Source organism: Scytonema sp. UIC 10036, assembly GCF_009725235.1.
This window is the reverse complement of the sequence record NZ_WJFC01000094.1, coordinates 1-47,217: the sequence shown is the minus strand read 5'-3', so window position 1 is coordinate 47,217 and position 47,217 is coordinate 1. Positions and strand designations below refer to the sequence as shown.

Here is a 47,217-nt window from a genome sequence, read left to right as displayed (position 1 = left end):
TAGGTTGGGTTGAGCGAAGCGCGAAACCCAACAAATGCTGATAAATGTTGGGTTTCGTTCCTCAACCCAACCTACGTCGAATTTGAGTTTTTAGCATGCGTCTCGGCGGTTAAATAAATGACTTTTGAACCGCAGAGGCACAGAGAGCGCAGAGGAAAAATTAAAATTTTATGAGTCACTTTGGCAAAGTTGGTACATATATACTATAAATTAACGTTTACCACATAAAGCTTTTGGTGGGCTTTAGCCGTACCTATGTATAGTAGAAAAATCAAATAGGAGTTCTATATGCAAACGGAATTCAATTTTTATCAACACTGGTATCCCGTATCACCTATAGAAGACCTTGACTCAACGCGACCAACACCAGTCACGCTTTTAGGACTCCGTTTGGTCATTTGGAAACCAAAGTCATCGGAAAATTTCCAAGTCTTTTTAGATCGATGTCCCCACCGTCTTGCACCCTTAAGTGAAGGACGAATTGACGATAAAACTGGCAATTTAATGTGCAGCTATCACGGTTGGCAATTTGATTCTCAAGGGATTTGCACTCACGTTCCCCAAGCAGAAAAGCCGGAACTCGTGACTGAGAACAAACAACTGTGTGCGATCGCATTTCCTTGCCGTCAGGAAAATGATTTACTCTGGGTTTGGCCGGATGTGAATTCTGCGGAGCAAGCAGCCAATACACCGTTACCTCTATCGCCACAGGTGGATGCAAGCAAAGGTTTTGTGTGGTCTTCTTTTGTAAGGGATTTGGATTATGACTGGCAAACCCTTGTAGAAAATGTAGCAGACCCCAGTCATGTTCCTTTTGCCCATCATGGAGTGCAGGGCGATCGCTCAAAAGCAGCTCCCATGGACATGAAAGTTGTAGAATCAACACCGAACCTAATTCAAGTCACCAATCAAAGAGCACTTAACACAACAATTACTTTTGAGCCACCTTGTCACTTAGAATACGCCATCAGTTTTGGTAACCAAGGAAAACAGGTAGGGCTTGTGACTTATTGCATACCAGTCGCTCCAGGTAAATCAAGGATTGTCGCTCAGTTTCCCCGTAACTTTGCCAAAACCCTTCATCGTCTCATACCTCGTTGGTGGGATCACGTTCACAACCGGAATTTGGTACTTGATGGAGATATGGTTTTTTTACACCAGCAAGAGTATTTTCTCCAACAGCAAAAAGGTAACTGGAAAACTGCTTACAAACTACCCACAAGTGCAGACCGCTTGGTTATTGAGTTTCGGAAATGGTTTGATAGATATTGTCAAGGACAGTTACCTTGGAGCGAAGTTGGAATCACTGTTCCAGAAAATTTGACGCTAGACGAGAATCGTCAAGAATTACTCAATCGCTACAGGCAACACACTCAACATTGTAGTAGCTGTCGAGGTGCGCTGAAAAACATACAGCGCCTGCAATGGATATTTTTGGGATGCTTTGTCATAATTGTTTCAGCAGTTGCTACCTTTCCCGATGCACTGCGAGTGAGACTCGGTGTACCCCTGATTGTTTTGGCACTTTTGAGCCTATCAGTTTACGCTTGGCTCAAATTCTTCTTAAGCCCTAAATTTTACTTTGTAGACTATGTGCATGCTGAGAAATAAATAATGCAAACACTCTCAATTAATAATAACCAAAAACTGCAACTGGCACCTCTTGCAGTTCCATCTCGTCTTCTGTTGGGACCGGGACCATCTAATGCCCATCCTGCGGTTCTTGAGGCGATGAACACTTCCCCATTGGGACACCTCGATCCTGCTTTTTTGGGGCTAATGGATGAAATTCAGTCACTTTTGCGCTACGTATGGCAAACGGAAAACCCTTTGACGATTGCGGTTTCAGGTACGGGAACTGCTGCAATGGAAGCAACAATCGCTAACACTGTAGAACCCGGTGATGTTGTCTTAGTTGGTGTGATGGGTTACTTTGGCAATCGTCTTGTGGATATGGCGGGGCGATATGGTGCAGATGTGAGAACGATCGCAAAATCTTGGGGACAAGTGTTTACTCTGGATGAATTGCGGAGTGCTTTAGAAACTCATCGTCCGAGTTTGTTGGCTTTAGTTCATGCTGAAACTTCTACAGGCGCACGCCAACCTTTGGAGGGAGTTGGCGATCTGTGTCGCGAATTTGGCTGTCTGCTACTGGTCGATACTGTGACCAGTTTGGGAGGCGTTCCCATATTTTTAGATGAGTGGGGAGTAGACTTGGCTTACAGTTGCAGCCAGAAAGGTTTGGGCTGTCCGCCAGGAGCTTCACCATTTACAATGAGTCCCCGTGCAGTTGAGAAATTGCAAAAGCGTCCGAATAAAGTAGCTAACTGGTACTTGGATATGACGTTGCTGAACAAGTACTGGGGTCAAGAACGTGTTTATCACCATACTGCTCCCATTAATTTGTATTATGCTTTGCGAGAGGCATTGCGCCTGGTTGCAGAAGAGGGATTGGAAAACTGCTGGCAGCGCCATCAACAAAATGCAGAATATCTTTGGGAAAGGTTGGAGAATTTGGGGCTAAGTTTGCACGTTGAGCGAGAATTTCGCCTTCCTACGCTGACAACAGTTCGCATTCCACCCGGAGTCGATGGTAAAGCGATCGCACGACAGTTACTGAACGAGCATAATATTGAAATTGGGGGAGGATTGGGCGAACTAGCAGGTAAGGTTTGGCGCGTTGGGCTTATGGGTTTTAACAGCCGTCAAGAAAGTGTTGATAAATTTGTAGATGCATTGGAAAAAGTAGGAGTCAAGGGTTAGGGGGAATGGTACGCTTGTTAAGGTAAAACCCTTTGAAATCAAGCTTTTTTCTCGTTACAGGGCTACTGCCTTGTAACGCAATCTCAATAAAGATTTATTACCCCTCATTACCATTCATAAAGGCTCATGCAGCTAGCAGTTCATAGCGGATAGCTTCTTCAATCGCTAGTCGATTTACTTCGTAATCATAAGCAAGTTCATCAATTGAGTCGCCTGCTTCATAACGTTCTGTCAAGATATCAATCGGAATTCCCGTTCCAGCAATGACGAGGCGACCAAAAGCGATACGAGGGTTTGAATCAGCTAAACACAAATACCGAGAAAGCTGTATAATTCTATAGAAGCTACAACAAAATCTCTAGAAAATGAAAAAATATTTAGCGATAGGAGAAGTCGCAAAAATTAAGGGAGTAAGAGTAGAAACTGTTAGGGATTGGACGAATTCAGGAAAATTAGAGTTTGTGACGACAGAGGGAGGACATAACCGAATAATTCGTAATTCATAATTCGTAATTCGTAATTATGAATTTCCATTACGAATTAGGAATTACGAATTATTTTTATGGTTCCCTTCTTTAGAAAAAACCTTAAGTTAATGAGAGAACTGCACGAGATATCTTGACAAAATATTCAAGTTAATTCTGGTGAATTAGTCGTTGAATATAGCGATAACTCTGATACAATTTCAGGACGCATTTAGCAAAGTAAGGAGGTGATAAGCGTGGCAGAGTTAATTAAAACAGAGCAAACTAAAACCTATACAGACCAAATAGACTTTTGGCATTGGGGAGAGTTATTTGCTATCTCCAATCTAATTGACTCTGCCCGCCATCACTGCCTGGAAATGATTCTGGCTGAGAAAAGCCAGCTTGATTGCAACAAAGAATTACAACGCTTATTCAATATAAACAAGCGATACAGCAATTCCATCTATACTGAAGTACAAGGAATTGTTACTAATGCCAACAAAAACAGAGCCAACCATATCAAAATCCTAGAAGGTCAGATTAAGTCGATAAAATCTGACATCAAGAAACGCTCTAAGCAAATTAAAGATTTTGCCAAACAAGAACATATGCTAACAAGTAAGAGTAGGAGCGCGAAAAAGGGATTTAAAACCAGTAAAACTAAAATCAAAAAAGCGTGTAGCATTTACGCAAAGTCACGTCAAACAACACAACTTCAAGATGCAAAATTTGGTTGGCATCAAAAGAAACGGCGATTGCATCTACTTCAGTCACAGTTGGCGCATTTGAAGGCGACAAAACCAAAGTACGCGTTACCAGATATTGCCAACAGTTTTGTCTTGGTTGGCAGCAAGGACGAGTCATCAGGCAACCAACTAGCGCAATTCGATTACATTGAAAATCCGGATAGCTTTGTGCTCTCTATTCGCACTCCCTACGCGTTAGAGGAAAGATTGGGCGGTGATTACATCCGGATTGATGGATTGAATTTCAAGCATGGCTTCCACGAAATCGTTGAATCCATTTCAGAGCGATGTTATCAAGTAAAAACCAAAGATGGAACCGAAAAGTGGGCTATTGGTTACAACGCGGTCACGCTCCGATTCTACTGGCAAGATAATTGTTGGTACGTTGCTGCCACGACAGATATCAACCTACCAGAAATTACATCCGAATATCTATCTGGCTATGTTGGCATTGACTTAAATGCGGACTCCATTGGATGGGCTGTGTGTGACACCCAAGGTAACTTGCTTGAATATGGCGACTACAAGTTGGATTTACATTCTAAAACATCCAATCAAAGAGCAGCGATTTTTAGCGATGCAGCCACCTTTATCGCATTAAAAGCAAAACAATATAACTTTCCAGTTGCATCTGAGAAATTGGATTTTTCCGAAAAGAAGAAACAAATTAAAGAGAAAGGAAAAAAATCTGCCAGAATGCTTTCATCATTTGCTTATTCCCAATGGCACGAAGCTTTAGATAGTGCTTGCTCAAAATACGGGATTTATCATAAGAAAGTAAATCCTGCCTTTAGCAGTACGATCGCTATGCTCAAGTTCATGTCCATGTATGGCATGAATTCTGCTTCTGCTGCTGCCTTCGTTATTGCACGTCATGGCAGAAGATTTTCAGAAAGACTTCCAAAACTTCATCACTTACTTCATTCCAAGTCCGCCTATCCTATTGGAAAGCACGTTTGGTCGCAGTGGAGTAGGGTCTCTAGGAGCGTCAAAGGCACTCCTAGGCACAAATATTTTACATCCCGCTTTAACAGAGCACGAAAGGTTACGCCTTTTTGTCAACTGACTTGCTTTGTAGGTCAGCATGGACAATTGGTCAATCCAATACAGTTGGAGCTTTTCGAGGTTGGTGCAATCCCAACGGGGAATGATACAGTAACCGTTGCTGTATCTAGGTCTAGAAAACCTCGTAAACGTAGTCAATCTACGCATATGCAGATTTCTCTAGATTTTAATTAGCGGTCAATAACGACGATACGAGGGCTTTCTTCCTCGTGAGAGCGAGTAAAGGGGTAAAGTTTAATTGCAAGCCCCGTGTCATCGGGTTCAATTCGTTCAAGATGAGCATTAAAAGCATCTCTCAGTTCCTCCTGTCCGCTTTTTGAAGCATTAATCAGGGAACCATACCGCTCGATAAACAGGTCAACGCCATCAGTACGAAATATTTCATGGGCTAGAAGATGAGATACTTGAAATTGTTCCTCAATGAAATCAAGAGCAGATCGCACCTTATACAAATCAATTTTGTGTTGCTTGCGAATTGCTCGAAGAACGTGAACTTCAATGAGATTGGTAAATGAAAGCAGCCGTGGTCTGCGATTGCGAATTGGAATCAAGGGCTTGAAGAAATTAGATCCCGAAGTAATCCGGTAACGCCGCCCCACTGTCCACGCTCGAATTGTACCTCTTGGAATGCGTAGGTAGCGTGCAGCATCACTGATGGAATAACTTGGGATGTCTCTAGGATCTATTCCTCCATAAAGATCTGTCATAAGCACAACTCCAGAATGGGGTATTTTTATTATTAAACATATTTCCGCGATCGCTCTGTTCCATGAAATGCAACGCTCTCAACGTCAAGAAAATCCCAATAATTACGAAAAATATTTTCCAAACCACGGCTTAGGGTAGACTTTAACAACGATACCAAGTGAAAGCAATGGGGAGATCTGTTGACAAACTAGCTAAAATAATGTGTATTTGTACTACTTGTAAGGCATATGCAACAAAGAGTAGGAGTCGTTGGCTTCACAATCGACGGTGAAACTTCAAAGGACTTGGACGATGCAATATGGATCGAGCAACAAAACGAAGGGATACTGCTGTCTATCCATATTGCTGATGTCGCAGCCCATGTAAAGAAAGATAGCTACATCGATCGCACGGCTTATAACAGAATAGAAACGAGATATAGAGCCAGTAGCGTGAGTACCATGCTGCCCAGGCAGCTTGCAGAAAATGACCTGAGCTTGTTGGAAAAGCAAACACGAGATACCATAACAGTACAAGTTCGGCTGTCAGATAGCACGGAAATTTTAGCAACTAGAATTTTTGAATCGGAACTTTGTAGCCTGAGGAGATTTTCTTACGCTCAAGCAGATGCTACTTTGAAAGATCGGAATGACGAGTTCCATGAGGCTTTAAAACTTTGTCAAGTCGTAGCAAAAAAACTCAACATTAGACGGCAAGAACATGGTGCGATCGCTATCTCATTAAGCGATAATTTACTAGTTACTGAAGATGGGCGTTTGCTTGCGGTTGAGTATAAAAGCCAGCAAATTATCGCTGAATTTATGATTCTCTGTAACTATGTGGTAGCCAATACCATGGCGGAGGCGGGAATCAACATTGTGTATAGAAACCATTCAGCTAAGGAGATCGCTCCCGATCGCAAGCGCATCTTAGAATCAATATCCGTTGTAGCTTCTATGGGCTACATTCAGGCGTTACTAGTTAATTGGATGAACAAGGCAGAATATAGCCCTTCTTTAGCAGGACATTTTGCTTTGTCAATACCAGCTTATTGCCATTTCACATCTCCCATTAGGCGGTATGTGGATCTGGTCAACCACAGAATCATCAAGGCTTGGTTAAAGGGACAAAAACTGCCCTACACCAAAGCAGAGCTTCAAGAAATTGCAATTAAAGCAACTGAATATCGAAATAGTTTACAAGAAAATGCTGATGCTTATTTCTCAGGGCAAAAGAAAAAACAGTACGAGAAAATAATAGTATCTAACGAGTTTAAAGAACTTCCTCCAAGAGATTTTTCTCGCATAATTAAATATGCTGCCAAGCAGAACACTGTTGAAACTATAATTGATGAAATCAAGCGCAGGGCGCAAGAAAAAATACTCCTACCTCCAGATTTTACCTACCTTCTATTTTACGCACAAGATAATAATGTCCATGAGATAGCCTGTTCAGCTTTAAACGAAACTCCTAACCTAGCAGTTTCAGCACTGACCATACAGTGTCAAAAAGATGAAAACTGGAAGGTAGAAGATTCTATTGTTGATGAAGGTACGGAATTTTGTACTTGGTTTGTTGTCAGTCTTGATGGTGTGGCACTAACAACAAAAAAAGGTGTAACAGATCTATGGAAAGCAACTAGCCGCAATAGAGCAGCAGTTCTCTGGATTAAGGAGTATCTTCGAGGTACTTTGGTTCCTCCCGATGAACGAGAATTGCCCTCTAAGGTTGAAAGCGATCTGCAGCCATCAGCAGTGCTTTGCGATTCCGTAACCATGGAAGAACTGACCCCAAAAGAGTTTAGCCGCGAGGTTAAGCGTGCTATTGAACTGAATACGGTTGAAAGCATAATTGATGAAATTGAAAGACGGGGACAACAAGAACTTTTGCAAGCCTCAGACTTTACTTACCTTTTATTTCACAGTCGAGATGCTAGGGTACACGAGGTAATTTACTCGGCTTTAACCAAAGTTCCTTACATGGCAGTCTCGGCACTGATGATGCAAAGTCAACTTAATACGAGTTGGAAGATAGAAGACTCAATTCTTGATGAGAGCAAAGAATTCTGTACTTGGTTTGTCGTCAAGGTTGATGGTTCGATGCTGACAACAAGAGAGTGTGCGATCGCCCCAGGAAAAAACGCGAGTCGCAACCAAGCAGCTGTTCATTGGGTTCGGGACTATCTTGCTGGTCGCTTAGTGAATCCTAGTGAAAGAGAGTTATCCGTCAAGGGAAAAACTGAAGTTCAGAAACCCATTGTAATAGATACTGTTGACTTGAGTGTTCCCGATCTCAATTTCGTTGGACTCCTTCAAGAACTGGTTATAAAACTCAAGCAACAAGAACCAAAATATACCTTTACTCAGCTAGGAGGCGGAGGTTTTCGCTGTCGCTGTCGCATTGAATTGTTTGAGCAAGAAATCCTGACTTTAGCTGATTATCCTAACAAGAAAACAGCCAAACAACTTGCTGCTAAAGAGGCTTACACTCAAGCAATGGGAGTTTTGGAATCCATGCCGAATTTAGTTTTCAGCGAAACCAGTTGATTAAACGTTGCCGTTATATCATTTCCGGAAAAGACCGCTCGTTAAGGTAGATGGGGGCATAGGGGGATAGGGAGATGGGGAGCGGGTTTTCCAGTTTTTGCAGAGCTTGTTGAATAGTAACTCATTAACCGAACTGGATATTAAGCGTGTTAATATTACTAGAATAGCTCTGCCACAGTTACGTCCCCCGTGCTGCACAGTCGCAAATCAATCGAATTACTAGATAAACTGGATATTATTTAAAAATTATTTTCTATTGTAGCTATCTCCTTCTTGATTTTTTGCATCATATTTTTGATTTGATTAACTATCTCAATTGTTGAGCTTTCATTATTTCGCAGTTCATCTCTCTGACGTTCAATATCTTGAAATTCAGCTTCATAAAAGCCGATAATTATCTCAAGTTTAATATTCCTTTCATACTCACTTCTGATTTCTGAGGCAACTTGCCTAAAGCTCTGGCGTAAATCCGATCTTGCTTCACGAAGCTTTTGCTCATACTCTGCTTCATCCTTTTCTTGTTTAACCGCTATAAAAATTTCTAAAATTGCACCTACGCCTCCAATAATAGGTCCTAAACCTCTGATGAACTTAGCAGCGTTAACCGCTCCCCAAGGGCGAAACTTAACACCAAAAAATTTACCGATGTTATAAACTAGATCTCTAGAAACTGCTGAGGCAAAACTTCCTATAGCCCGCACAGCTTCAGTACTTTTTTTTAAGAAAGATGGCATTTCTTGAGTTTCTCCAAATTCTTCATAATCAACTTTTTGTCTACTTGTTGATGAAACTTGTACTTCTTCAGCTAAAGATCGCCCCAGCCTTGATTGCAATAATTTTTCGAGATGAATTTGGAGGTTACTTAATTCCTCCTCCAAGCCCAACTGTATTTTCTCCACTGTTTGCTTTGTAGCTAACTCTATTTCTTTCTCAGCTTTTTTAATTTCCCAGTTGATATCTTCTTCACTATGCCTTCCATCAACTTTACTAGCAACACCTTCGCCAATCATTAACACTTCATGCTCAAGATTGTTAAATTCAGCTATATAACAATTCCTAAATCTTGTTTGAGACGTTTTGAGAAGTAACATCTTACGATGAAGTATTTCTAAGAAATCTCTAGCAGATTTATCATCTGTCGTAACAATATTATATGACCGTTCTAATACATCCAAAGCATGGTTGAGAGGTGTTAGCATTCTTGCGTATAATTTATTTTTAGCAATTAATTGAAACAGTAATCGGTATGCCCGATGAGGATCAGGTAGGTTGAAAAACTTGCTCTGCTGTCAAATTTAATTCCGGGAATGTTGGTGAAGTGATGAGATCGCCGTTTCTAAACTGAGTAACTTGGTACTCGCCCTCGACCAGGGAATAAATGGAGATAGTTGGTTGCTTGGGGTTGCCAATAAACCGACGACCGCCAAGGGCGAGATAATCGACAATCCAATATTCGGGTATCCCAATCTCTTCGTATTTGCCAGCCTTTGTCAAATAATCATCCCGCCAGTTAGTGCTTACAACCTCAACGATTAAGGGAATTGACGCACCTTGAGTGACGGTAGATTCTTTTTTCCATAGCGGTTCGTTAACCAGGTTGAGCCGATTCAGTATCACCACATCTGGTGAATAAGCCGATTCATTTTCCGGTGGTTTAACTAATGCAGTCTTGGGTATGAAGTAGGGCAGCTGCAACCTTGCGTATTTGACAGCTAGCTTTGTCACCAAAGATCCCGTTACTTCTTCGTGGTCTCCTGTTGGCTGCGACACCTCAACAATGACTCCATCGTGCAATTCATAGCGTCCACTGTCCGGTTTCCACCGAACAAATTCTTCAAAGGTTACTAGTTGGCGTAAGGTTTGCGTCATTGCTCGTCCCCTTCTTTATAAAGCAAGGTCAATCAAATTCAGGCGGCCACAAGTCAGATACTGTCAATTCCCATCCCGGCAACAAGTCTGGTAGCGTCAAGCGATCGCTATCCCTTAAAACTGTAGGGCTTTGACTGAGCCGATAAACTGTAACAGTTCGTTCATCGGGGTCAATCAAGATACCAACAGTACTCCCCAGTTCTAGGAAAAGTTGAATTTTTTCTACCAAAACCTTAACGCGATCGGTTTTGGATTTTACTTCAACTGTTAGGTCTGGAACTAACTGTACAAAATCACGCTTGGTCTTTTTCAGGCGCGAGGCTTTGACAAACGACACGTCAGGAGCGCGTAAGTCCCTACCAGGAGACTCTTGTGTAGTTGGCAGAATAAATCCAGCACTGGAACCCGTTACTCTCCCTAGTTTGCGAGGCTTAACCCAGTTGCGAAGTTGAGCGGCAAGCTCGGTACCAATTTCTTCTGATTCATAATCCGATGGACCCATGACAACAATACTCCCATCCACCAGTTCCATTTGCCAATCTGGGTGTTCTGTTTGTAGTTCTTGTAAATCCGCAACGGTAAACATATCACTAAAAATTATGGAAGATTGACCGATCTTATGACATTAAATCACATCGGACGGATTTCGAGATAAGCCCTCCTAGTAAAGCAAGTTCAATCAAATTCAGGCGGCCACAAATCCGATACTACCAATTCCCATCCCGGTAATAAGTCTGGTAGCGTCAGGCGATCGCTATCCCTTAAAACTGTAGGGCTTTGACCGAGCCGATAAACTGTAACAGTTCGTTCATCGGGGTCAATCAAGATACCAACAGTACTCCCCAGTTCTAGGAAAAGTTGAATTTTTTCTACCAAAACCTTAACGCGATCGGTTTTGGATTTTACTTCAACTGTTAGGTCTGGAACTAACTGTACAAAATCACGCTTGGTCTTTTTCAGGCGCGAGGCTTTGACAAACGACACGTCAGGAGCGCGTAAGTCCCGCTCGCCCTGCTCTTTTGTAGTTGGCAGAATAAATCCAGCACTGGAACCCGTTACTCTCCCTAACTTGCGAGGGCGTACCCAGTTTGCAAGCTGTCGCACAAACTCGGCACCAATCTCTTCTGATTCGTAATCCGATGGACCCATAACAACAATACTCCCGTCCACTAGTTCCATTTGCCAGTCTGGGTGCTCTGTTTGTAATTCTTGTAAATCCGCAATGGTGAACATAATGGTCGCAAGCGTTTGTCTTCTTAATTTTAGCTCTGGCAATTTATTTAAAGTTACTTTGTCGCCCCTTCAGCTCGAAGGGTGTTTTGGATGATAGCTCGTGCTTCAGTGTTCATTCTTGCGCTCCTTTAATCAACTCCGGTTGCTCGGTAAGTTCGGCGACTTTGACGTTATGCGCGTTGACTTCTTTCTGAATCATCTGGAGCAAATCGGCTTCTGTCAGTGGCTTAACGCTTTCCTCTCCCCATGTTTCAGTGTCCTCGGAGTCTTTATGAGGCATGACCCAGTAAATCCAACCCGCACCATACTTGTTGCCTCTAAAACTGTTAGGGAGTGCAATATCGGTGAATGCCCCGGTTTTGACTTCTTGTTTGAGTGCTGGGAAGATGGAGACGCGATATTGAGGCAAAGCGTTCGCAAGGCACTAGAACGCTATCCTGACTGGGCTGAGATTACAGACGAGGGTGAGTTGGTGGAGGTCAATGTAGCGCCGTGGGACAGCATTGCCCAGCAAATGAAGTCGCTTGAAAGTGACGAGAGAGTTTAACGATCTAGGTGAACCCATGCCACAACGTAAAACCGTATATGAATTCATCGCCCAAGCTCAAGCCAAGCACGGCGATTTGTACGACTACTCCCTAGTTGAGTATGTCAATTCCGCAAGTAAGGTTACTATCATTTGCCCCCACCACGGCGAGTTTAAGATCGCTCCCTACCACCACCTTAAAGGCGTGGGCTGCCGCAACTGCTATGCCGATCGCCAGCGCCATACCCAATCCACCATCATTGATAAATTTCGCGAAGCCCACGGCGATCGCTATGACTATAGCAAGGTTGTTTACAAGCGAATCGATATCAAAGTGACGATTATCTGTCCCGTTCATGGTGATTTTGAACAAGATCCAAAAGCTCATATAAATGGTTCGGGTTGTGTGAAATGTGCTAATGAAAATCAGACATTAACGCTGTTAGAATTTGTTGAGAAAGCTCGTGCCACCCACGGTGACAAATATGATTATTCCGAAGTGAGGTATGTTAATCACGCTACTAAAGTGACTATTGTTTGTCCCCAGCACGGCGCTTTTGAGCAAACACCCAGCAATCACATCAGAAAAAGTGGCTGTCCCGCGTGTGCAAAAGAATCTACCACGAAAGCTCAGCACGGATTTGAGTACAAGGGTATTCACTACACTAGCACCAAGCAAGCGTGTCAAAAATTAAGCAAAAATTATTGGGTTGTGCTGAAGCGGCTAGGTGCAGGTTGGACTGTGGCGCAAGCGTTTGATGATGAACCCCACGACCCGAAACACTCTTTTAGGGTGAACGGTGTAACTTACAACGGCATAGAAGACGCAGTGCGTCAACTAAGTGCTCCCGTAAGTTCTACAACTGTTAAAAGACGTATCGCGGAAGGAATGACGCCAGAGGCAGCTTTGTTTACTCCTCCCAAGCTTGGATATGACAATGGAATTATTTACACAATCACTAATTGCGTAAACGGCAAGCAATACATAGGGTTAACTACTACGTCTTTGAAAGAACGGTGGGAAAGGCATTTAGAGCAGGTTTACAGGCACGATCGCTCTTTGGTTCACGACGCGATTGCTGAATTCGGAAAAGAAAATTTTACGATTGAGTCTATTGATTGTGCTGCCAATCCTAAAGAACTCCGAATTAAGGAGCGTCAATGGATTCAGCGATTAAACACCTTAACCCCCAACGGCTACAACGTTACTTTGGGCGGTGAAATCGGTGGTTCTCCAGGTAAGCCCACCAGACTACCAGGAGCTCCGGTTCTTTACCCAACCGTACAAGCAGCTGCTGAAGCCCTAGCCAAAAGGGAAGGAATTAGTGTAGAGGCGGCTGAAAAGCGAATTCACGCGGGGCGAATTGATGCGAAAAAGCCGCATGGTATGTCGAGGGATGCGCCAAAGACCCGGTTTTACAAATACTGGAGTGGCTTAGTTCATGGACTAACTAACCCAAATTCTAAAGAGTATAACGGCTCTAGTATTTGCGATCGCTGGAAGGATTTTAGAAATTTTTGCGAAGACGCAGGCGACAATTACGACCGAGGTTTATACCTTAAACCAGTCGATCCCAAACTTCCTTATTCCAAAGAAAATTGCGTGTGGGTTCCCAGGCGCGAACTGTATCAAACTCACGGCATGACAAAGACTAGGATTTATCGTCTTTGGTCTCATCTGGTGTATCACAAAGCCAATCCCAACTCAAAGAAATATGAAGGAATCCCCGTGTGTTCTCGATGGCAAGACTTTACATTGTTTTACGAAGATATAAGTCAGGGGTATCGGGAGGGCAAAATCCTTTTCCTAATGAATCCCAACGAGCCGTACTCGAAAGAAAACTGTTATTGGAATTGGGTGCGGGGCAATCAACAAGCACACCCCTTATTTGGAACACCCATATACAAGCTTTGGAGGCGAACCGTTAACGAGTATTGCAATCCCGAATCCAAAAACTACAACGGTTCTAGTATTTGCGATCGCTGGCGTGACTTTGCTTTGTTTTGTGAGGACATGGCTTCAACTTACGAACGGGGATTGCAGCTAATTCGACGCGATCGTAACAAGCCATTTGCACCGGACAATTGCGACTGGAAAAGCGCTCAAGAAGCGCCACAAACTCACGGAATGACGAATACTAAGTTTTATCGAATTTGGGCTAGGCTTAGTCATTATCGCACTAATCCTGCCAGCAAATCTTATGAAGGGAGTAGCTTGTGCGAGCGGTGGCGAAAATTTGAAAACTTTAAAGAGGATATGTACAACTCTTACCAAGAAGGAATGGGATTGGGACTGCTAGATCGAAGTCAGCCGTACTCTAAAGATAATTGCACGTGGCTAACTAAATCTGAATTTTGTAAGAAAAATCAGCCATCAGTACAAGGGGAAACGTTTGTGCAGCTAAGCTTGTGGAGTACATCGGATTGAACCGACCTAAGAGTGAGGGCGATCGCCATCTGCGGAATTTCCGCAGATAGAGTCTACTTTGCACTCAACCTCCATCCTCAAGTGACGGCGAGCGCTATGGCTTTACCTAGTTGTTGAGTCGCAATTCATATGGCTCAATTTCCCAGCCATGGTGGGCAACTCTCTCGGTTGCCAGCCGTGCCAGCTTTTCTGATACTTTTCTGAAAACATTCCGATTCTGGTACGCTGGCGATGGCTCAATTTGTGCGTGGGCTGGGTTGTCCCCAAGCGGTCTTGGGTGGACATCGATTTTATAAGCATAGATAATCTCTTTGCCTTTAGCGTCCTTCTGGACGATATCGTCTATCATCCGAATGTCACCAGCAACCAAACTTACAACAGCGTCATTTGTGTTTTTCTGCGTCCACTGCGGGTTATGATTGCAAAGTTTTGCCCGATCTACGGAGGGCGCTTGTCCTCGATCGGCAAATGCCTGCGAGCTAAGCCGCACCCCGTGTTCCTCCATCTGGTAATAATTTCCACCATGAAAAACACAACGATACAATAGCTCATCATCTGTAACTACATCATCCACCGTCAACCCCTACAAAACTAGCCATTTCCAAAGGTTGAGGATTTCATCGCGTGATGTTGCCGAACCGTCCTCCATTTCGTTGTCGATATCGTGTCCCCACACTTTAATGTATTCTGCTGTATTATCCAGAATATAAACGGTTATTTTCTTATTCTCGTACCACCATTCAAAAACGATTTCTGAGTCAACACCCAAATTTATCAGTGGCTCACGCCACCACATTTGCTCATTTAAAGCAGCTGCACGCAGCCGCTCCAGCCATTCTATTGCGTAGACAAAAGTTTTATTTGCTGCTCCCAAGCTAGAGATTGTTCTGTAAGTTTTGTGAATGGTTGGGTTGTTAAGTCGCTCCGAAGCTTGGGAAGGTTCATAATTTTTAGCTCCCCCAAAAACAGCCGTAACCCTTTGAAGTTCGGAATTTGCGACTTTAAGCCTATCCGCCCAATTTTGCGCGTTTAAGGTTTCGCTGGATGAAACAAGAGTTATTGGTCCATCGACTGACACGCTTTGCACGGCTTCCCTCGATTGCGCGGATGAATCTCTGGCTAATTTCTCGTTTTCATCGGATAACAGTGTCATCTCGGATTTATGTTCGCTATAAGAACGACCATAAGGTTTAGTCACCATCGAATAACTCCCTAGTGCGATCGGTAATCAAACTTTCAAAGGCTTGCCCCTCTCTCTGTTTTAATTCATTTAAACTGGAAAGCGCTTCTTCAGGGGCTAAAAAGCTATCTGTCCATTCTTGAGAAATTTCTAAATCAATGATAATTTCGGGGTTTTCGATAGGGTCTGAAGCATCTGATATAGTTAGTCCTAACTGGATTGGAAGATCCTCATAGATTAAGTCAGTTCGATTCAGGAATCCTGATACCCGAGTCTGAATCTCATTTGGAATCTGAGGATATACGGTAAAGTACTGACTTAAATCAATGTTCTGCTTCTCTGGAAGAACTATTCGATTTATGTAGCGCAGAGCAGTGCGCTTTACTCCAACAGGTTTAATGACCTCTAAATAAACGTCTAATGCTTGAGAAATTCTTCCCCTAAACTCGTCCCATCCTTCATAAGGGCGAAGGATGTGGATACTTAGAATATCGGGTCCGACGCCCACTAATCTTGTGGTGTTCGCAGACGGAAATAGTATCTTGTTTACTGTCTGCCTTACCCTAATTTCGGAATTTTGAGGCTGAGGACTTGTCTGGAATTCAGCCGCCACTAAGTTCTGCTGTCGTGGTTCACCCGTGTAAAAATCTTTTATTTTTTCATAAAACAAACCCGGTACTGTAAAATTCCATGCCGAACCAGGAGCAAAGCGAAACTCACAGACTGCTTCTTCTATAGGCGGGTTACGATACTGTCGCTGTGCCATATATCACTTAATTCTGTTCCAGGAAACCTCACACTACCAGTAAACTACAGTTTGAGGTTCAAAGTAATAAACCTCTTTACTAATCTTAGGTTAGCCAAACTGGGCTTTTAAAAAAGTTTTTGGAAAACTCACAATTCCTCTCCCCTTGCTCCAAGTGCTAACCGATCCTCGCGGAGAGTGGCTCTGATACGGAGATACTAGAGGGATAAATGCGATCGCTCTGGAGGCGCTAAGCTAGTTTAGTTGCAGCAGCAACGCGATCGCCATCTGCGGAATTTGTCGATTGCCAAATTATCTGACCACTTGACAAAATCGTGTCCTTGAAAATACTGACCTTAAAACCCTTGCCAAGTAAGAGTTTTATTGTTTTAGGCTGAAAATACCATAGTAAACATTCGTTGCCAAAATAGCTGTCCTCTTTTGAATTTTTGACAAAATATCTGTCCTTGCTTGAAAAGTGACTTGAGCCAACATCTTCACCAAAATTGACAAAATAAGTGTTTTTTAGATAGTACAATACAACTACGTTTTTATTGAACATTAATGTAAATATGCTGGATGATCCTCACAAGGGCGATCGAGAGACAGAAACCAATGAGATAGTGACTGAACTCTCAGCAGATGATAGGCATTTGCTGGAAATGATTCAGAAATTGCTAGAACCTTGCGATCGCATCACCTACGGAGAGAGGCAAAGGGAGGTAGCAGCTAAACTGGGTAAGTCAGTGCGGACGGTACGACGGTTGGTTAGTAAAAAAATGGGAACAGGAGGGTTTAGCTGCACTTTAAACCACGACACGGGCTGATAAAGGCAAACATCGAATAGATTCTGATTGGCAGCAGTTCATTATCAATACATATAAGGAAGGTAATAAAGGCAGTAAGCGTATTACTCGCCTTGCCACAAGATTGAGTGGCAGTTGAAGGTAACGCAAGGGTGCGCGAGCCACAAATTAACTTTGTTGTCAGAATGTCCAAACTGTAAGGCAAAATTTAAGGTTCCAGCAGTGTGGGTAGATGGTTGGTGTCAGCGGTGTTTTCTGACTTTTGCGGATATGGTAAAGTATCAAAAGTCTTATTGATTACTGAGTTTGTGCAAACATACGTAAATTTTCCCTTTTACGTCGATATCTAAACCAATCCAAGTTTCCTAATTGATAAGTTCTACCAGTCGCTTGAGTTTGGCAGGGTCTTGAATTTTGTTTTGCGATTTGCAGAAGATAACGCCCAATAGTCCTTTTTCTTTACCCAGGTTTTCTAAAGTGTGGCAGTACTGGATTTCTAAAGCATCACCATCTTTTAAACGTAAGCTTTGCCAGTCGTATTTTGAAGGAATGCTGGAAGGTTTCCCAAGGGTGAGAGGAGGTTTTGGCAAGAGCCAAAGCCGGGGTGAGGTTGCGACTGTATCACAACCACAACGCGGACAAATAATTTGGCAATCGACAATTAGATGTCGTTGTTTATCTTAAAGCCAGCAGTCGGATTTGAACCGACGACCTTCCGATTACAAGTCGGATGCACTACCACTGTGCTATGCTGGCACGCTTACACCTTTGACAATAACCGTAAGATTTATTGCTTTCAGGCATTGCACTAGTCAAACAGTATAGCATAGTTATTTTGGTTATGCAAGCGATCGCGCAAAAATGTATTTATCCAAATTTTTTTTGGACAAGACTGGGTAAAAGAACGAAAATAAAAGATTGTTCGATCGCACATCAACAAGCATGGCAGGGTTGAAAGGACGAGATTTATTAAGTTTGGCAGACTTCAGTCCCACGGAAGTTCAAGAACTTTTGCAAATGGCAAGCCAGCTAAAGTCGCAACAGTTGAAATTGCGATGCAATAAAGTATTGGGTTTGCTATTCTCCAAAGCATCTACTCGAACGAGAGTCAGTTTTACTGTAGCGATGTATCAACTTGGTGGACAGGTAATAGATCTAAATCCCAATGTCACACAAGTGAGTCGTGGAGAACCAGTGCAAGATACGGCACGAGTTTTAGATAGATATCTAGATATTTTGGCAATTCGTACCTTTGCACAGCAGGAATTAGAAATTTTTGCTAATTATGCCAAAATTCCCGTCATTAATGCCCTCACCGATTTGGAACATCCCTGTCAGGTATTGGCTGATTTGATGACAGTCCAAGAATGCTTTGGCTCCTGCACGGGTTTAACCTTAACCTATGTTGGAGATGGGAATAATGTGGCAAATTCTTTGTTATTGGGCTGTGCTTTGGTGGGAATGAATGTAAGAGTAGCCACACCCAATGAATTTGAACCAAATGCAGCAATTCTAGAAACAGCACGCAAAATTGCAGGTGGAAAAACTGAGGTATTGCTCACCCATGACCCCGAAGCAGCAACAAAAGGTGCTCATGCTATTTACACCGATGTTTGGGCAAGTATGGGACAAGAAGAAGAAGCAGACGACCGATTGCCAGTTTTTCAACCTTACCAAGTTAACGATCGCCTGTTAAGTCTTGCCGATCCCAAGGCGATTGTTTTACACTGTTTACCAGCACATCGCGGTGAAGAAATCACAGATGTTGTGATGGAAGGTTCCCAATCGCAAATTTGGAACCAGGCAGAAAATCGAATGCACATCCAAAAAGCTTTACTTGCAAGTCTTTTAGGAGCAGAAGAAATTTAAGAAAGAAGTTAGGAGTTTATGAGTAAGAGGTTGTAAAATTGAAAATGTGAGTATTTATTCCTCTCTCTTCACTCCTCTCTTCTCACCAAATTCCAAAATTTTTTAAGAAAAATTGAAAATAAGTAGTGCATAAATATGTTTTTTGTAGTACTAATGTTCTAGGAACATTTGTATTTTCCTGTTTTTAAAATTATGGAACGTCTCACAGAAGCTCAAAGAGAACTTTACGAATGGCTGGCAGAATATATACGATTGCACCAGCATTCACCTTCTATCCGACAAATGATGCAGGCAATGAATTTAAAATCTCCTGCACCAATTCAAAGTCGCTTAGAGCATTTACGTACCAAAGGGTACATTGAATGGAGTGAAGGTAAGGCGCGAACAATTAGAATTTTGCGACCATTAAAGCTAGGTGTCCCGATTTTGGGTGAAATTGCAGCCGGGGGTTTGATAGAACCAGTCACCGAAGCGGAAGAGTATATAGACCTCACCAGTGTGACGTTACCTCCAAAAACTTATGCTTTGCGGGTAACAGGTGACAGCATGATTGAGGACTCTATTGTTGATGGAGATTTGGTATTTTTGCGTCCCGTACCAGAACCAGATCATCTCAAAAATGGCACTATCGTTGCTGCGAGAGTTGACGGAGTTGGCGCAACTTTAAAACGATTCTATCGTGAAGGCGATCGCGTCACCCTCAAAGCAGCAAATCCCAAATACGAGCCCATAGAGGTTAATGCCTTTCAAGTACAAGTGCAAGGTTCCTTAGTCGCCATCTGGCGCAATTACAACTAACAATAGGTAATGGGGAATGGGGAGTAGGGAATAGGGAAAATGTCCCCACTCCCTACTCCCCACTCACCACTCACTACCCACCATTCTTCACATGTACTTGTTAAAAAAGCGAATCCAACTGCCAACTTCCAACACGGTAGAAGAGACAAATTTAGCAACATATCTCCTCAAGCCACCATTTGTAGGTGAAAACAAAAGCAAATATCAAATACAGCAACCATCATTACCCGGATGCCCTAGAATGCCGATATCTATCGAATTGCGGGGATATCAGCGACAAGCTATTGAAAATTGGTTTGCTAACAACGGCAGGGGAACTTTGAAAATGGCAACTGGTAGTGGAAAGACAATCACTGCACTTGCCATTGTTTGCGAACTCTACAAGCAAATTAACCTGCAAGCCGTGTTAGTTGTCTGCCCCTACCGCCATCTTGTCACTCAATGGGCGCGAGAATGTGAAAAATTTAATTTGCAACCCATCCTCGCCTTCGAGAGTGTACGCAATTGGCAGAGTCAACTCTCCACACAACTCTACAACATCCGTTCTGGTTCTCAACCATTTCTGACAGTTATTACCAGCAACTCTACCCTAATTAACGATGGCTTTCAATCTCAACTCAAGTACTTCCCCGAAAAAACTTTGATTGTCGGAGATGAAGCACACAACCTCGGCGCACCCAGATTGGAAGAAAGTTTACCCCGACGCCTGGGGCTGCGGCTAGCTTTGTCTGCTACACCAGAGAGATATTTTGATGAAGATGGAACTCAATCTATATTTGGATACTTTGGCTCAGTTCTGCAACCAGAATTTACCTTAAGAGATGCGATCGCGCAACGTGCTTTAGTCCATTACCTCTATTACCCCGTACTTGTAGAATTAACAGAAACAGAAAGCCGTGCATATGCTAAACTGACACAAAAAATTGGACGAGCACTCCTGTATCGAGAACGGGAAAATGTTGCTCTAGGAAATTTTGAAGACAACGAAGACTTAAAACCCTTATTAATGCAAAGAGCTAGGTTAGTAGGTGCAGCCGAAAATAAGTTACATGCTTTGCGCGAACTCATGCAAAATCGCCGGGACACCACCCATACCCTCTTTTATTGCAGCGATGGTTCGCTAGATGTCACTCAGCGTTCAGATTTACATCAAGTGAAAGCCGTCGCCAAAATATTAGGAACAGAGTTGGGTTACAGAATAAGTACTTATACTGCCCAAACAACATTAGCAGAAAGAGAAGTTTTGCGCCGTCAATTCGAGAGTGGAGAATTACAAGGTTTAGTCGCCATTCGCTGTTTAGATGAAGGAGTCGATATTCCCGCAATTCAAACTGCAGTGATTTTAGCAAGTTCTGGCAATCCGCGCCAGTTTATCCAAAGACGAGGAAGAGTTTTGCGCCCCCATCCTGGTAAAGAACGTGCAATCATATTTGACATGATAGTTTTACCACCAGATCTAGATAGAAACACGCTAGAAGTTGAGCGAAATTTACTGCGGAAAGAATTACTGAGATTTGTGGAATTTGCCGACCTAGCCGATAATGCAGGTGAAGCTAGGATGAAGTTGCTCAATTTACAAAAGCGGTACGGTTTACTAGATATATAATCTACCAAGACAATACGGGAGCGTGAGAGCCTCCCATTTTTAAAGGGAGGATGAAACGCGACACGAGGACTTTAGTCCGCAGTATCTCTTCCCTCTTCGAGAACAAGACTATCAATCCATTCTTCAATTAATGCAGTAATAGTTTTATCTTTTTGAACAGCAGATACGCAAAGTTTATTTTGGCGACGGGTAGATAATCTTATTCTTAACGAATTATCTTTCATAAACGTTCACTTTGTGGCTGCATTCATGTGTTTTACCAATGGAGAAATGGAACAGAAGAAGATGCTAAGGCGTTATGCTTTCCTTATTTATAAAATGTAAAGAGAAGTTATGGCTATAAAAATAAATATAATCGAAGAATCTTGGAGATTGCCAATCTAAAAATTTCAAGGAGGGCTAGCAGGCGCAAGGCTTAAAAACTTTTGAGGAGAGAAGGGTGGATATATTGACAAAATTGGAAAGTTTGTTTGGAGTGTGACTATTGTATAACATTTAGGATATTCCAAAACTAACCTTATTTTTCATTGAAATATTTTTTGAAGTCTTGACTTTGCCATCGGCGACGCCTACTTAATTTTAGTATAGAATAGCTTTAAAGCTAAAAGTTGATGAATTTCAATGGCTAAGGCAATTCCGGCAATTTACGAAAATGGAGTGTTGCGTCCCTTAACTCCAGTGAATTTTTCTGACCGCCAAACCGTTTGGCTGCAAGTGTTACCCGAGCAAAACATAACTGAACTTATGCCTTTGCTCAAACCTCTTTATGAGTCTGGTTTACTTACACCTCCCACTCCCTCTGATGCAGAACCGATTTCTGACGATGATTTGGCAGCAATGGTACAGTCTATTCACGTTGCGGGTCAACCACTGTCAGAAACAATCATTGAGGATCGAGGTGAGTGGTAAAAGCATATTTTTTAGACAGTAGTGCTTTGCTTAAACGGTATGTTTCAGAAACAGGAACTGCTTGGATTCAGTTCTTAACGGCTCAGTCTAGTGGTAATTTGCTGGTCATTGCCCGAATTACCTGGGTTGAAATTTTGAGTGCATTGGCTCGTCGCCAACGCGAGGGTAGCCTTTCTAGCAATCAGGTTAGCCAAATTTTGCAAGCATTTCGTTACCACTTTGATACTCAGTATCAAAAAGTTGAATTACTGCCAACAGTTACTCAAATGGCAGGAGAACTCGTCAGTCGTCATCCCCTCAGAGCTTATGATGCCGTTCAACTTGCTTCAGCATTGTGCATTTTGCCTCAATTCTCTCAAGCAAATACGATGGCATTCACTTTTCTCACTGCTGATGAGCGCTTGCTTGCAGTTGCCCAAATCGAAAACCTCATCACTGATAATCCCAATTACCATCCTTAAATTTGTATGGGAGCAACGAGTAAGTTTTGTAAGTCTTTTTAAAGACGTATTGCATTAATTGTTTAATCCCCTATAGCTCCCAAAGCAAAGATTTTCCATTTTAGTTTTGCTTATTCTGAAAGAGTGTTCATTCTTAGCTTTTTTCTAAGCTGTTTGGACATCTTGAATATTGAGATAGATGCAGCAAGGAGAGCAATTATTCTCCTCATATTCCCCCCAATAACGAGCGTGCACTGACCTCTACTGAAGTTGTTTGATTTTAGCCAGTGCATTTTGATAATCCTTCGTTTTTCCTTGTTGCTTATAAAGGTCTGCGGCTTTTTGAAAATCCTGACGAGCTTTCTGTTTATCTTTCATCTGAACATAGGCAAGACTTCGATGGTAGAAAACTTCAGCAAATCTCGTATCGATCGCAATTGGTTCTCTGGTAAGTATAATGTCAAGTGCATTAGTGCGATCGGGTTGCAATAGTCACGGCTAGGCACAACGGCAGAAGACAGCACGAGCACGGCTGAATTTACAGTATCATTCTTGCAAACCAGATTCGCAAAACGCTTTTGAGAGTTCATCATCAAGACCTAATCTTTGTCCCCACAGGCGTAAATACTCAAAATCTAAATGTTCCGCTTGAACTTTGAGAACCCCCAAAACATCACGCCACTGACGATCCGATTGGCTAAATCCCATCCTATACCACCGCAGCTTTTGCAGGATGATATCTTCAGCCGAATAAATATAAATCGACTGCCCAAATTGTCCGGGTAATCGATATACTTGACGGCGACGCAGTTTTGATTGCGAAAACCCATCGTCGCCTAGAACAAAAAAGTCTGCCTTCTCTGTAGTTTCAAGATGGATGGCATTAAACGAGGCTTTGCGCTCAACAGCATCGGTTACCGCATCAATGCTGACATAAAACTCATCAATCATTGCTGCAATCAGCAATTCGATTTGGGATGAGTGAAGATCGACAACCAAATCCAAATCCAAAGTTGCACGCGGTTCTCCTAACAGCGAACTGGCTACAGACCCTCCCACTAAATATGGAATACCCAGTCCTTCTAAAATTTCAGCAAGTTTTAATGCCAACCACACTGCATCTTCCATCACCGCTTCAATTCCTGCAATATCCTCAAACTTCCCCCAATAATCCTCGTTGCACAGCACCTGTATCCATTCAACACCAAATCGTCGCCGGATAAATTCCTGTCGCACTTGCTTCATCGTTAACAAGTGTGAATGTTGGTTCCAAATTCCTATTAAACTTAATTGCCAACATCGCTTGGTTGCATTGCGGACAAGCTTTGCTTTTTGGGTTGGAAGCATCTCGCGCCACCGCCGAATCAAAATTTGTTCCACATCGGGGCTTGTATCAGGAGATTGCGTTTGATATAAGGATGGCATTTGCTTAAGTGGAGTCTGAGTCATGAAGGTAAATTTGCAGGGTAAATGGTGAAACAGCAGGATGTTGTCAACTTGAAGACCTAGAGCGCCAGTCCACTAATATACGTTGACAAAAAGGATATTATGTGTATAACGGGAAAACGCTGATTTTGGACTAAATATTTGGGTTTGGTTTTTAGCGATTCTCCTTCGGAGACGCTACGCGAACGCATTAAAACATAACGCCAAAATCGCCGATTTTAATAACCCCCATATTTTGGGTTTTACGTCAAGCACTTCTACTGGACCGGCGCTCTAGTACTACAACGAGAGACCGAATTGGGTGCGATCGCGAAGCTGACGGCTATACATCTCTATCGCGAACTTCTCATCTATAACATCTTCGATCGCTAACCGTAATAGTTCAGGTTCAGGATTTTCTGCTTCTAATATTGCCTCAATATAGGCAACAGCCTCTTTCGGGTCTCTAAGAGATTCAATGAGATAGTCCTGATAGCTGTCGCTCCTCAGCATTTTCACCGAACCTCCTCGCCTTATTTGTCCAAGCAACCAGTATAATATCATACATTCATGACAGGCAAGATGCCCCGCAGTCACCTCAACGGGGGTCTCCGCACCACAAGAAATCTATCAACAACCATTAAAACGTACCCCAAAGCTTGTATGATTAAGCTTTTAACCCTTCTGCCACGCCGCTTGCTTTATGCCGATAAACCCGTCTACCGCAGTGACTCTTCTGCCTGCTTACTTCTACCTTCGTACAACAGGCGCTCATCTTCAAATTTTGATAAAGAATTGTTGCTCGCGCTTTCACTGATGGTAACGAGCTAACAAACAGTTAAAATATACAAACAATTTTGTTTTGCAAGCAACATGGCGAAAGAACTCAATATTGATTACGTTCAAGAACCAATTACCAGTGCAACTCCAGAAGTGCGGCAAATTATTGAGCGTGTATGGCAACTGGAAAAAAGCCGACTAGATAAGAAAATTAACAGTCATATTAATGATGACATTTTGGCAATTGTGAAGGAAGTTGTCAGATGAAACTGCTTTCCATTAAACTGTGTAACTTTCGCTCTTTTTATGGCAAAACTCCGGAAATTGCTCTCGCGGTTGGAGATCCTCGTAACACAACCGTGATTCACGGGAATAATGGTTCTGGAAAAACAAGTTTGCTCAATGCATTTACTTGGGTGCTGTATGAGAAATTTAGCGCCGCTTTTGCATCATCAGAACAATTAGTCAATAAGCGTGCGATCGCCGAAGCAAAATCGGGTCAACCCATAGAGTGCTGGGTTGAGATAGCATGGGAACATGAAGGCATACGCTATCGAGTCAAACGAGAGTTTCGTGCTTATAAAAATGAAACGGATTTTGATACAGGCAAAACAGAATTATATTTACAATTTGCCAGTGCAGATGGTATCTGGAATTTTCCCACCCAAAACCCAGAAGATATCATCAATCAAATTTTACCCGTCAGTTTACATCAATATTTTTTCTTCGATGGTGAACGGATTGAAAAGATAGTTCGTTCTGACAAAAAAGCAGAAATTGCCGAAGCCACAAAGATTTTTTTAGGTGTTGAAGTCATCAATCGTTCTATCAAACATCTAATTGAAGCAAAAAGAAGCTTAGAAAGCGAGTTAAAATCTATTGGTGATTTGGAAACAAAACAATTATTAAAACAGCAAGAAAAGATAGAAAATGAACTAGATACCATTCATCAAAGACAATTAGAAATTCAACAAGAGCTAGAATATCAAGAAACCTTTAGAAAAGAAACCAGTGTCCGATTTAGAGAACTCAGTGCAGCCAAAGAATTAGAAGAAAGGCGTCAAGAATTAGAAAAGCAGAAATCATTCAATCAACAAACGCTAAGAGACTCTAGAGATACACTTAAAAAAATTATTTCCACACGAGGTTACACCGTTTTACTTTCTGGAACTGCATTAAAATTTAAAGAAATTGTTGATGCTTTCAAACAGAAAGGAGAATTCACCTCTGGGATTTCCAAAGAATTTGTCAACGACTTATTGATTTCTCAACAATGTATTTGTGGTACAAAGTTCCGAAAGGGTAGCCAAGGGTACGAGAATATAGAAAAATTATTGGCTAGAGTTGGCTCTTCTGAGGTAGAAGAGACAGCGATTCGTATGTTAGCACAAGTCGATGGAATTGATAAGCAAGCAACTAGCTTTTGGGAAGAAGTCGATAGAGAACAAGTCAGAATCAATCAACTCAGACAAACCATATCTCAAATTGAAAATGAGTTAGACAATATTCAAGAAAGATTGAGAAAAGATGCCAATGAGGAAATTAGCAATTTACAAAAGCGATTGGATGAAATAGAAGAAAAAATCAGACATTTAATACTAGAGGAAGGTGCAAATCAGCAGAAAATTGCGAATTTTAAAACAGAGTTAGAAGTTGTAGTCAAGCAAGTAGCCAAGCAGAAATTAAACGAAGAAAAGCAAATCCTGACACAACGACGGATTGCGTCTACTCAAGATGCTATAGACAGATTAACTTTAGTTAGAGAACGACAAGAAAAGCAGTTCCGATTTCAACTAGAAAAGCGGGTACAAGAAATTTTTAGCGAAATTTCCTTTACTCCTTATATGCCCAAAATCAGTGAGAAATACGAACTGACATTAGTAGAGAATACGGCTGGTATAGAAATGCCTGTTGCTGCTTCTACAGGAGAAAATCAGATTTTAAGCTTATCGTTTATTGCCAGCATTATCGATAGGGTAAGGGAATGGAGTGAAAAAAGGAAAATGTTGATGATTCCTGATAGCAGTGCCTTTCCAATTGTAATGGACTCACCTTTTGGGAGTTTAGACGTCATCTCTCGCAGACAAACTGCCAAGACAATTCCCAAATTAGCAAATCAGTTGATTGTGTTAGTGAGCAAGACACAGTGGCGAGGTGAAGTAGAAGAAGAAATGGTAGACAGAATCGGTAGAGAATATGTACTGACTTACTACTCTTCTAAACCTGATTGCGAACAGGATTACATTGAATTGGACGGGGAACTATATCCTTTAGTGAGACAAAGCCCTAATGAGTTTGAATATACAGAGATTTTTGAAGTGAATCGTAGAGGATAAGGTTTTAGATCCCCCACAACTTCTGCGGATACACCTAGTTAATGGAGAGTAGCACGTCTCACTCGATCGTCTCTCGTTCCCAGCCTCAGGCTGGGAATGCCTTCAGGGAGGCTCCGCCCCCCTAGCCCCCCTTAAAAAGCTATCCATTAGTCACATCTTTCTTTACAATCTTGAAACCCTTGCCTACAATCCATCCTGGACGCTAAGATTTTCACAGGCTTGACAAAATGACACTTATTCTTCTCGCCAAAATTCAATTTTTATTGAGAATGAACAAGGAACGAATCAGGGTTAGAAAAAACGTGAGTGATTACTCTCGCAAATGTTGAGAAAGATCCGGGTAATGGATAGCTTAAAAAGGGGGGCTATGCGTAAGTCCTATTTTTTATTTAGAACTTCCTAACCCAAACCTAATTCTCGTTTCAGCAAGTTAATCGAATTAGAACCGATATAATTGTCACCACAAATTAGCCTGGGTGGACGAATAATATCATCCATAGTAGCTTGCAAGGCTGCTTGGGCGGCTGAATAACTCACTTGATCTGTGCTAAAAACTACTTGTGCTCTTTTAACCATTGCATGAAGTCTATAGGTATCTTTTGGCTGCGCTGTCATAATCAATATTTCATCTCCCCTCAAACCGTGAAGAATCACTTCCATTGCAGTCAAAATGCCAGAACTCATGCTAACTATGCCAAGACAGCTATCCTTTGGAAGGCTTTTAAACAAAGCGTACTCCTTAGCATAGTCATGAATATCCAGGGGAATTACGCGCACGGCTTTAGGTGCTGCAATCACTTCTACATCACCAATAAAATACCGACTTGTCACGACTGTAGCAGAGGAAGTTTGATCCAAAACAGCCGCTAATTCTTCCATCGGTACTAACTGTACTGGTATTTTGAGGGCTTGTTCTAATTCATAGACCATAAGTTCTCCCGCACCAATGTCTCGAGATGGAACCGCAACCAACACTCGCGCACTACAACGCAAGCGCCAATCAATTTCCGCTAAAAATAACTCCCGTGCTTGACTCAGCGTACAACCTTGGGAGAGGAGTTCATCAAGCGCTTGCTGTACAACTTTGCTGGCTTGAGGATACTGTTTGAGAATCGGCGATTGCAGCTTACTACCCCCCTCATGTCCTTGGGCGCGGACATATATTCCCGAACCAGCAAGGCTTTCTACCAACCCATCGTCCTCTAACTGGCGGTAAACCTTGCTAATTGTATTGCGATGTAGCCCCGTCTGCATTGCCAACGCCCGCGTACTCGGTAATTTGTATCCGGGTGGATATTGCCGAGATGCGATCGCAAACCGAATTTGGTTAAACAGCTGGTTGGAGGCGGGTATTTCACTGTCTGGTTGGATTCGGAATTGAAGCATCAACAAAGTCTCCTGTATGGTGGTGGCTGCATAAAACCAGCTGCGTTCTGCCAATCGTTAAATATATTACTTATAGATTCAATTTCTCTATTAGAAATTTCTGGTGCAGTTGCTACTGGTGGTTGATAATTGATCGGGGATAGCCCATAGCTCTAGCTTAGAGCGATATCTATATACTCACACAGTACTGGTAAAAACTATTATGGCAGAGCGAGCGCTTGATACCACAAAAGTTAAAATTTTGCAAGATGACGTACAAATCGATGCGTACCTAGCAAAGCCTTTGGAGCCAGGTTCTTACCCAGGAGTGGTCGTATTACAAGAAATATTCGGAATCAATTCCCACATTCGGGACGTTACAGAACGAATAGCTCAAGAAGGTTATGTAGCAATTGCACCAGCCTTGTTTCAAAGAATTGCCCCCGGATTTGAGACGGGCTACACTCCACAAGATATAGAGGTAGGTAAAAAGTACGCTTGGGAGCAAACAACCGCACCACAACTGTTAGCTGATATTCAAGCAACCATTGACCATCTTAAAACCGTAGACGAAGTGAAAAAGGATAGCTTTGGCTGTATAGGTTTTTGCTTTGGGGGTCATGTTGCCTACTTAGCCGCCACCCTACCAGATATTAAAGCTACAGCTTCTTTCTATGGTGCTGGTATCCCCGCCCGTACACCAGGAGGTGGCAATCCTACCATAACTCTTACCCCAGAAATCAAAGGCACTCTTTACGCCTTCTTTGGTATGGAAGATGCCAGCATCCCAGTAGAACATGTAAACCAAATTGAAGCAGAGTTAGAAAAATACAAAATTCCTCATCGCGTGTTTCGCTACGATGGAGCTGACCACGGATTTTTCTGCGACCAACGTGCCAGCTATAATTCAATAGCTGCAGCCAATGCTTGGGAGCAAGTGAAACAATTGTTTCAAGAGCAACTAAGCCGCTAGGTAGGAAAAACAGCCGTTTGAACAACGGCTAATAGCTAATGGCCAATAGAAAAAACAGTTAGCAATTAGCCATTAGCGATTAGCAATTAACAATTAGTGTTTATAAGTCATGAACTCCGACGCGAAAATTTCTCAAAAAGCCGATTCGTCTTTTACAATGGACGATTTTGCCAAGGCACTGGAAAAACACGACTACCAGTTCCAAAAAGGACAGGTGGTACACGGCAAAGTTTTCCAAATCGATCCAGATGGAGCCTACGTCGATATTGGTGGCAAATCGTCAGCTTATATTCCCCGCGATGAGGCTTCTTTGAGAGCAGTTACTGATTTATCGGAGGTACTGCTACTAAATGAAGAGCAAGAATTTTTAATTATCCGCGACCAGGATGCAGAAGGTCAAGTCACCTTATCGCGAAAGCAACTGGAAATTAGGCATATTTGGGATCGACTGGCGCAGATGCAGGAAAATTCCCAAACAGTCCAGGTACGGGTAAATAATGTCAACAAAGGTGGCGTTACTGTTGATGTTCAAGGTTTGCGGGGATTTATTCCGCGATCGCACCTCACCGAGCGTGATAATTTAGAAGCACTCAAAGGGCAAACCTTAACTGCTGGCTTTTTGGAAGTAAACCGTAGCACTAATAAACTGATACTTTCACAACGTGTAGCAGCACGTTCTGCTAACTTCAGTACATTAGAAGTTGGTCAATTGGTATCCGGAAAAGTAACGGGGATCAAACCTTTTGGAGTGTTTGTGGATGTAGATGGAACAAGCGCTTTGCTCCACATTAAACAAGTGAGCCAGAAATTTATTGAGAATTTGGAAAATGTATTTCAAATCGGTCAGCCCATAAAAGCTGCGATTTTAGATTTAGATGAAGGAAAAGGTCGGGTAGCCCTCTCTACCAGAATTTTGGAAAATTTCCCAGGCGAAGTTTTGGAAAATATGGAAGATGTCATGGCATCGGCTGAAGCCCGTGCCGAACGAGCTAGAAACAAGCTTTCAAGTGAGAGTTAGTAGTTAGTTGTGAGTAGGGGCGCAAGGCCGCCGCGCCCCTACATAGTTAGTACTTCGCCCTTAGCCCAACTACTTAGGAGTTGATTATAGCTAGAATACTGTTCTGAAACCGACTTTAAAGTTTGTTGAGCGCACTGACCACCTAATTGTTGATAGTGGGGATTATCTTTCATGAGAATACAAAGACTTGCGTATCCTGCATCTTTTACTGTTTTGATTTTAAACCTAGTACGATAAAAGTCGTCTTTATCAAAGAATTCCACTTTTGGACATTCTGCATAATGCCTCTGTCGTATCTCGTAATGAGCACTATTGATTAAACTGTTTGCAGCATGACCTTGATGAACCAAGAAAGCCATGACTTCTTGGGATACGTTTAATCTAACTTGAATTGTTTTATACAACTTTTATCACCTCTAAGAAATATGTTAACTTATAAGGGTATCCACTGGCAACCCAAAAAGATGAAGGAACGATTAAGTTTGAGAATTACTAAATCAAGATTAGAAAAACTTCGTAAATATTCAGAAAAGAAAGAAAAGACTATGACACAACTTGTAGAGGATTGGATAGATACTTTAGAGCTAAAAGACACACAAGGATAAATCCTTGTGTGTCGCGTTTCATCCTCCCCTTAAAAGTGAGAGGCTCTCACGCTCCCATTATGTTTCAGAAGTCAATCCTATTTTTTTCATTGCTATTCCCATTGCCCATTGCCCTATCCCCAATCCCCAATCCCTAGTCTCCAATATCGCGCTTAGGCGGACGCTTGTAAGTGAATGTGAAAGTGTCGCCACTGGAAATCACTTGCCGCATCTCATCATACATTAGATAATTGCCGACACCACTCAGACAAGCCCAACCTCTTGCTCTGGTTAAACCGACAAAGAGCTGGTTCCGATAATTCACATTACTCTCATTGCGAGCCACATTATCGAAGCCAACCACATACACCATATCCGCCTCGTGTCCCTTAGCGCGGTTGGTGCGAGATACCGTTACCCCTCCCTCATGCCAGAATTTATCTGGGTCATTATTAGGCCATTGGGGAGTCAAGTCATTTAAGTTTAAAGCTGTAGGGATATAAACATCAATACTTTGGTCTAATAAAAAACCAGCGACATCAACTTCCAATTCCATCGCCTCAGAGTTAGAGCCTAAAACCACGACTAAAATATCACGACTGGGATTGAGACCATCAAACATAACGTTGTGCATAATGTTATCAGCCAGCGCCTGCAATTCTTCGCGGCGAGAACTGTAAGTTTGAAATTCTAAAACAGGTTTGCCCCAAAGTTCGGGAATGGGGTTGGGTGAGTATTCCATTGGTCGATGTACGGTGATTGGCTTACCAACTCGTCGAAAGTCTCCTTTGACTTCGTAACCAATTTTGTTCCAATCATCTCTATTGGTAATACCTGCAAGCATTCCCTGGGGACGTAGCAAACCCATACCAATTGCATGAGCCGCAGTGAGAATCGGTCCTGGCGTGCGGTAACAGCGACGCATGACCTCAGAACGCTTGATCCCGCCAGAGTACTGGGGTTGTTTGCTCAAAATATTGCTTAATTTCTCGCCAAAGACTTCTTTTGCCTTGGGAACTGCGATGCTATCTAAACTTTGCGCTTCATCATAAGCCCAAATTAGGCGGCGTTCTTCTGGATTTTCTTCATCTACGGGTCGCAACGCCTGATAAGCTAACCAGTAAATTGCTTGTTTATCGTCGATTTTGAGATCGGCTTCGGATACCAAATCCTGACCCTCATCAATCAAGATGGCATCAAATATTGGTTTAATATTGATTTCTTCTTGCAGCCGTTTGCACAGTTCTGCTAAACCTCGATTGGGTTGTCTTTCCTTTGTATCTGCAACTTTTTTGCGTTTTTTACCATGGAACTCGCAAATTGTCCCATACAAGCCTGGATGTTCTTTTGCACCCCATGCATGGAGAACTCGCAGCTTGTGATTGGTTTTTGGATCGTAAGTTAATTCACCAATGCTGAAGCGGCGAATCCATCGATCCAATAGCTCAATGATTAAGTTATATAAAGAGCGAGTGAAAAACACGATGGCAATATCCCAGTCTGGATGCTTGAGGTGCATGTGAGCCGCTTTTTGACACAACAGTACTGTTTTGCCTGAGCCTGCAATACCTCTTATTCTTTGAGGGCCGGGAGGGATTTCTTTGCCAATATGCTCTTGTTGCAAATCAATTTCGTATAGCTTTTGCCCCAGATTTTCCATAACCCTCGCACGGCTGTTGTCTGCGATAAGCCGGGTACGGCTTGCGCTAAGAGCGATCGCAGATGTTGTGCGGTTTGTGTTTTTGCGATGCACTGGCGTACCGCTAACCACTGACAGTAGCAATTCCCAGTCTCGATCCTCTAAGTTTTCTCCAGGAACGACAGCAGAGATTTGTTGAAATCGTTCAATACAACTGACTTTACTTAATTGGTCTTGAAAAATCAAAGGAGGACAGTTGGGTATTTGGTCTAAGCCTCTTTGTTGCCATTGTTCTTGAGTAATCAGGGGAAGTGCGACAATAGCTCGTCCGTTAACCTTGCGCCAAATAGCTGCGTCGGTATCATCTGTATGTGCTTCCTCCTGGACTTCGTTCGATTGACCGTTAACGGAGTAGGAGGGGTTATCGGACACGGGATGTGCATCGCGGTCGCTCTTAGCGCAAGCTGTACCCAGCTTATCGCAGTACCCAATCAAAGCGCGTAATTGATGTTCGGCTTGTTGATAGGGATTTGCTTCTGTGATATCAAAGTTCTGCAACTGCCAGATTCCGTCATTGATACTAGCAATTTGGTCAATAGTGACGGACAATATTTCAATGACCGATAAACCAAACTCGCGATCGGCAATAAGAATATCCGGTTCCTTACGAATTTTGCCCACCTTGGAGAAAATGGGATAACGCCAGTAAGCTATGCATTTTCTATCGGAAAAAGCATTTTTGATAGAGTCCCAAACTTTTTGTTCACCTGCTTCATAACCTGCTTTTAGCGGTTCGGTAGTAATAAATTTGCTAATTTGTTCTTCGTTAGCAACTGCCATTGAGTACCTGCCTGCGATCGTTGTTTTTTTGACACGGCGGCACCCTGAATATTTAGCAAGTTACCACAGGTAATCTGTGATTTAATACAGGAAAGTTACGGATAATCCGTTATTAAAAAATTCAGTGTATACACGGGATTAAATAATAAAATTGTGTAAATTTATGAAGTTGAGTGTGCCGATCGCAGTTGTTGCACAATACCCATTCACTCTCCTTGATAGATTTCGTCTCAAGAAGTAAGACACTTATGGAACCAGTTGTAGCAACTGCCCTTCAAAAGTTGGTCTTGGCGTCTTTGCGTGTTATTATGATTTACTTGGTGAAAAACCTTCACAGTCATCCCCATGTCCTATGTGGCGGGCTTCCGCTCTTCGACACTGGTGACGACAGAATGTCAAAGCCGTTTTCACCGAAGGGCGAAAATATCCTGAAACATACTTCTTTATGGAGAAAATTGAGGTGCAACTCAACTAAAAAACAGCGGTTTATCTAGTTGATGTGCATCAAAATAAGCGCTATCGCGTCACAACTTGCACTAAGTAGAGACGTGAAATTCTGTATATCTAAAACTTTATCTTGTCTACTGAATTAATGAACAGAGAACAAAATAGAGCAGGCATCACAATGACAATTTTTTGGGGAGGAAAAAATGATTAAGAACGATTATCAATTAATGGTCACAAAATCTTGGATTGAAAAATTCCATCAAGCTATTATGAATTTGTATCAGAATGAAGAAAAAAGGCGTAAAGATCCAGAAGGTTGGCAACTGTTAATAGATTCTTACTACGCTCATATCAAAAATCTTCATACAGAAATAGCAGAATATAAAAATCTGAAAAATCACAATCCCGAAAAATCTTTGGTTCTACAAAATGTGAACCTTAATATAGATGAAATTGGAGAGATTTTAATCAAGGTGAGAATTGCTAAGAAAATCACAGAGAAAGAACTCGCTGCACTCACGCAATTAACAGAAGAGCACATCAAAGAATACGAAAAACAAGATTATCAAAATGCGAGCTTTGACACAATGATAGAGGTAGCAGATGCTCTAGGCGTTAAGTTACAACATTGTATAGTTGTTGCAGAAAATAATGAATTCCTGGAAAATCAACTGATGGAAGTTCGGGAAGCTGAGAAAATTGAGGCGGAATTTCACTCAGTCATTGGTTTGATGGATTGCAATTGATGATAATAGTTGGGATTGTGTATTGAAAAAGGCTTGCTTGGATTTAATCTCACCGAACTAGCAGTTGCTTTCTTTTTTCAAATTGGGAAACTTTACAATTTCAGCGATCGTTTCTGTATTATCTAGATGTTTTTCAGGTCTCAAAGTTCCATATGTTTTTCGCTCTTAGCCATGATTCTCGACTCAAGCTTGCTAAACACACTTCATTTCGTCAAAAATTCAATTTTAGAAATTCCATGTAAAGACGCAAATATGGTAACAAATTAGGTAGTAGATATAACGGATGGTTTATTTGTAAGGTCGATAAGAACACCCATCTGTTACATCTATCAAGTATTCCGTTTATGGTAGTGGCGGAACCTCAAAGTCATTGAACGAACAAACATTGTAAGATGTCGCAGCTAGAGATCTTACTAAGCGCTGGTCTAAAGTTAGTAACGTAGCATTAACCTGCTGTGAAAGGGCGACGTAAGAAGCATCATAGGCAGAAATTCCATAAGATATTGCAATATTTACTGCATCTTCCATCAAATCGGCTGTTGAAACAACACTTAGGGATAATCTTTTGAGAGTAGCTAGATCCGTTGCAACTTTGTCAGCAGGGTAAAGCCCTGCTCATCTATCGCGATCTTCTCGAATCATAGCTGTGCTACCAGGCCATTCGATATCTGTTGGTAACTGCTCAACCCTTTACTTTTAAGTATGTTTTGCCAACCAATTCAATAATAGTTGATTTACTTGCTGCGATCGCTCTAGCATAAACCAATGCCCCGCACCTTCAATCCTCTCATACTGCCACTGAGCCGATACGTATTGTTCAGAATCTTTCATTTGTGATTCCCAGAGAAAATCGTCTTTAGTACTCCAAATACCGAGAGTTGGAACTTGTATTTGTACGGGTTTAGGTAATTGTCCAGCAAGAGCAGCAAGCAAATATTCGGCAACTGGATTTGCTTTTTCCAGTTTCTGCATATTCTCAAATACACCAGGTTTGACTATATTCTCTACAAGCTGCTCTCGGTTAGGATGAGTACGAAGAACTTCATGAAAAAATTGACCATTGTTCGCCCGATAAAGTTGAGGAGCAAGATTATGAATGTTGAGAAAATAAATCCATTGAAAGCGTAAATTTTCATGAGATAGTTTTAAAAACTCTGCCAGATGACCGACAGACATAGCTGTATAACTTTTCAATTGCTTCGCGTGGGCAGCTAGTTCCCAACCAAGTACAGCACCATAATCGTGAGCAACACAATGTACCTCAGCCACTCCCATTCGATCTAACAAGGTAATCATATCATTGACCAAATTAGCCAATTGATATCGACTCACATCTGTGGGTGCTTCACTCAAACCATAACCAAGTAGATCTGGACAAATCACACGATAGCCATTCTCTATTAAAGCTGTAACTTGATGTTTCCATACAGTGCTATCATCAGGCCAACCATGAATCAACAAAACACAGTCCTTTCCCCTTTCAGAATCTTTGACATGATAGCAAGCACCATTCAATTCAATCGTGTTGGTTGTTAGAGTATCCATCATACACTTTGAAGTTGAATTATTCAGATTTGAACAATTCACACTGTATCGAGATATCCTAAGTGAAGTCGCGCCTTTTCTTGCACACAGCAGCACATTCTTGCTATTGCTTTCGGAAAGCTCTAGGGGATATGCCAACTAAACGGTGAAAATGACGACTAAGATGAGTTGGATGAGCAAAGCCACAAAGTAAAGCTACATCCGTAACGTTATAGTCTGTTTGCTTGAGTAACTGCTTTGCCAGTTCTATGCGCTGTCGAATAACATATTGATGTGGTGTAATCCGCATTGATTGTTTAAACAGCCGAGCAAAGTAAAACTGACTAATTCCTGCGACTTTTGCTAAATCCTCTAGTGCAATATCTTCGGCTAAATGAGCTTGAATGTGTTCCAAGACTTGTTTTAGTTTGTGTTTTGGTAACCCCTCAAAAGGTTCAAAAGTTGTGCATTTAGATGTTAGGAATCGTTTCATTAAATGAGTTATTAAGGCTGTGCCAAACGACTCCCCATACAAACGACCTGCGGGACATCCAGCCTCTAAATCTGCCCTGAGTGCATTCGTTATAGTTTGAATAACGGGATCGAAAACTTTCCATTGAGGAATGAATTCAATTTGATTGCAATCTAACGCCTCTGTCTCACGAGCTAACTGCTTAAAAAATAATGGGTCAAATACTAGTAATGTGAAGCCCAGCTTTTCTTTCCAGCTTGTCCAATGATTTGTGTTAGCTGGACAAAGAAATGTTTCACCTCCACTAATCTCATAAGTCAGCAACTTATCTCCTAAGCGGCGTGAGTGAGCCGACCTGGAATTTGTATCAATGACTTCCAGCACATGAAACGGAACAGTATGCTCGCAAATTTCTGAACCTGGATGTTGATAGTAAGCAAGGAAGATATTCTTCCACCCTGCTTCTTTGCTTGTTAACAGGGGTCGTTCGGGAAGAATTTGATGAATTAACTCTTCCAATATTGTCACATTTAAACTCGGTTCCATCAGCCTAGCTTACACACTACTAACTACTTCCTTTCCGCCTGAAGATTACCTATTTAAATGAACCGCAAAGACGCAAAGAGCACGAAGAAAGAGAAACAGCAGATCGGTAATCTTATAGCACCGAAGGGAGTAATACTAAATTTACTTTTGTAACCCCTTTTTGCCCTAGTGGTTAATTAGTATCTATCATCTAGCGCGGTCTTCTCGAATCATAACTGTACTATATGACCATTCGATCTCAGTTTGCCGACTCTCAGGACGACGGCTTTCCTCGAAAAGTTTTGCTACATTCTGTCGCCTCTGTTCTACCATTCGCTGTTCTTGAACTACTGACAAGCCAGTTTGTAGGAGAGTGATGAGTTGGGCGTTGATAGAACTTTCTTGTGCTGTAGCTAACTCTTGCAACTGTTCATACAAGTCATCGGGTAAATCTAAGTTATGAAGCGTAGCCATCTACTGACCTCGTAAAATTTATAACGGATTGTAGCACTGTAGTACTAGCTTGAGTTGGTAGGGACAGAGGGGGATCTCTGTTATCCCATGCGTTGATAAATTTCGTTAATGTGTTCGCGTTCCCCTGACTTGACTTATCACATAATTGTTAAAATTTTGACTTTATATGAATAAACAAATATCATATTCTCTCACAAATTATTGAGGATTGCTGTAGAGACCCTAAGAATTGTTGTATGATGTAGAGTTTAGGTGATACGAGTCTAACTCCTCATCGATAAATACAGGTAATATTTAAGTTTTAGCGTAATGTTCGTCAATACTTAGAGAGCAACACAATGAGTAGCAATAGTTCAAGTCAATTGCAGTTGCGTGTTTGGCAATCTTGTCGCTGGCGACGAGAATACTTGGACACTAACAAGAACGGTTTAGCAGATATTACTTCTTTCCAAGAATGCATTTATTTGTGGGAACCGTTTAGCGATCCTTTTGGTTCTGTTATTGGTACTGAGTTAACTCAGCAACTACGGGAGGTATTAATAGAAAATTTTGCTCTAGCAAGACCACCTCATGAACGTGGAATCGAGAATCTTAAGAAAGCAATTGAAGTTATGGACACTATATTGTCTAGCAAAAATGACTCATCTTGGGGTGATTCAGAAGAGTTCGGATATTTAAGCAATGGCGGAAATGTAAATCTTCGTCAACATCACCTTCTAGCGTTACGCCAGCACATTCAGTGGATATATGACACATTTGTTGGTGTTCCAGGTGTTAACGTATCGCTGCGCTAAAGAGGAAAACATGGAATTCAGGTTGCTTAGTCAACAAGAAGCACTTCAATTCATTGCCGAAATAGGTAGCCAAGGAAATCTATTTGAAATAGACCTTGGGGAGGATATCTGTTTCGGAACAGATAAATGGGTTAATGTTGGAAGAATTTGGTTATACCCAGGAGGACAAGTTTCCGAAACTGAAACTCGATACGATGAGTTTTGTGCTGCCAAATTCGGTGGGTTTGAATGGCAACTACCAACCACAGATAAGCTTAGGGAAAATATTTTTAAGTTTTTAGATTCTTCTAGTTACCCCAAAGAAAGTGTTGAAAAAGCTTTTCGGGAAGGTTTACAAGACGTTATTCGGCGCACATTGCTACTTTTACCTGTTTTTGATGTTGAAACAATTTCTCGAATACCTTTACAACGACCAATAACTATCGTGACAGATACATCAGCAGTTCACCAAGGAGGACTAGATTTTGTATGTCGCTTTCTCACCCCTTGGGCAAGAATAAAAGTACCAGCCATAGTTCATATGGAAATCTTAGCTCAAGTGGACAATTACTTGTCTAAAATCCGATGGAATAGTGACAATAAGAAGAAAGCTCACAGTAATCCTGCAACACTTCGTCAACATTTGCTTAGTCAAGGAGGACAAAGAACGTTGCTACGTCTTGAGTTCCATTCAGATGCAGAAATGGAGCGAGGTGATTTGGGAGCCGATCCCCTGCGTGGTATTGTGACATCTAGTAGCGATTCTGAAGACAAAGCTCTTGGGCTACAAAACGTTACTAGGAGTTTTGCAGATCGTCTCATTGTGGAAACAGCTCGGCGTTTTCAAACAGAAGTTCGCCCCAGTCATCCCCTTGCTCTTCTAACTAGCGATCAAGGAATGGCTAGAATGGCTATGGCTGAAGGGATTGATGTCTTGTTTTTTCAAGCTCGTTCTGTTCCTAAATTTGATGGCAGAACACTTACTGGAACTCTTTTTCACCCCTTTAAATCAACACTTTATACTGTTTCTCTGACTACTCTATTGTGGGAGTTAGCTGTATCTTTTGGTTGTCTTCGTATACACAATCCCGACACAAATGCCTCGCTACAATTATGGGGTATTCCTAGTTCTGAGGGAGTAACTTGGCAACCACTTCATATTAAGGACGATCTTTTGTGGGGCAAGTTTGAGCCGGGAACATCTACTCGCATTGTTTCGGTACAACCAGATACTAGCTCTTTTTCATTTGTACCTGATGTAACCGTAAGTAAACAACAAACGAGTTCATCTTCTCCCCTAAATACAGATATTTTACCTGAAGGCTATGCATTCAGCCCAGACAGAATGTTTCAGTTGATTAAAAGTTTAGTAGAGACAAGAGAGTTAACAACTGAAATAGCACAAGCAACAATAGGCTTAAAACATCAAGATCGTTTTAACCTATATAAAAACTTCCTCCGCAGTGGCTCATTTATTGAAATACACGACGAGCGCATTAAATCGACACAATTCCTAATGTCACTTTGGCAAAGTATACTAAGTAGAGATCTTACTAGTTTTTTAAATTACTTGAGAAAAATCCCCTCATTTGAGAAAGTTTATAATTATGTTAAAAGACTCAAGGTTGTTGAACCTCATGATAAAGAATTGCCCCTTAGAAATAAAGCAAAATCAACTTATATTCGACTGGGTGAAGCTGCTTGTGCTTGGCTGAACATAACAAACAGAGGAATTGTTATTACTGACAACAAACCCGAACTAACGGATTTTGCTAATGTAGCAGTTGAGGTTTATAAATTGATTTGCTCTCAGGGAGATACAGAGTGGGTACTTACGGGTCTTTGGTTAGAAGAATTGGCTTTCTACCACCATATCCATCCTATATTTGTTAGAGAACTTTTAGAAAAGGCACGGTTCCAAAAGTTATTAGATGTATATGTTGAAGGATCTACACCAGATACACGCTTTGAACAGCATAATTTCTGGATTCTTAAGATAAGTGATGGAATTCCTCAGTTAGAGAAAATTTTTCTGTATCATGGTGATTTTCTCATACCTGGTACAGCAACGGTACGTATCAAGGTCGAAGGAGCTAAAAATGCCTCTTGAAAATCTATTTACAGACGAGGCTGTTGACACCCCAGAAAAGACTCAGAAGTTACTTTACGAAAAGTTTGGTGTGTTAACCAACCCTTTCCCTAGTGCTGGGCAGACTAGTGGTCATCCACATATGCCTACAGAAGCGGACAAACAAGTTGATACTGCGGTGAAAATATTTTACAGCGATCGCAAATCTCATGTAATTTCCATCACTGCTAGCCAAGGTATTGGCAAGACAAATCTTCTGAACGCATATGAGGCGGCTTTGCGTGAAAAACTTAGTCCACTGGGCTTTTTTGTAATTCGCTACGTAGCAGATCCAGAACCTTCTTTTGACCCATTAATTAGATCGCTTTTTGAAAATCTTGGAAAAGATTTCTTACGTTCGTCAATTAACGTACTATCAGAAAAACAAGATAATAATATTGACCAGCTGTTAGAGTTTGTTAGAACAGTTGAAATTAAACTTATGCTTCAAGCTCTCTTAAATGCTAAAAATGAATCTGAAGAAAAGTTTGATTATCGTTTATCATTAGCACATCAATGGCTTTTAGGAATGCCTGTGAGGAAAGTTCATCAGAATGAACTAAATGTCAATTTCCGTTTGGATACTGTAGAGGCAAAAACCAGGGCATTACGCGATCTTGTTTATTTTGGTGCAGAAATGAAAACCCTAGCAGGAATTTTTCTTCTTTTAGACGAACTAGAAAAACAAGATTTCAGCCTTTCTAAAACTATTGTTTTAAAATATTTATCAGCTTTGCGTGCTTTAATCGATGCACTTCCAAAATATCTTTTCCTAATGGTTGCATTAACTACAGATGCTCTTAATCGCTACCGGGAAATGCTTCCTGCTATTAGGGGTCGTCTTTCAAATGAAGTTCAACTAACTCCTTTAAGAAATGAAGAAGAGGCTGTAAGATTATTTCGCTTTTACCTCGAACAAGCAAAGAGAGAAGCGAAAAATTTGGTATCAGACAAACAATGGCAGCGTGGAAATGAAACCCTTTTGAACGAGGATTCTGCACGACTACTGTTCTATCAGCTGTCCAAAGGTAGTAACATTCAAGGTGTTCGACAGCGTGACTACCTTAATGCACTATATGAGAAAGCAAATGAATCCATCGCCAATGCCACTCACGAGTTTTAGGTTGTAACGGAACACAGACGATCGGCAGCTTGTGGGCTATATTCAGCAACATAGTTCCAAATGTCCTCAAGGTCTTGCATTGCTTGAGTAGAAATTCTATACCGACTCATGAGGTGTCTCCTACACCTCTTTAGTAATTTTCATTCTTCTCAAATCACCTCTGCTTTTGGATTCGTTAATACAGCTATTACTTACCAACTTTTTAACCGCGCTTGTTGACTTACCCGAAGATCGCCTGTTACTGAACCGGTGTTCTAGCTTTTGTCTGGAGTTTAGACTAGTCAGGAGTGCGAAACTCTTGAACAAATTACTGAAAAAAACTTAATGAATTCTCAAGATTTATCTGTGAAAAATAAATTCTCTCAAGTGGTATTCAAATATTATAAAAGATATTTTAGACCATGAAGTTTAGATAAAATCAGAGATGAATGAAGATTCAAAAATTCAGTGTGAGCTAGAAAACTTTGATGATGAACTGATGATGAGCGCGATCGCCAATCAAATAAAAAGTTTTTGAAAAGCCAAGACAAGTGGGCATTTCAGATAAATGGAGGGAGGGATTTGACAAAACAACCAGGGAATTGAACATTTCAGGCGCTCCGGCTTCAAAGCAATGCTGTTTACCTTCTGGTTCAAGAAGGGAGAAGTCTTGATTTTGATGCTTAGATTAAGTTGTGGTGAGCTTTCAACTTTGAGATTTCTGATTTTTTGAGGATTCGTTTTGTCCGAGAGTGCGACCCATAATAGTTAAATTATGAGCAATAATTCCCCAGCCAACCCAACGAGAAAATCCAGATTCTCCATGATACAAACAACGTTCTAATCCAAAGGAACGTTTCAGAAAACTGATACGTCCCTCAACGCCGTTATGCCAATGACCGAACCATGCAGGGGTGCAGGGGGCACCTTTGCAGAGGGAAAGTGAATATTCGTTGCCACAACTGTACCATCAGTTCTCAACTTCTTACCCTGAGTGATATGTAACTGTGTCGCACATGCAGTTAGACGCTGATTAAATTGCTCCAATATCTTGTGATTAATTTGATTTGACCACCGAATCAAAGTACTTTTATCTGGAATCGGATGAAAGTAAATTCTACAAAATTGTCTTAAGATTAAACTTTCATTCACATTGACAATCACCTTTTCATAGCTAAGTCCACGTAAGTGTTTTAGCACTAACATTCTGAAGATAACTTCTACAGGAGTTGAAAGTCTCCCGGCTTTAGTTGTTTTTGGATAGCGCAATGATAAGTCAGATTCAATTAATTTCAATAATTGTTCATCTGCCAAAATTTTATCAATTTCTGACATGAAAGCATCCATTTCTCCAGCTAATTGAATCAAAATACTAAATTCTTTATCCACTTCATATTTCTGACGGAGCATGGAATTAAAGTCCTTATTCGTATCTGAAAAAATCTGGACACAGTGAACATACTTTGATTCGCTCTGATACAGATTGTTTTTGATAAAATCCTTTTGAAAACTTAATTTTTCCTCAAAAGATTTAGAAAAACGAAAATAATTCTCTAGCGCTCTTTTGTCACTTTCGGTAGGGAATAATCTGGAACCCTTGCTCAGGAAGGGCTTTACCTAAAAAGTGTTGCTTTGCAGTCTCGCCACGTTCGCAAGCGCTAATCTCCTTACCAAATCTAAGTTTCATCATTTAGCCTCGATTTTTCTCTCCCCATAGTGACAAAAGAGGGCTAAATAAAAGTAAAAGCTAGACACGATAAGCGTTTTCAGCTTTTTTTTTCCAAACCAGTGCCCAGTTATAACATTTAGAGGCTTAAAATCCTTGCACTTTTGTAGAAAATCCTTGGGGAAATTTGAAAACGAGCGCGATGAATCGACTATTTTTCAAGCTGTGCTGCTTCTAGATTTGCTCTGTAAACTTTTTCAGCAGACCCTACGTAAAAATCCTAATGAAGTTGTTTCTTCCCTAAATAGTATGGGGCAGGAAGTAATTCTGAAAGCTACAGTCAACAGAAAATGTTAAAGGAGTTTTCTCCTAAATGCTCATTTCCTAAGAAAGAATACTTTCTAATTTTTCAACGGAGAGGGGGAGATTCGAACTCCCGGATGCTTTCGCATCATCCGATTTCAAGTCGGACGCAATCGACCACTCTGCCACCTCTCCAGTAAAGCTGCAGCTATTCGCTGTCAGCTGTCAGCGATATTAGCTGACCAGTTACTAAGTATATCTCATCTTCAGGCAGTTTGCACTACTGGGCTGGGTTTTTTATAAAGAATTTCTTCTGAGGCAACAGAGAAATCTTTGCCAACCCAAACAAGGGACACTTGGGATACGGAACCGCCTTCTAACAGAACAATTGAGAAGTTACGTTGCTTACCAACATTAGTTTCCACAATTCTGGGTACACTAGCGGCATTCAAGTAAACAACGCCTTCTGGACTGGTGAAAATACGTTTTCGCGGTTCTTTTTTGGTGTGCCGCAGGGTGTGGTGCATGTGACCAAATGTGACGAGGGGAATGGTTTTACCAGCAATCATGGACTGCGCGATCGCTTCTGCCAAATCGGGGTCACCAAAGTCACCTCCTATGGGATGCCAATCTTTGCCGCAGGGGTCTTCTGGACGTTCGCCCAGCCCAGTGGGTCCGTTGTGACCGATAAAAATGATATTCTCATAAGCCGCACTCTTTGCCGCCGCGACAATGCGGGCTGTGGAATCTTCAAAACTGGTGACTCCAAACCATTGTTGGTAGAAATCGGCGTATTTCCACTCAGAGCCACCCCAGCTAAAGGGACGACCACCAACAACGGTTAAATTGCAGTTGGGAAAATCCAACTTCCCGTAACCAATTTGGGTTTCTCCTAACAAATCGAGTTGTTGCTGTACCCAGTTTTCCTTGGTGCGATCGTAAGGACACTTCTTTCGTCCCCATTCCGTGGCTGTGTACCAAGCATCGTGGTTTCCCATGACTGCTGCTTTGGGAATGTCTAGGGAAGCGATCGCTCTCACTACGTCTACCGATTCATTCCCAAAATCACCAACAAATAGCACTAGGTCAACGCCCAAATGCTTGAGTGCAATGCCATCTTCTTCTTCCCATTGGTCGTGAACGTCTCCTACTACAGCAATTTTTATGGTTTTTGAGTTTGTTTTCTGACTGGTCATGCCACTTTCCAAGCATATCTGTTTTTAGCATAGGAAACTTATGGGGTTTTGACACAACTCCAAGGAAGGAGGGTTACCCCCCAACTATTTTTGGTAAAAACTACTATAATTGAATCCACGATACAAAAATTTGCAATTCCAATACAACCTAATTGTGTTTACTACCGCACTAGCTCAACGTGGAAAAACGGAACAGGGCGCTCTACCACTGGATTTATTTGCAGCCATTGAGACTCTTAAAAAAGAACTCAATGCGATCGTCCTGGCACATTACTATCAAGAACCAGATATTCAAGATATTGCAGACTTTATAGGAGATTCGCTCCAGCTTGCCAAAGCCGCAGCCAATACACAAGCGGATGCGATCGTCTTTGCTGGTGTTCACTTTATGGCAGAAACGGCAAAAATTCTCAATCCAGATAAAATGGTACTGTTACCGGATCTCAATGCTGGCTGTTCTTTAGCTGATAGTTGTCCAAGAGAAGCGTTTGCCGCTTTTAAAGCCTTACACCCAGATCACCTAGTGGTTTCCTACATCAACTGCTCTGCTGAGATTAAAGCACTAAGCGATATTATATGCACCAGTTCCAATGCCGTCAAAATTGTTCAGCAAATCCCAAAAGAACAGCCCATCATATTTGCACCTGACAAAAATTTGGGGCGGTATGTGATGGAACAAACGGGACGAGATTTGGTATTGTGGGATGGAAGCTGTATTGTTCATGAAACTTTTTCTGAAAAGAAAATAGTGCAGCTAAAAATTGCCCACCCAGAAGCAGAAGCGATCGCTCACCCAGAATGTGAAACAAGCGTATTGCGCCATGCCAGCTTTATTGGTTCGACAGCGGCATTACTCAAATATTGTGCGGAAAGTTCCTCTCAAGAATTTATTGTCGCTACGGAACCGGGTATCATTCATCAAATGCAAAAACAAGCGCCCCATAAACGCTTTATACCAGCACCGCCGGTAAACAACTGTGCTTGTAACGAGTGTCCTTTTATGCGGCTAAATACCTTAGAGAAGCTATACTGGGCAATGAAAAATCGAACTCCGGAAATTACCTTACCAGAGGATACTCGCGTAGCTGCATTGAAACCCATTCAGAGGATGCTAGAGATGAGCGCTTAGAACTCAGAAGGTTTTTTTCTAGATTCTTTTTCAGCAGCTTCACTATATTTTTTATATAGTTTAGTACGGATTTGAGCTTCCTCATAACGGCTGTGGTTTGGTGGTACAGATTTCATTAATTCTGATGCCCGTTGCCATCGAGCAGCCAAATCTAACCATTGAACTGAGGTTTGAGCCATTTTACCAGTTGCAGAAGCTTGGTTAGCAATTCGCACTGCTGCTGAAAAGGGATCTTCAGATGACGTAGAAGCACTTGGGATGCTAGTGGTAGGTTGAGTGGGAAAATTGGTTTGATTTGTTATTCCTGAAACTATTGAATTCAGTGATTCTGCGCGATCGTTATTTTTTGATTGGCTACCAAACAATGTATAACCAGCCCACCCAAGCGACAGTAAAAACACGACACAACTAACTCCTCCTAACAATCTTTTGGCACGAGAATATCTGAATTTGTTCTTCTTATTAACTACGACAAGACGAGAAGATTGGGAGGTTGGCAGAACCGCCTTGCCCCGATCTTTTTTTCGCTCTTTGAAATCTTTTATCAATTGCTTAAAAATATTAGGTTGAACTAACGTAATTTCCTGTGACCAAAGCAATTGATTCTCAGAATCGCGACTAATTTCCTCTAACCACAGCAATTGCTGTTCTCGAACAATACGACTATTGATATTGACTCGATAAACGTTGCGCGGTGCAATAGACTCAAGAATTTGCTGGACTTGCTCAACCAGAGTCCTTTGTTCGAGGTTATCTAATGTACGTGCCTCACACAGTAATTGCAACACACCAGCGTCAAAAATAGCTCTAGTTCTGACGCCCGAACCAGCGAGTTTCTCGTTTAACACTTGAATTATTGCAGCAACGCTACCGTGGTGAGCCTGCCAAACGATATCATTTATCCGATCTACCATTTCCATTTGTGGATATGTAATAGCTGTTTAACCCTGAATTAATTGACAAACAAATTTATTTAAAAAATTTTAGCTTTGTCTTGATTTAGATTTTATGTGTAAAAATCAGAGGATGCCATATTCGCGAGAAAGTAGATGTAGTTATACCCTGTTTAATGAATAACTTATACTAATT

Annotated in this window: 48 protein-coding genes, 2 tRNA genes and 2 pseudogenes; 22 read left to right on the top strand and 30 right to left on the bottom strand. The window is 41.7% G+C overall.

What is annotated here, in order from left to right:
- Window positions 1-288 precede the first annotated feature (288 nt).
- Both F7734_RS34250 and F7734_RS34245 read left to right on the top strand, forming a co-directional pair.
- Entirely contained in the window at window positions 289-1,611 is a 1,323-nt protein-coding gene (locus F7734_RS34250) for a Rieske 2Fe-2S domain-containing protein (protein ID WP_155748979.1), read from the top strand.
- Window positions 1,612-2,763, top strand: a complete 1,152-nt coding sequence (locus F7734_RS34245; RefSeq protein WP_166482325.1) for an alanine--glyoxylate aminotransferase family protein — start codon at window positions 1,612-1,614, stop codon at window positions 2,761-2,763.
- Between the two features lie 124 nt (window positions 2,764-2,887).
- Here the strand turns inward: F7734_RS34245 and F7734_RS34240 are convergent, their stop codons facing one another.
- The gene (locus tag F7734_RS34240; protein ID WP_243147238.1) at window positions 2,888-3,076 is read right to left on the bottom strand and encodes a DUF433 domain-containing protein; all 189 of its coding nucleotides are present in this window, start codon (window positions 3,074-3,076) and stop codon (window positions 2,888-2,890) included.
- 408 nt (window positions 3,077-3,484) lie between these two features.
- Between F7734_RS34240 and F7734_RS34230 the strand changes: the two genes are divergently transcribed.
- Window positions 3,485-5,215 (top strand): hypothetical protein, encoded by a 1,731-nt coding sequence (locus F7734_RS34230; RefSeq protein WP_155748976.1) that lies wholly within the window; start codon window positions 3,485-3,487, stop codon window positions 5,213-5,215.
- Here F7734_RS34230 and F7734_RS34225 read toward each other — a convergent pair.
- Complete coding sequence (locus F7734_RS34225) at window positions 5,212-5,748, bottom strand: helix-turn-helix domain-containing protein (RefSeq protein WP_243147237.1); 537 nt, start codon at window positions 5,746-5,748, stop codon at window positions 5,212-5,214. The genes F7734_RS34230 and F7734_RS34225 overlap by 4 nt on opposite strands.
- Window positions 5,749-5,976: 228 nt before the next feature.
- On the opposite strand from F7734_RS34225, the gene F7734_RS34220 reads away from it, so the two are divergent.
- Window positions 5,977-8,274 (top strand): RNB domain-containing ribonuclease, encoded by a 2,298-nt coding sequence (locus F7734_RS34220; protein WP_155748975.1) that lies wholly within the window; start codon window positions 5,977-5,979, stop codon window positions 8,272-8,274.
- A gap of 239 nt (window positions 8,275-8,513) precedes the next feature.
- Here F7734_RS34220 and F7734_RS34215 read toward each other — a convergent pair whose 3' ends face one another.
- From F7734_RS34215 to F7734_RS34195, 5 genes are all read right to left on the bottom strand, one after another.
- Window positions 8,514-9,473, bottom strand: a complete 960-nt coding sequence (locus tag F7734_RS34215; protein WP_155748974.1) for a LeoA/HP0731 family dynamin-like GTPase — start codon at window positions 9,471-9,473, stop codon at window positions 8,514-8,516.
- 61 nt (window positions 9,474-9,534) lie between these two features.
- On the bottom strand, window positions 9,535-10,143 hold the full coding sequence (locus F7734_RS34210; RefSeq protein WP_155748973.1) for a Uma2 family endonuclease: 609 nt from the start codon (window positions 10,141-10,143) through the stop codon (window positions 9,535-9,537).
- A 28-nt stretch (window positions 10,144-10,171) separates the two neighbouring features.
- The gene (locus tag F7734_RS34205) at window positions 10,172-10,729 is read right to left on the bottom strand and encodes a Uma2 family endonuclease (RefSeq protein ID WP_155748972.1); all 558 of its coding nucleotides are present in this window, start codon (window positions 10,727-10,729) and stop codon (window positions 10,172-10,174) included.
- Window positions 10,730-10,818: 89 nt separating this feature from the next.
- Window positions 10,819-11,376, bottom strand: coding sequence for a Uma2 family endonuclease (locus F7734_RS34200; RefSeq protein ID WP_155748971.1), 558 nt, complete (start codon window positions 11,374-11,376; stop codon window positions 10,819-10,821).
- A gap of 112 nt (window positions 11,377-11,488) precedes the next feature.
- A complete protein-coding gene (locus tag F7734_RS34195; RefSeq protein ID WP_155748970.1) occupies window positions 11,489-11,785 on the bottom strand; it encodes a hypothetical protein in 297 nt (98 codons plus the stop codon).
- On the opposite strand from F7734_RS34195, the gene F7734_RS34190 reads away from it, so the two are divergent.
- Complete coding sequence (locus F7734_RS34190; protein WP_155748969.1) at window positions 11,777-11,923, top strand: hypothetical protein; 147 nt, start codon at window positions 11,777-11,779, stop codon at window positions 11,921-11,923. The genes F7734_RS34195 and F7734_RS34190 overlap by 9 nt on opposite strands.
- A 16-nt stretch (window positions 11,924-11,939) precedes the next feature.
- Window positions 11,940-14,330, top strand: a complete 2,391-nt coding sequence (locus F7734_RS34185) for a GIY-YIG nuclease family protein (protein WP_155748968.1) — start codon at window positions 11,940-11,942, stop codon at window positions 14,328-14,330.
- A gap of 106 nt (window positions 14,331-14,436) precedes the next feature.
- Here the strand turns inward: F7734_RS34185 and F7734_RS34180 are convergent, their stop codons facing one another.
- From F7734_RS34180 to F7734_RS34165, 4 genes are all read right to left on the bottom strand, one after another.
- On the bottom strand, window positions 14,437-14,904 hold the full coding sequence (locus F7734_RS34180; RefSeq protein ID WP_166482324.1) for a hypothetical protein: 468 nt from the start codon (window positions 14,902-14,904) through the stop codon (window positions 14,437-14,439).
- A 9-nt stretch (window positions 14,905-14,913) separates the two neighbouring features.
- A complete protein-coding gene (locus tag F7734_RS34175) occupies window positions 14,914-15,531 on the bottom strand; it encodes a hypothetical protein (RefSeq protein WP_155748966.1) in 618 nt (205 codons plus the stop codon).
- Window positions 15,521-16,276, bottom strand: a complete 756-nt coding sequence (locus F7734_RS34170) for a TIGR04255 family protein (protein ID WP_155748965.1) — start codon at window positions 16,274-16,276, stop codon at window positions 15,521-15,523. The genes F7734_RS34175 and F7734_RS34170 overlap by 11 nt, the downstream gene beginning before the upstream one ends.
- Window positions 16,277-16,505: 229 nt before the next feature.
- The gene (locus F7734_RS34165) at window positions 16,506-16,817 is read right to left on the bottom strand and encodes a hypothetical protein (protein WP_155748964.1); all 312 of its coding nucleotides are present in this window, start codon (window positions 16,815-16,817) and stop codon (window positions 16,506-16,508) included.
- 10 nt (window positions 16,818-16,827) lie between these two features.
- Here F7734_RS34165 and F7734_RS34160 point away from each other — a divergent pair, with 10 nt between their 5' ends.
- Window positions 16,828-17,082, top strand: a complete 255-nt coding sequence (locus F7734_RS34160; protein WP_243147236.1) for a helix-turn-helix domain-containing protein — start codon at window positions 16,828-16,830, stop codon at window positions 17,080-17,082.
- A 344-nt stretch (window positions 17,083-17,426) separates the two neighbouring features.
- Here F7734_RS34160 and F7734_RS34155 read toward each other — a convergent pair whose 3' ends face one another.
- Together F7734_RS34155 and F7734_RS34150 are read right to left on the bottom strand one after the other, a co-directional pair.
- On the bottom strand, window positions 17,427-17,651 hold the full coding sequence (locus tag F7734_RS34155) for a hypothetical protein (protein ID WP_207714282.1): 225 nt from the start codon (window positions 17,649-17,651) through the stop codon (window positions 17,427-17,429).
- 94 nt (window positions 17,652-17,745) lie between these two features.
- Window positions 17,746-17,817: transfer RNA gene (locus F7734_RS34150), tRNA-Thr, on the bottom strand.
- Between the two features lie 186 nt (window positions 17,818-18,003).
- Between F7734_RS34150 and argF the strand changes: the two genes are divergently transcribed.
- The 3 genes from argF to F7734_RS34135 all read left to right on the top strand — a co-directional run bounded on the left by argF (window position 18,004) and on the right by F7734_RS34135 (window position 21,334).
- Window positions 18,004-18,930, top strand: a complete 927-nt coding sequence (gene argF / locus F7734_RS34145; RefSeq protein WP_155748963.1) for an ornithine carbamoyltransferase — start codon at window positions 18,004-18,006, stop codon at window positions 18,928-18,930.
- 192 nt (window positions 18,931-19,122) lie between these two features.
- Window positions 19,123-19,728, top strand: coding sequence for a transcriptional repressor LexA (gene lexA / locus F7734_RS34140; RefSeq protein ID WP_155748962.1), 606 nt, complete (start codon window positions 19,123-19,125; stop codon window positions 19,726-19,728).
- Window positions 19,729-19,819: 91 nt separating this feature from the next.
- Window positions 19,820-21,334, top strand: coding sequence for a DNA phosphorothioation system restriction enzyme (locus tag F7734_RS34135; RefSeq protein ID WP_155748961.1), 1,515 nt, complete (start codon window positions 19,820-19,822; stop codon window positions 21,332-21,334).
- A 71-nt stretch (window positions 21,335-21,405) separates the two neighbouring features.
- Here the strand turns inward: F7734_RS34135 and F7734_RS60990 are convergent, their stop codons facing one another.
- A complete protein-coding gene (locus F7734_RS60990) occupies window positions 21,406-21,558 on the bottom strand; it encodes a hypothetical protein (protein ID WP_166482323.1) in 153 nt (50 codons plus the stop codon).
- A gap of 397 nt (window positions 21,559-21,955) precedes the next feature.
- Between F7734_RS60990 and F7734_RS34130 the strand changes: the two genes are divergently transcribed.
- Together F7734_RS34130 and F7734_RS34125 are read left to right on the top strand one after the other, a co-directional pair.
- On the top strand, window positions 21,956-22,243 hold the full coding sequence (locus F7734_RS34130; RefSeq protein WP_155748960.1) for an antitoxin family protein: 288 nt from the start codon (window positions 21,956-21,958) through the stop codon (window positions 22,241-22,243).
- A complete protein-coding gene (locus F7734_RS34125) occupies window positions 22,237-22,704 on the top strand; it encodes a type II toxin-antitoxin system VapC family toxin (protein WP_166482322.1) in 468 nt (155 codons plus the stop codon). Before F7734_RS34130 ends, F7734_RS34125 begins: the two co-directional genes overlap by 7 nt.
- A 240-nt stretch (window positions 22,705-22,944) precedes the next feature.
- Here F7734_RS34125 and F7734_RS34120 read toward each other — a convergent pair whose 3' ends face one another.
- The 3 genes from F7734_RS34120 to F7734_RS34110 form a co-directional block, all read right to left on the bottom strand.
- Entirely contained in the window at window positions 22,945-23,172 is a 228-nt protein-coding gene (locus tag F7734_RS34120) for a tetratricopeptide repeat protein (protein WP_155748959.1), read from the bottom strand.
- Window positions 23,173-23,229: 57 nt separating this feature from the next.
- Window positions 23,230-24,132: a hypothetical protein gene (locus F7734_RS34115; protein ID WP_243147235.1), complete on the bottom strand. Its 903-nt coding sequence runs from the start codon at window positions 24,130-24,132 to the stop codon at window positions 23,230-23,232.
- 276 nt (window positions 24,133-24,408) lie between these two features.
- Window positions 24,409-24,621, bottom strand: coding sequence for a hypothetical protein (locus F7734_RS34110; RefSeq protein ID WP_243147234.1), 213 nt, complete (start codon window positions 24,619-24,621; stop codon window positions 24,409-24,411).
- A 360-nt stretch (window positions 24,622-24,981) separates the two neighbouring features.
- On the opposite strand from F7734_RS34110, the gene F7734_RS60985 reads away from it, so the two are divergent.
- Together F7734_RS60985 and F7734_RS34105 are read left to right on the top strand one after the other, a co-directional pair.
- Window positions 24,982-25,155, top strand: coding sequence for a hypothetical protein (locus F7734_RS60985; protein ID WP_017750052.1), 174 nt, complete (start codon window positions 24,982-24,984; stop codon window positions 25,153-25,155).
- Window positions 25,152-27,224 (top strand): AAA family ATPase, encoded by a 2,073-nt coding sequence (locus tag F7734_RS34105; protein WP_155748958.1) that lies wholly within the window; start codon window positions 25,152-25,154, stop codon window positions 27,222-27,224. The genes F7734_RS60985 and F7734_RS34105 overlap by 4 nt, the downstream gene beginning before the upstream one ends.
- Before the next feature lie 399 nt (window positions 27,225-27,623).
- Here F7734_RS34105 and F7734_RS34100 read toward each other — a convergent pair whose 3' ends face one another.
- Entirely contained in the window at window positions 27,624-28,610 is a 987-nt protein-coding gene (locus F7734_RS34100; protein ID WP_155748980.1) for a GntR family transcriptional regulator, read from the bottom strand.
- A 202-nt stretch (window positions 28,611-28,812) separates the two neighbouring features.
- Between F7734_RS34100 and F7734_RS34095 the strand changes: the two genes are divergently transcribed.
- Both F7734_RS34095 and F7734_RS34090 read left to right on the top strand, forming a co-directional pair.
- Window positions 28,813-29,562 carry a dienelactone hydrolase family protein gene (locus tag F7734_RS34095; RefSeq protein ID WP_155748957.1) on the top strand — a complete coding sequence of 250 codons (750 nt, stop codon included), beginning with the start codon at window positions 28,813-28,815 and terminating at the stop codon, window positions 29,560-29,562.
- A 109-nt stretch (window positions 29,563-29,671) separates the two neighbouring features.
- Window positions 29,672-30,580 carry a S1 RNA-binding domain-containing protein gene (locus F7734_RS34090; protein ID WP_155748956.1) on the top strand — a complete coding sequence of 303 codons (909 nt, stop codon included), beginning with the start codon at window positions 29,672-29,674 and terminating at the stop codon, window positions 30,578-30,580.
- 38 nt (window positions 30,581-30,618) lie between these two features.
- Here F7734_RS34090 and F7734_RS34085 read toward each other — a convergent pair whose 3' ends face one another.
- Window positions 30,619-30,984 (bottom strand): hypothetical protein, encoded by a 366-nt coding sequence (locus F7734_RS34085; RefSeq protein ID WP_207714281.1) that lies wholly within the window; start codon window positions 30,982-30,984, stop codon window positions 30,619-30,621.
- 60 nt (window positions 30,985-31,044) lie between these two features.
- Here F7734_RS34085 and F7734_RS60980 point away from each other — a divergent pair, with 60 nt between their 5' ends.
- On the top strand, window positions 31,045-31,185 hold the full coding sequence (locus F7734_RS60980) for a DUF6364 family protein (RefSeq protein ID WP_166482321.1): 141 nt from the start codon (window positions 31,045-31,047) through the stop codon (window positions 31,183-31,185).
- Between the two features lie 133 nt (window positions 31,186-31,318).
- On the opposite strand, the gene F7734_RS34080 is transcribed toward F7734_RS60980, so the two are convergent.
- A complete protein-coding gene (locus F7734_RS34080) occupies window positions 31,319-33,643 on the bottom strand; it encodes an ATP-binding domain-containing protein (RefSeq protein ID WP_243147233.1) in 2,325 nt (774 codons plus the stop codon).
- Window positions 33,644-34,293: 650 nt separating this feature from the next.
- Here F7734_RS34080 and F7734_RS34070 point away from each other — a divergent pair.
- Window positions 34,294-34,836 carry a helix-turn-helix transcriptional regulator gene (locus F7734_RS34070; protein ID WP_155748955.1) on the top strand — a complete coding sequence of 181 codons (543 nt, stop codon included), beginning with the start codon at window positions 34,294-34,296 and terminating at the stop codon, window positions 34,834-34,836.
- Window positions 34,837-35,178: 342 nt separating this feature from the next.
- On the opposite strand, the pseudogene F7734_RS34065 reads toward F7734_RS34070, so the two are convergent.
- From F7734_RS34065 to F7734_RS34050, 4 genes and pseudogenes are all read right to left on the bottom strand, one after another.
- Window positions 35,179-35,403, bottom strand: a pseudogene (locus tag F7734_RS34065) (type II toxin-antitoxin system VapC family toxin); the annotation flags it as partial.
- Between the two features lie 129 nt (window positions 35,404-35,532).
- A complete protein-coding gene (locus tag F7734_RS34060) occupies window positions 35,533-36,384 on the bottom strand; it encodes an alpha/beta hydrolase (protein ID WP_155748954.1) in 852 nt (283 codons plus the stop codon).
- 100 nt (window positions 36,385-36,484) lie between these two features.
- Window positions 36,485-37,360, bottom strand: coding sequence for an AraC family transcriptional regulator (locus tag F7734_RS34055; protein WP_347566335.1), 876 nt, complete (start codon window positions 37,358-37,360; stop codon window positions 36,485-36,487).
- A 204-nt stretch (window positions 37,361-37,564) separates the two neighbouring features.
- Window positions 37,565-37,831, bottom strand: a complete 267-nt coding sequence (locus F7734_RS34050) for a hypothetical protein (RefSeq protein WP_155748952.1) — start codon at window positions 37,829-37,831, stop codon at window positions 37,565-37,567.
- Window positions 37,832-38,169: 338 nt separating this feature from the next.
- Here F7734_RS34050 and F7734_RS34045 point away from each other — a divergent pair, with 338 nt between their 5' ends.
- The 3 genes from F7734_RS34045 to F7734_RS34035 are packed head-to-tail and all read left to right on the top strand — an operon-like array spanning window position 38,170 to window position 41,855.
- A complete protein-coding gene (locus F7734_RS34045) occupies window positions 38,170-38,625 on the top strand; it encodes a hypothetical protein (protein WP_155748951.1) in 456 nt (151 codons plus the stop codon).
- Between the two features lie 10 nt (window positions 38,626-38,635).
- A complete protein-coding gene (locus F7734_RS34040) occupies window positions 38,636-40,714 on the top strand; it encodes a hypothetical protein (protein ID WP_155748950.1) in 2,079 nt (692 codons plus the stop codon).
- Window positions 40,704-41,855, top strand: coding sequence for a hypothetical protein (locus F7734_RS34035; protein WP_155748949.1), 1,152 nt, complete (start codon window positions 40,704-40,706; stop codon window positions 41,853-41,855). The genes F7734_RS34040 and F7734_RS34035 overlap by 11 nt, the downstream gene beginning before the upstream one ends.
- Here the strand turns inward: F7734_RS34035 and F7734_RS34030 are convergent.
- From F7734_RS34030 to F7734_RS34015, 5 genes and pseudogenes are all read right to left on the bottom strand, one after another.
- Entirely contained in the window at window positions 41,852-41,965 is a 114-nt protein-coding gene (locus F7734_RS34030; protein WP_207714280.1) for a type II toxin-antitoxin system RelE/ParE family toxin, read from the bottom strand. The two genes, F7734_RS34035 and F7734_RS34030, sit on opposite strands and share 4 nt — an antisense overlap.
- Before the next feature lie 802 nt (window positions 41,966-42,767).
- Window positions 42,768-43,244, bottom strand: a pseudogene (locus tag F7734_RS34025) (transposase); the annotation flags it as partial.
- Window positions 43,245-43,401: 157 nt separating this feature from the next.
- The gene (locus tag F7734_RS65590) at window positions 43,402-43,524 is read right to left on the bottom strand and encodes a hypothetical protein (RefSeq protein ID WP_279239793.1); all 123 of its coding nucleotides are present in this window, start codon (window positions 43,522-43,524) and stop codon (window positions 43,402-43,404) included.
- 389 nt (window positions 43,525-43,913) lie between these two features.
- Window positions 43,914-43,998, bottom strand: a tRNA-Ser gene (locus tag F7734_RS34020).
- A gap of 71 nt (window positions 43,999-44,069) precedes the next feature.
- Window positions 44,070-44,999 (bottom strand): TIGR04168 family protein, encoded by a 930-nt coding sequence (locus tag F7734_RS34015; RefSeq protein ID WP_155748948.1) that lies wholly within the window; start codon window positions 44,997-44,999, stop codon window positions 44,070-44,072.
- A gap of 154 nt (window positions 45,000-45,153) precedes the next feature.
- Between F7734_RS34015 and nadA the strand changes: the two genes are divergently transcribed.
- Window positions 45,154-46,128, top strand: a complete 975-nt coding sequence (gene nadA / locus F7734_RS34010) for a quinolinate synthase NadA (protein ID WP_166482320.1) — start codon at window positions 45,154-45,156, stop codon at window positions 46,126-46,128.
- Here the strand turns inward: nadA and F7734_RS34005 are convergent.
- Entirely contained in the window at window positions 46,125-47,042 is a 918-nt protein-coding gene (locus F7734_RS34005; protein ID WP_155748946.1) for a hypothetical protein, read from the bottom strand. The genes nadA and F7734_RS34005 overlap by 4 nt on opposite strands.
- Window positions 47,043-47,217: the final 175 nt, after the last annotated feature.

Coding starts and splice junctions, on each gene's coding strand:
- F7734_RS34030 (WP_207714280.1), bottom strand. CDS start 41,965: ATGAGTCGGTATAGAATTTCTACTCAAGCAATGCAAGACCTTGAGGAC.
- F7734_RS34215 (WP_155748974.1), bottom strand. CDS start 9,473: ATGCTAACACCTCTCAACCATGCTTTGGATGTATTAGAACGGTCATAT.
- F7734_RS34105 (WP_155748958.1), top strand. CDS start 25,152: ATGAAACTGCTTTCCATTAAACTGTGTAACTTTCGCTCTTTTTATGGC.
- F7734_RS34090 (WP_155748956.1), top strand. CDS start 29,672: ATGAACTCCGACGCGAAAATTTCTCAAAAAGCCGATTCGTCTTTTACA.
- F7734_RS34040 (WP_155748950.1), top strand. CDS start 38,636: ATGGAATTCAGGTTGCTTAGTCAACAAGAAGCACTTCAATTCATTGCC.
- F7734_RS34250 (WP_155748979.1), top strand. CDS start 289: ATGCAAACGGAATTCAATTTTTATCAACACTGGTATCCCGTATCACCT.
- F7734_RS60985 (WP_017750052.1), top strand. CDS start 24,982: ATGGCGAAAGAACTCAATATTGATTACGTTCAAGAACCAATTACCAGT.
- F7734_RS34160 (WP_243147236.1), top strand. CDS start 16,828: ATGCTGGATGATCCTCACAAGGGCGATCGAGAGACAGAAACCAATGAG.
- F7734_RS34220 (WP_155748975.1), top strand. CDS start 5,977: ATGCAACAAAGAGTAGGAGTCGTTGGCTTCACAATCGACGGTGAAACT.
- F7734_RS34185 (WP_155748968.1), top strand. CDS start 11,940: ATGCCACAACGTAAAACCGTATATGAATTCATCGCCCAAGCTCAAGCC.
- F7734_RS34080 (WP_243147233.1), bottom strand. CDS start 33,643: ATGGCAGTTGCTAACGAAGAACAAATTAGCAAATTTATTACTACCGAA.
- F7734_RS34095 (WP_155748957.1), top strand. CDS start 28,813: ATGGCAGAGCGAGCGCTTGATACCACAAAAGTTAAAATTTTGCAAGAT.
- F7734_RS60990 (WP_166482323.1), bottom strand. CDS start 21,558: ATGAAAGATAATTCGTTAAGAATAAGATTATCTACCCGTCGCCAAAAT.
- F7734_RS34175 (WP_155748966.1), bottom strand. CDS start 15,531: ATGGTGACTAAACCTTATGGTCGTTCTTATAGCGAACATAAATCCGAG.
- F7734_RS34035 (WP_155748949.1), top strand. CDS start 40,704: ATGCCTCTTGAAAATCTATTTACAGACGAGGCTGTTGACACCCCAGAA.
- F7734_RS34130 (WP_155748960.1), top strand. CDS start 21,956: ATGGCTAAGGCAATTCCGGCAATTTACGAAAATGGAGTGTTGCGTCCC.
- F7734_RS34100 (WP_155748980.1), bottom strand. CDS start 28,610: ATGCTTCAATTCCGAATCCAACCAGACAGTGAAATACCCGCCTCCAAC.
- F7734_RS34170 (WP_155748965.1), bottom strand. CDS start 16,276: ATGGCACAGCGACAGTATCGTAACCCGCCTATAGAAGAAGCAGTCTGT.
- F7734_RS34005 (WP_155748946.1), bottom strand. CDS start 47,042: ATGGTAGATCGGATAAATGATATCGTTTGGCAGGCTCACCACGGTAGC.
- F7734_RS34110 (WP_243147234.1), bottom strand. CDS start 24,621: ATGCTGAGGAGCGACAGCTATCAGGACTATCTCATTGAATCTCTTAGA.
- F7734_RS34060 (WP_155748954.1), bottom strand. CDS start 36,384: ATGATGGATACTCTAACAACCAACACGATTGAATTGAATGGTGCTTGC.
- F7734_RS34135 (WP_155748961.1), top strand. CDS start 19,820: ATGTACTTGTTAAAAAAGCGAATCCAACTGCCAACTTCCAACACGGTA.
- F7734_RS34015 (WP_155748948.1), bottom strand. CDS start 44,999: ATGACCAGTCAGAAAACAAACTCAAAAACCATAAAAATTGCTGTAGTA.
- F7734_RS65590 (WP_279239793.1), bottom strand. CDS start 43,524: ATGATGAAACTTAGATTTGGTAAGGAGATTAGCGCTTGCGAACGTGGC.
- F7734_RS34200 (WP_155748971.1), bottom strand. CDS start 11,376: ATGTTCACCATTGCGGATTTACAAGAATTACAAACAGAGCACCCAGAC.
- F7734_RS34115 (WP_243147235.1), bottom strand. CDS start 24,132: ATGACTCAGACTCCACTTAAGCAAATGCCATCCTTATATCAAACGCAA.
- lexA (WP_155748962.1), top strand. CDS start 19,123: ATGGAACGTCTCACAGAAGCTCAAAGAGAACTTTACGAATGGCTGGCA.
- F7734_RS34205 (WP_155748972.1), bottom strand. CDS start 10,729: ATGTTTACCGTTGCGGATTTACAAGAACTACAAACAGAACACCCAGAT.
- F7734_RS34045 (WP_155748951.1), top strand. CDS start 38,170: ATGAGTAGCAATAGTTCAAGTCAATTGCAGTTGCGTGTTTGGCAATCT.
- F7734_RS34050 (WP_155748952.1), bottom strand. CDS start 37,831: ATGGCTACGCTTCATAACTTAGATTTACCCGATGACTTGTATGAACAG.
- F7734_RS60980 (WP_166482321.1), top strand. CDS start 31,045: ATGAAGGAACGATTAAGTTTGAGAATTACTAAATCAAGATTAGAAAAA.
- F7734_RS34210 (WP_155748973.1), bottom strand. CDS start 10,143: ATGACGCAAACCTTACGCCAACTAGTAACCTTTGAAGAATTTGTTCGG.
- F7734_RS34070 (WP_155748955.1), top strand. CDS start 34,294: ATGATTAAGAACGATTATCAATTAATGGTCACAAAATCTTGGATTGAA.
- F7734_RS34165 (WP_155748964.1), bottom strand. CDS start 16,817: ATGTTCAATAAAAACGTAGTTGTATTGTACTATCTAAAAAACACTTAT.
- F7734_RS34225 (WP_243147237.1), bottom strand. CDS start 5,748: ATGACAGATCTTTATGGAGGAATAGATCCTAGAGACATCCCAAGTTAT.
- argF (WP_155748963.1), top strand. CDS start 18,004: ATGGCAGGGTTGAAAGGACGAGATTTATTAAGTTTGGCAGACTTCAGT.